General features: G+C 66.6%; 57 protein-coding genes (1 of these 57 cut by a window edge). 39 read left to right on the top strand and 18 right to left on the bottom strand.

What is annotated here, in order from left to right; genetic code table 11:
- The 21 genes from ftsH to JWN03_RS00105 all read left to right on the top strand — a co-directional run.
- Positions 1 to 1,883: ATP-dependent zinc metalloprotease FtsH (gene ftsH / locus JWN03_RS00005; protein WP_297607676.1), on the top strand; the 1,883-nt coding region annotated here is incomplete at its 5' end.
- 145 nt (positions 1,884 to 2,028) lie between these two features.
- Positions 2,029 to 2,649 carry a GTP cyclohydrolase I FolE gene (gene folE / locus JWN03_RS00010; protein WP_297607680.1) on the top strand — a complete coding sequence of 207 codons (621 nt, stop codon included), beginning with the start codon at positions 2,029 to 2,031 and terminating at the stop codon, positions 2,647 to 2,649.
- Positions 2,650 to 2,660: 11 nt separating this feature from the next.
- Positions 2,661 to 3,623, top strand: a complete 963-nt coding sequence (gene folP, locus JWN03_RS00015) for a dihydropteroate synthase (RefSeq protein WP_441342917.1) — start codon at positions 2,661 to 2,663, stop codon at positions 3,621 to 3,623.
- On the top strand, positions 3,620 to 3,994 hold the full coding sequence (gene folB, locus JWN03_RS00020) for a dihydroneopterin aldolase (protein WP_297607685.1): 375 nt from the start codon (positions 3,620 to 3,622) through the stop codon (positions 3,992 to 3,994). The genes folP and folB overlap by 4 nt, the downstream gene beginning before the upstream one ends.
- Positions 3,995 to 3,996: 2 nt before the next feature.
- Complete coding sequence (gene folK, locus JWN03_RS00025) at positions 3,997 to 4,533, top strand: 2-amino-4-hydroxy-6-hydroxymethyldihydropteridine diphosphokinase (RefSeq protein ID WP_297607688.1); 537 nt, start codon at positions 3,997 to 3,999, stop codon at positions 4,531 to 4,533.
- A complete protein-coding gene (locus tag JWN03_RS00030) occupies positions 4,530 to 5,000 on the top strand; it encodes a DUF3180 domain-containing protein (RefSeq protein ID WP_297607692.1) in 471 nt (156 codons plus the stop codon). Before folK ends, JWN03_RS00030 begins: the two co-directional genes overlap by 4 nt.
- Positions 5,001 to 5,198: 198 nt before the next feature.
- The gene (locus JWN03_RS00035) at positions 5,199 to 6,323 is read left to right on the top strand and encodes a DUF6779 domain-containing protein (RefSeq protein ID WP_297607695.1); all 1,125 of its coding nucleotides are present in this window, start codon (positions 5,199 to 5,201) and stop codon (positions 6,321 to 6,323) included.
- A 114-nt stretch (positions 6,324 to 6,437) separates the two neighbouring features.
- The gene (locus JWN03_RS00040; protein WP_297607698.1) at positions 6,438 to 7,367 is read left to right on the top strand and encodes a Rossmann-like and DUF2520 domain-containing protein; all 930 of its coding nucleotides are present in this window, start codon (positions 6,438 to 6,440) and stop codon (positions 7,365 to 7,367) included.
- The gene (gene panC / locus JWN03_RS00045; protein WP_297607701.1) at positions 7,367 to 8,293 is read left to right on the top strand and encodes a pantoate--beta-alanine ligase; all 927 of its coding nucleotides are present in this window, start codon (positions 7,367 to 7,369) and stop codon (positions 8,291 to 8,293) included. Before JWN03_RS00040 ends, panC begins: the two co-directional genes overlap by 1 nt.
- Before the next feature lie 12 nt (positions 8,294 to 8,305).
- A complete protein-coding gene (panD, locus tag JWN03_RS00050) occupies positions 8,306 to 8,728 on the top strand; it encodes an aspartate 1-decarboxylase (RefSeq protein ID WP_297607704.1) in 423 nt (140 codons plus the stop codon).
- Between the two features lie 95 nt (positions 8,729 to 8,823).
- Positions 8,824 to 9,618: a type III pantothenate kinase gene (locus tag JWN03_RS00055; protein WP_297607707.1), complete on the top strand. Its 795-nt coding sequence runs from the start codon at positions 8,824 to 8,826 to the stop codon at positions 9,616 to 9,618.
- 213 nt (positions 9,619 to 9,831) lie between these two features.
- Complete coding sequence (locus JWN03_RS00060) at positions 9,832 to 10,449, top strand: cysteine dioxygenase (protein ID WP_297607711.1); 618 nt, start codon at positions 9,832 to 9,834, stop codon at positions 10,447 to 10,449.
- Positions 10,446 to 10,877: a rhodanese-like domain-containing protein gene (locus JWN03_RS00065; protein ID WP_441342915.1), complete on the top strand. Its 432-nt coding sequence runs from the start codon at positions 10,446 to 10,448 to the stop codon at positions 10,875 to 10,877. The genes JWN03_RS00060 and JWN03_RS00065 overlap by 4 nt, the downstream gene beginning before the upstream one ends.
- A 181-nt stretch (positions 10,878 to 11,058) precedes the next feature.
- Positions 11,059 to 12,525, top strand: coding sequence for a lysine--tRNA ligase (gene lysS, locus JWN03_RS00070; protein ID WP_297607892.1), 1,467 nt, complete (start codon positions 11,059 to 11,061; stop codon positions 12,523 to 12,525).
- 118 nt (positions 12,526 to 12,643) lie between these two features.
- The gene (locus tag JWN03_RS00075; RefSeq protein WP_297607714.1) at positions 12,644 to 13,009 is read left to right on the top strand and encodes a histone-like nucleoid-structuring protein Lsr2; all 366 of its coding nucleotides are present in this window, start codon (positions 12,644 to 12,646) and stop codon (positions 13,007 to 13,009) included.
- A gap of 198 nt (positions 13,010 to 13,207) precedes the next feature.
- Positions 13,208 to 13,831, top strand: a complete 624-nt coding sequence (locus tag JWN03_RS00080) for an FHA domain-containing protein (RefSeq protein WP_297607717.1) — start codon at positions 13,208 to 13,210, stop codon at positions 13,829 to 13,831.
- Between the two features lie 185 nt (positions 13,832 to 14,016).
- A complete protein-coding gene (locus JWN03_RS00085; RefSeq protein WP_297607720.1) occupies positions 14,017 to 14,715 on the top strand; it encodes an anthrone oxygenase family protein in 699 nt (232 codons plus the stop codon).
- A 157-nt stretch (positions 14,716 to 14,872) separates the two neighbouring features.
- Complete coding sequence (locus JWN03_RS00090; protein WP_297607722.1) at positions 14,873 to 15,832, top strand: esterase/lipase family protein; 960 nt, start codon at positions 14,873 to 14,875, stop codon at positions 15,830 to 15,832.
- Between the two features lie 246 nt (positions 15,833 to 16,078).
- Positions 16,079 to 18,631 (top strand): ATP-dependent Clp protease ATP-binding subunit, encoded by a 2,553-nt coding sequence (locus tag JWN03_RS00095; RefSeq protein ID WP_297607725.1) that lies wholly within the window; start codon positions 16,079 to 16,081, stop codon positions 18,629 to 18,631.
- A 170-nt stretch (positions 18,632 to 18,801) separates the two neighbouring features.
- Positions 18,802 to 19,596 carry a phytanoyl-CoA dioxygenase family protein gene (locus JWN03_RS00100; protein WP_297607728.1) on the top strand — a complete coding sequence of 265 codons (795 nt, stop codon included), beginning with the start codon at positions 18,802 to 18,804 and terminating at the stop codon, positions 19,594 to 19,596.
- Between the two features lie 133 nt (positions 19,597 to 19,729).
- The gene (locus tag JWN03_RS00105) at positions 19,730 to 20,335 is read left to right on the top strand and encodes a VWA domain-containing protein (protein ID WP_297607731.1); all 606 of its coding nucleotides are present in this window, start codon (positions 19,730 to 19,732) and stop codon (positions 20,333 to 20,335) included.
- Positions 20,336 to 20,374: 39 nt separating this feature from the next.
- Here JWN03_RS00105 and JWN03_RS00110 read toward each other — a convergent pair whose 3' ends face one another.
- A complete protein-coding gene (locus JWN03_RS00110; RefSeq protein ID WP_297607733.1) occupies positions 20,375 to 21,034 on the bottom strand; it encodes a response regulator transcription factor in 660 nt (219 codons plus the stop codon).
- A 120-nt stretch (positions 21,035 to 21,154) separates the two neighbouring features.
- The gene (locus tag JWN03_RS00115; RefSeq protein WP_297607735.1) at positions 21,155 to 22,372 is read right to left on the bottom strand and encodes a sensor histidine kinase; all 1,218 of its coding nucleotides are present in this window, start codon (positions 22,370 to 22,372) and stop codon (positions 21,155 to 21,157) included.
- 125 nt (positions 22,373 to 22,497) lie between these two features.
- Between JWN03_RS00115 and JWN03_RS00120 the strand changes: the two genes are divergently transcribed.
- The 4 genes from JWN03_RS00120 (at position 22,498) to JWN03_RS00135 (ending at position 25,332) form a co-directional block, all read left to right on the top strand.
- A complete protein-coding gene (locus JWN03_RS00120) occupies positions 22,498 to 23,394 on the top strand; it encodes an ABC transporter ATP-binding protein (RefSeq protein ID WP_297607738.1) in 897 nt (298 codons plus the stop codon).
- Positions 23,391 to 24,239, top strand: a complete 849-nt coding sequence (locus JWN03_RS00125; protein ID WP_297607741.1) for an ABC transporter permease subunit — start codon at positions 23,391 to 23,393, stop codon at positions 24,237 to 24,239. Before JWN03_RS00120 ends, JWN03_RS00125 begins: the two co-directional genes overlap by 4 nt.
- A 105-nt stretch (positions 24,240 to 24,344) precedes the next feature.
- Positions 24,345 to 24,791, top strand: coding sequence for an SRPBCC family protein (locus JWN03_RS00130; protein ID WP_297607744.1), 447 nt, complete (start codon positions 24,345 to 24,347; stop codon positions 24,789 to 24,791).
- A gap of 97 nt (positions 24,792 to 24,888) precedes the next feature.
- Complete coding sequence (locus tag JWN03_RS00135; protein WP_297607746.1) at positions 24,889 to 25,332, top strand: OsmC family peroxiredoxin; 444 nt, start codon at positions 24,889 to 24,891, stop codon at positions 25,330 to 25,332.
- A 92-nt stretch (positions 25,333 to 25,424) separates the two neighbouring features.
- Here the strand turns inward: JWN03_RS00135 and JWN03_RS00140 are convergent, their stop codons facing one another.
- On the bottom strand, positions 25,425 to 25,739 hold the full coding sequence (locus tag JWN03_RS00140; RefSeq protein WP_297607748.1) for an antibiotic biosynthesis monooxygenase family protein: 315 nt from the start codon (positions 25,737 to 25,739) through the stop codon (positions 25,425 to 25,427).
- Between the two features lie 42 nt (positions 25,740 to 25,781).
- Here JWN03_RS00140 and JWN03_RS00145 point away from each other — a divergent pair, with 42 nt between their 5' ends.
- The 3 genes from JWN03_RS00145 to JWN03_RS00155 all read left to right on the top strand — a co-directional run bounded on the left by JWN03_RS00145 (position 25,782) and on the right by JWN03_RS00155 (position 28,863).
- Positions 25,782 to 26,525 (top strand): alpha/beta fold hydrolase, encoded by a 744-nt coding sequence (locus JWN03_RS00145; RefSeq protein WP_297607751.1) that lies wholly within the window; start codon positions 25,782 to 25,784, stop codon positions 26,523 to 26,525.
- A gap of 78 nt (positions 26,526 to 26,603) precedes the next feature.
- Positions 26,604 to 27,773 carry an acyl-CoA dehydrogenase family protein gene (locus JWN03_RS00150; RefSeq protein ID WP_297607754.1) on the top strand — a complete coding sequence of 390 codons (1,170 nt, stop codon included), beginning with the start codon at positions 26,604 to 26,606 and terminating at the stop codon, positions 27,771 to 27,773.
- A 277-nt stretch (positions 27,774 to 28,050) separates the two neighbouring features.
- Positions 28,051 to 28,863: an enoyl-CoA hydratase/isomerase family protein gene (locus tag JWN03_RS00155; RefSeq protein ID WP_297607756.1), complete on the top strand. Its 813-nt coding sequence runs from the start codon at positions 28,051 to 28,053 to the stop codon at positions 28,861 to 28,863.
- A 3-nt stretch (positions 28,864 to 28,866) separates the two neighbouring features.
- Here JWN03_RS00155 and JWN03_RS00160 read toward each other — a convergent pair whose 3' ends face one another.
- The 6 genes from JWN03_RS00160 to JWN03_RS00185 all read right to left on the bottom strand — a co-directional run bounded on the left by JWN03_RS00160 (position 28,867) and on the right by JWN03_RS00185 (position 33,715).
- A complete protein-coding gene (locus JWN03_RS00160) occupies positions 28,867 to 29,145 on the bottom strand; it encodes a DUF4190 domain-containing protein (RefSeq protein ID WP_297607759.1) in 279 nt (92 codons plus the stop codon).
- 156 nt (positions 29,146 to 29,301) lie between these two features.
- Positions 29,302 to 30,285, bottom strand: coding sequence for a 23S rRNA (guanosine(2251)-2'-O)-methyltransferase RlmB (gene rlmB / locus JWN03_RS00165; RefSeq protein WP_297607762.1), 984 nt, complete (start codon positions 30,283 to 30,285; stop codon positions 29,302 to 29,304).
- 228 nt (positions 30,286 to 30,513) lie between these two features.
- Positions 30,514 to 31,914: a cysteine--tRNA ligase gene (gene cysS / locus JWN03_RS00170; protein WP_297607764.1), complete on the bottom strand. Its 1,401-nt coding sequence runs from the start codon at positions 31,912 to 31,914 to the stop codon at positions 30,514 to 30,516.
- An 84-nt stretch (positions 31,915 to 31,998) separates the two neighbouring features.
- Positions 31,999 to 32,466 (bottom strand): 2-C-methyl-D-erythritol 2,4-cyclodiphosphate synthase, encoded by a 468-nt coding sequence (gene ispF / locus JWN03_RS00175; protein ID WP_297607896.1) that lies wholly within the window; start codon positions 32,464 to 32,466, stop codon positions 31,999 to 32,001.
- 14 nt (positions 32,467 to 32,480) lie between these two features.
- The gene (gene ispD / locus JWN03_RS00180) at positions 32,481 to 33,215 is read right to left on the bottom strand and encodes a 2-C-methyl-D-erythritol 4-phosphate cytidylyltransferase (RefSeq protein WP_297607899.1); all 735 of its coding nucleotides are present in this window, start codon (positions 33,213 to 33,215) and stop codon (positions 32,481 to 32,483) included.
- 11 nt (positions 33,216 to 33,226) lie between these two features.
- Positions 33,227 to 33,715 carry a CarD family transcriptional regulator gene (locus tag JWN03_RS00185; protein WP_297607767.1) on the bottom strand — a complete coding sequence of 163 codons (489 nt, stop codon included), beginning with the start codon at positions 33,713 to 33,715 and terminating at the stop codon, positions 33,227 to 33,229.
- 304 nt (positions 33,716 to 34,019) lie between these two features.
- On the opposite strand from JWN03_RS00185, the gene JWN03_RS00190 reads away from it, so the two are divergent.
- Complete coding sequence (locus JWN03_RS00190; RefSeq protein WP_297607769.1) at positions 34,020 to 34,643, top strand: hypothetical protein; 624 nt, start codon at positions 34,020 to 34,022, stop codon at positions 34,641 to 34,643.
- A gap of 394 nt (positions 34,644 to 35,037) precedes the next feature.
- Positions 35,038 to 36,438, top strand: coding sequence for a DNA repair protein RadA (radA, locus tag JWN03_RS00195; protein ID WP_297607772.1), 1,401 nt, complete (start codon positions 35,038 to 35,040; stop codon positions 36,436 to 36,438).
- 148 nt (positions 36,439 to 36,586) lie between these two features.
- Here radA and JWN03_RS00200 read toward each other — a convergent pair whose 3' ends face one another.
- Positions 36,587 to 37,267 carry a hypothetical protein gene (locus JWN03_RS00200; protein ID WP_297607775.1) on the bottom strand — a complete coding sequence of 227 codons (681 nt, stop codon included), beginning with the start codon at positions 37,265 to 37,267 and terminating at the stop codon, positions 36,587 to 36,589.
- 186 nt (positions 37,268 to 37,453) lie between these two features.
- Positions 37,454 to 38,077 (bottom strand): carbonic anhydrase, encoded by a 624-nt coding sequence (locus tag JWN03_RS00205; protein WP_297607778.1) that lies wholly within the window; start codon positions 38,075 to 38,077, stop codon positions 37,454 to 37,456.
- A 119-nt stretch (positions 38,078 to 38,196) separates the two neighbouring features.
- Between JWN03_RS00205 and JWN03_RS00210 the strand changes: the two genes are divergently transcribed.
- Positions 38,197 to 39,060, top strand: a complete 864-nt coding sequence (locus JWN03_RS00210; protein ID WP_297607781.1) for an A/G-specific adenine glycosylase — start codon at positions 38,197 to 38,199, stop codon at positions 39,058 to 39,060.
- 175 nt (positions 39,061 to 39,235) lie between these two features.
- On the opposite strand, the gene JWN03_RS00215 is transcribed toward JWN03_RS00210, so the two are convergent.
- From JWN03_RS00215 to kstR, 5 genes are all read right to left on the bottom strand, one after another.
- On the bottom strand, positions 39,236 to 40,114 hold the full coding sequence (locus JWN03_RS00215; protein ID WP_297607784.1) for a metal ABC transporter permease: 879 nt from the start codon (positions 40,112 to 40,114) through the stop codon (positions 39,236 to 39,238).
- Positions 40,111 to 40,959 carry a metal ABC transporter ATP-binding protein gene (locus tag JWN03_RS00220; RefSeq protein ID WP_297607901.1) on the bottom strand — a complete coding sequence of 283 codons (849 nt, stop codon included), beginning with the start codon at positions 40,957 to 40,959 and terminating at the stop codon, positions 40,111 to 40,113. Before JWN03_RS00220 ends, JWN03_RS00215 begins: the two co-directional genes overlap by 4 nt.
- Before the next feature lie 527 nt (positions 40,960 to 41,486).
- The gene (locus JWN03_RS00225; protein ID WP_441342916.1) at positions 41,487 to 42,470 is read right to left on the bottom strand and encodes a metal ABC transporter solute-binding protein, Zn/Mn family; all 984 of its coding nucleotides are present in this window, start codon (positions 42,468 to 42,470) and stop codon (positions 41,487 to 41,489) included.
- A gap of 282 nt (positions 42,471 to 42,752) precedes the next feature.
- A complete protein-coding gene (otsB, locus tag JWN03_RS00230) occupies positions 42,753 to 45,344 on the bottom strand; it encodes a trehalose-phosphatase (RefSeq protein WP_297607789.1) in 2,592 nt (863 codons plus the stop codon).
- Positions 45,345 to 45,612: 268 nt separating this feature from the next.
- Complete coding sequence (gene kstR, locus JWN03_RS00235) at positions 45,613 to 46,266, bottom strand: cholesterol catabolism transcriptional regulator KstR (protein WP_297607791.1); 654 nt, start codon at positions 46,264 to 46,266, stop codon at positions 45,613 to 45,615.
- Between the two features lie 160 nt (positions 46,267 to 46,426).
- On the opposite strand from kstR, the gene JWN03_RS00240 reads away from it, so the two are divergent.
- From JWN03_RS00240 to JWN03_RS00265, 6 genes are all read left to right on the top strand, one after another.
- Positions 46,427 to 48,592, top strand: a complete 2,166-nt coding sequence (locus JWN03_RS00240; RefSeq protein WP_297607793.1) for an acyl-CoA dehydrogenase — start codon at positions 46,427 to 46,429, stop codon at positions 48,590 to 48,592.
- 26 nt (positions 48,593 to 48,618) lie between these two features.
- Positions 48,619 to 49,686, top strand: a complete 1,068-nt coding sequence (locus tag JWN03_RS00245) for an acyl-CoA dehydrogenase family protein (protein WP_297607796.1) — start codon at positions 48,619 to 48,621, stop codon at positions 49,684 to 49,686.
- Positions 49,671 to 50,840, top strand: coding sequence for an acyl-CoA dehydrogenase family protein (locus JWN03_RS00250; protein WP_297607798.1), 1,170 nt, complete (start codon positions 49,671 to 49,673; stop codon positions 50,838 to 50,840). The genes JWN03_RS00245 and JWN03_RS00250 overlap by 16 nt, the downstream gene beginning before the upstream one ends.
- A 208-nt stretch (positions 50,841 to 51,048) precedes the next feature.
- Complete coding sequence (locus tag JWN03_RS00255; protein ID WP_297607800.1) at positions 51,049 to 51,999, top strand: bifunctional MaoC family dehydratase N-terminal/OB-fold nucleic acid binding domain-containing protein; 951 nt, start codon at positions 51,049 to 51,051, stop codon at positions 51,997 to 51,999.
- Positions 51,996 to 52,406: a MaoC family dehydratase gene (locus tag JWN03_RS00260; protein ID WP_297607803.1), complete on the top strand. Its 411-nt coding sequence runs from the start codon at positions 51,996 to 51,998 to the stop codon at positions 52,404 to 52,406. Before JWN03_RS00255 ends, JWN03_RS00260 begins: the two co-directional genes overlap by 4 nt.
- The gene (locus tag JWN03_RS00265) at positions 52,403 to 53,575 is read left to right on the top strand and encodes a lipid-transfer protein (protein ID WP_297607805.1); all 1,173 of its coding nucleotides are present in this window, start codon (positions 52,403 to 52,405) and stop codon (positions 53,573 to 53,575) included. The genes JWN03_RS00260 and JWN03_RS00265 overlap by 4 nt, the downstream gene beginning before the upstream one ends.
- Positions 53,576 to 53,650: 75 nt before the next feature.
- Here the strand turns inward: JWN03_RS00265 and JWN03_RS00270 are convergent, their stop codons facing one another.
- Positions 53,651 to 53,857, bottom strand: a complete 207-nt coding sequence (locus JWN03_RS00270) for a hypothetical protein (RefSeq protein ID WP_297607807.1) — start codon at positions 53,855 to 53,857, stop codon at positions 53,651 to 53,653.
- Positions 53,858 to 53,928: 71 nt separating this feature from the next.
- Between JWN03_RS00270 and JWN03_RS00275 the strand changes: the two genes are divergently transcribed.
- Together JWN03_RS00275 and JWN03_RS00280 are read left to right on the top strand one after the other, a co-directional pair.
- Positions 53,929 to 54,492 carry a TetR/AcrR family transcriptional regulator gene (locus JWN03_RS00275; protein ID WP_297607809.1) on the top strand — a complete coding sequence of 188 codons (564 nt, stop codon included), beginning with the start codon at positions 53,929 to 53,931 and terminating at the stop codon, positions 54,490 to 54,492.
- An 82-nt stretch (positions 54,493 to 54,574) separates the two neighbouring features.
- Positions 54,575 to 55,606, top strand: coding sequence for a medium chain dehydrogenase/reductase family protein (locus tag JWN03_RS00280; protein WP_297607811.1), 1,032 nt, complete (start codon positions 54,575 to 54,577; stop codon positions 55,604 to 55,606).
- A 48-nt stretch (positions 55,607 to 55,654) separates the two neighbouring features.
- Here JWN03_RS00280 and JWN03_RS00285 read toward each other — a convergent pair whose 3' ends face one another.
- Positions 55,655 to 55,714, bottom strand: partial view of a PIN domain-containing protein gene (locus JWN03_RS00285; protein ID WP_297607813.1) — the 3' portion only. Its footprint extends 402 nt past the window's final position; only the last 60 of its 462 coding nucleotides appear in the window; the start codon falls outside the window, past its right edge; it ends in the stop codon at positions 55,655 to 55,657.

The raw sequence follows: 55,714 nt of genomic DNA on the forward strand, positions 1-55,714 counted from the left end.
CCGACGTCGCCGGCTGCGACGAAGCGAAGGAAGAAGTCAACGAGATCGTCGACTTCCTGAAAGACCCCACCAAGTTCCAGAAGCTGGGCGGACGCATTCCGCGCGGCGTGCTGATGGTCGGCCCTCCCGGTACCGGTAAGACCTTGCTGGCCCGTGCCATCGCCGGCGAAGCCAAGGTGCCGTTCTTCTCGATCTCCGGTTCCGACTTCGTCGAAATGTTCGTCGGCGTGGGCGCGTCCCGCGTGCGCGACATGTTCGAAAACGCCAAGAAGCATTCGCCCTGCATCATCTTCATCGACGAGATCGACGCGGTCGGCCGCCATCGCGGCGCCGGCATGGGCGGCGGTAACGACGAGCGCGAACAGACGCTGAACCAGCTGCTGGTCGAGATGGACGGCTTCGGTGAGCGCACCGGCGTCATCATCATTGCCGCGACCAACCGTCCCGACATCCTGGATCCGGCACTGCTGCGTCCGGGCCGCTTCGATCGTCAGATCCCGGTCAGCAATCCGGATCTGGCCGGTCGCCGCGCGATTCTGCGGGTGCACTCGGCCGGTAAGCCGGTCGCACCCGATGCCGATCTGGAAGGTCTGGCAAAGCGCACGGTCGGTATGTCCGGTGCGGATCTGGCCAATGTGCTCAACGAGGCCGCGCTGTTGACGGCCCGCGAGCACGGCACGGTCATCACCGGTGCTTCGCTCGAGGAGTCGGTGGATCGCGTGATCGGCGGCCCGCGCCGCAAATCCCGCATCATCAGCGAGCACGAGAAGAAGATCACCGCGTACCACGAGGCCGGGCACACCCTGGCCGCGTGGGCGATGCCCGATATCGAGCCCGTCTACAAGGTCACCATCCTGGCCCGCGGCCGCACCGGCGGCCATGCCATGACGGTGCCCGAGGATGACAAGGGCCTGATGACGCGCTCGGAGATGATCGCGCGCCTGGTCATGGCCATGGGTGGTCGCGCGGCCGAGGAACTGGTGTTCCACGAGCCGACCACCGGTGCGTCCTCGGATATCGACCAGGCCACCAAGATCGCCAAGGCCATGGTCACCGAGTACGGCATGAGTGCCCGCCTGGGTGCGGTGCGCTACGGCGAGGACCAGGGCGACCCGTTCCTGGGCCGGTCCATGGGCACCAACTCGAATTACTCGCACGAGGTCGCCCGTGAGATCGACGAGGAGGTACGCAACCTCATCGAGGCCGCGCACACCGAGGCATGGGCGGTGCTCAACGATTACCGCGATGAGCTCGATGCCCTCGCTACCGCTCTGCTGGAGCGGGAGACCCTGCACCGCAAGGATCTCGAGGTTGTGCTCGCCACCATCGAAAAGCGGCCGCGCATTACGGCTTTCAACGATTTCGGTGGTCGCACTCCGTCGGATCGGCCGCCGGTGAAGACTCCGCGCGAGCTGGCCACCGAGCGTGGCGAGCCGTGGCCGGAGGAGCCGGTGCGTCCGGTCGTTCCGGTCGGGCAGCCCGCCAACGGTTATCCGGCGGATCCGAGTTACCCGGCCGCGCAACCGCAGTACGGCGGTTACCCGGCGGCGCCCGCACCGGTCGGTTACCCGCTGCCGCAGCAACCGCGGCATGGTGGCACGCACGGTTCGCGTCCGGACTACGGCGCTCCGGCCGGTTGGTCGGCGCCGGGCTGGCCTCCGCAGGAGGACGACCCCCAGGCGCAGCAGGGTGGTGGCGCACAGCAGCCACGTCAGGCGTACGGCGGGTGGGCACCGGCAGGCGGGCAGCGGTATCAGCCGCAGCAGCCCGGTCAGCCGGGGTACCCGCAACCCGGATACGGCCAGCCCGAGAACCCGTCCGGGCAGCAGCCTGCTGCCGAGGACGAGAACACCGAGTGGGACGGACCGAACGGGCGTCGCTGATCGCGGCCCCGATACGATCGACAGGTTCGTGGCCCGGTTCGGGTAGACCCGTTTGCGGGCGGAATGTATTCCGCCCGCAAACGGGTTGTACAGCCGCGAACACGCCGCGCTTGCAGGTGCGGCAAATCAATACAGGAGGTGTCGATTGTCGGCCAACAGCCGTGTCGTCTCCGGTCCGATCGCGATCGATACCGGCCGGCCGTTCGATCAGGCGCGGGCAGAGGCTGCCGTTCGCGAATTGCTGATCGCGGTAGGCGAGAATCCGGATCGCCCCGGACTCGCGGAAACCCCCGCGCGTGTCGCGCGGGCCTACAGCGAGATGTTCGCCGGTCTCTACACCGAACCGGACTCGGTGCTCAACACCACGTTCGACGAGGGGCATCAGGAACTGGTGCTGGTGCGCGACATCCCCATGTTCTCCACCTGTGAACACCATCTGGTGGCCTTCCACGGTGTGGCGCACGTCGGCTACATCCCGGGCGCCCACGGCCGGGTGACCGGCCTGTCCAAGCTGGCTCGCCTGGTGGATCTCTACGCCAAGCGCCCACAGGTGCAGGAGCGGCTCACCAGCCAGGTCGCCGACGCCATTATGCGCAAGCTGGATCCGCGCGGCGCGATCGTCGTGATCGAGGCCGAGCATCTGTGCATGGCGATGCGCGGTATCCGCAAGCCCGGCGCCAGCACCACCACCTCGGCGGTGCGCGGCCTGCTGCAGACCAATGCGTCCTCGCGCTCCGAGGCCCTGGACCTCATTCTGCGGAAGTGAGCGCTCCTACCATGACCGAAAGCGGTTCGCGGGGGGCACATCTGGTAGTTCCTCGCGCCGGCCGCTCGTGCGTCGTGATGGGTGTTGTGAACGTCACCGCGGATTCGTTCTCCGATGGCGGCCGGTATCTGGATGTGGGCGCGGCGGTCGCGCACGGGTGGCGGCTCTACGAGATGGGCGCCGACATCATCGATGTCGGTGGTGAATCCACTCGGCCCGGCGCCACCCGCGTGGACCCGGACACCGAGGCGGAGCGCGTGACACCGGTGATTCGCGAACTGGTTTCGCTCGGGGTGCCGACCAGTGTGGACACCATGCGTGCCCGGGTGGCCGAGGCCGCCGTCGAGGCCGGGGCGTCCGTGGTGAATGACGTCTCCGGCGGTCGTGCCGATGCCGATATGGCCAAAGTTGTTGCCGCCGCCGGTGTTCCGTGGATTCTCATGCACTGGCGGGCGGCGGCGGACTATCGCCATACCGGTGCTGCCGACCGCTACGAGAATGTGGTCACCGAGGTGCTGTCGGAATTGCGCGCTCAGGTCGATCTGGCCGTCGCGGCGGGGGTCGATCCGGGCAAGCTGGTGCTGGATCCGGGCCTGGGTTTCGCCAAGAACGCCGGCCACAATTGGGAATTGCTCGGTGCGCTACCGCAATTCGTGGCGACCGGCCTGCCGATCCTGATCGGCGCCTCACGGAAACGCTTCCTGGGATCGCTGCTGGCCGATGCCGATACGCCGCGTCCGCCCGACGGCCGGGAGGTCGCCACCGCCACCATTTCCGCCTTGACCGCCGAGCACGGCGGCTGGGGTGTGCGGGTGCACGATGTACGCGCCTCGCTGGATGCGATCGCCGTCAACGATGCCTGGCGTAATGCGGCCCGGCGGGTGTCGGCGCGCAATCCGGTGGACAGATGGACATGGACGAATCCCCGGTCCGCGCCCGGCGCACCGGGAAGTGCACAGGGAGAACAGCTTTGAGCACCGACCGCATCGAACTGCGCGGACTGCGCATTTTCGGCCACCACGGCGTCTTCGACTTCGAGAAGCGAGACGGCCAGGAGTTCGTGGTGGACGTGACGCTCTGGACGGACTTCTCGGCGGCCGCGAAATCCGACGATCTCGCCGACACCGTGCACTACGGCGAGCTGGCGGATCAGGTGGTGCGGATCGTCGCGGGCGAACCGCGGGATCTGATCGAGACGGTGGTGTCCGAGATTGCCGACGAGGTGATGAACGACCCGCGAATTCAGGCCGTGGAAGTGGTGCTGCACAAGCCCTCCGCGCCGATTCCGCATACCTTCGAAGATGTCCGGGTGGTCACGTCCCGTCGTCGAGAGTCGGAGAAGTAGCGGTGAGCCGCGTAGTCCTGTCGATCGGATCGAATCTCGGTGATCGGCTCGCGCATCTGCGCAGCGTGATCGAGGCGCTGCGGCCACGGCTGCTGGCGGTGTCGTCGGTGTATTCGACGCCGCCGTGGGGCGGGGTGCCGCAGCAGGACTACCTGAATGCCGTGCTGATCGCGGACGATCCGAACCTCGAGCCCAGCGACTGGCTGCGGGTCGGGCAGGAGCTGGAGCAGGCCGCCGAACGGGTCCGTGAAGTCCGCTGGGGCGCGCGCACTCTCGATGTGGACATCGTCTGGGCCGCGCAGCGCCGCCGCGACGGGGAGGTGCCCTGCCGCAGTGCCGACCCGACCCTCACGCTGCCGCACCCGCAGGCGCAGCATCGCGCCTTCGTGCTGGTGCCGTGGCTGGAAGTGGAGCCGGAGGCCGCGCTGGAGGTGACCGCCGGTATCCCGCAGTTGCTGCCAGAGTTGCTCGCCGCGCTGGATGCCGCCGAGGTAGACGGTGTGCGCCGCACCGAGCACATGCTGGGCTGGCCCGCGTGAAGCCGACTCGCGTACTGGATCTGTGTGCGAATGTGGCGCTGGCGGCCGTGGTCGCCTGGATCGCGACCAATGTGGCGTATTCGAGTTTTCCGCCCATCTCGGTGTTCTCGGGGGCGTCGCTGCTGCCGGTGGCCGCGCTGGAGGTGGTGCTGGCGTTCGTGATTCGGTCCCGGGTGGAGAACCGGGGGATCGGGCCGGGGCCGGGACAGTTGCATCCGATCACGGCGGCGCGGGCGGTGGCGCTGGCGAAGGCCTCGGTGCAGGTGGGTTCGCTGGTGGGCGGTATCTGGCTGGGGTTCCTGATCTGGCTGCTGCCGCAGCGACCGGAACTACGGGCGGCGGCCTCGGACACTCCGGGCGCGGTCGTCGGTCTGATCGCGGGTCTGGTGCTGGTCGCGGCGGCGCTGTGGCTGGAATATTGCTGTCGGGCGCCGATTGATCCGCCCGATGAGGCAGCTACCTCATAGTTAACATATTGCCGAGGATGATCGGCAAGGTTGAAGCCGTACCGACCAGTTCAAGCTATGTTGGTGGACATGGTTTCACCCTCCCGGAGCAGTGCTTCCCGTCGACGACGGGAGGACGCGGGAAAATTTTTCACCGGCGTTCTGCTTCTTCTCGGTCTGGTTGCCAGTGTTTTCCTGGTCTTCAGCGACAACGTCCACATGATCCGTGTGGGCCTCGTTGCGGCGCTCTGGGCGGCCGCCATCGGCGCCCTCGCCGCGACCCGTTATCGCAGGGAGTCGGCCACGGACAAGGCGAAAGTGGGTGACCTCCAGAAGGTCTACCAACTCCAGCTGGAACGTGAGGTTGCTGCGCGCCGCGAGTACGAGCTCGGCGTCGAAACCCGGGTCCGCCGCGAGATGGGCGCGGACGCCGAGGAGATGGCCGCGCTGCGCGTCGAATTGACCGTGCTGCGCGAGAGCCTGCAGCGACTATTCGACGGTGACCTGCCCTACGAGCGCCCCGCCCTGCGTGCGGATGCCGTCAGGGTCCAGGAATTGCCCAGTGCGGACAGCAAGATTCCCGGTCCGTCGGCGAACGGTAACTGGGAGAACACCCGCGACTGGGATCCGTGGTCGACGCCCGCCGATCCGGTGGAACAGGATCCGCGCAGCCGCATCACCCCGGTCTTCGACGCCGATCATCCCGAGCCGCCGGCCTTCGCCAGCCCCTTCGACGATCCGGTGACGGCGGAGACCTCCATCGTCACGCCCGAGGCGCTGGACCGCATGCGTATCCCACATCACCCGGCCGACCGCACTCGCGAATACGAGCCCCCGCACGACTTCGAGCACCTGCGGCCCTTCGAGGACGATCTCGCCACCGCTGGCGCCGCGTCGAAACCCGAAGCCGAGCAGGACGATTCGCGGGAGGACACCGACGCCGCCCGCACGGCGGCCGACGCCTTGCGCGCCGGTTCCGGTTCCACCGCGCAGCGTCCGGACAACGGCAGCGCCGAAGCGGACAAGCACACCGAACCGCTCACCGGCCTGGATCGGGAACGGCTGACGCAGGTTCCATGGTTCGAGACCGATCTCGCCGCCGCGGGCAATGCCCCGGTGCCGCCGACCGGACCCCCGGCGAATGCCGCCGCGCCACCGCCCGCGGCCCCTGAACCACAGCCGGCACCCGCCCGGTTGGCGCAGCCCGCACCGCCGGCGGCACCCATCGGCACCGCGAGTGCGCGCCGTCGACGCCGTTCCGACGAGGACGCCGGCACCGACGCCACGCGCCGTCTGTCGGTCGCGGAGATCATGGCCAACCTGCGTTCCGAGGGGGATCGATAGGGGTGCTGTAAGACATCCCACAGACGGTGGCCCCGGCGTATCGGGGCCGATATTCTCGGGCCGTAACGTCCGGTACCCGCACTGCGGGACTGGAACGACTTCGAGAGGACAAGGGTGACCTCGGACAAGGATGTCTGCGGAACCGATCTTGCGCCTGCACGGTTGACGGTGGGAATCGTCTCGGCGGGACGCGTCGGCTCCGTCCTGGGCGCGGCGCTCGAGCGCGCCGGTCATGTGGTTTTCGGTGTTTCCGCTATTTCGGACGCGTCGATTCGCCGTGCCGAGACGCGGCTACCGGACTCCCGGATCCTGCCCGCCGAGGAGGTGGCGGCCCGCAGCGAACTGCTGCTGCTGGCCGTGCCGGATAGTGAATTGGCCGGTCTGGTCGCGGGTTTGGCGGCCGCGAAGGTGGTGCGGCCGGGGACCATCGTGGTGCACACCTCGGGTGCGAACGGCGTCGGAATTCTCGCGCCGCTCACCGAATTGGGAACGCTTCCGCTGGCGATCCATCCGGCCATGACCTTCACCGGGCATGACGAGGATGTCGCTCGCCTGGCGAATGCCTGCTTCGGTGTCACCGCCGCGGACGACATCGGTTACGCCATCGCGCAGGCGCTGGTGATCGAAATGGGCGGTGAGCCGGTACGGGTCGCGGAGGAGAACCGCACGCTCTATCACGCGGCTCTGGCGCATGGCAGCAATCATCTGGTGACCCTCGTGGTGGATGCCGTAGAGGCCTTGCGCGCCGCCCTGGCCGGCCCCGGTCTGCTCGGTCAGCAGGTGATCGACGATCAGCCGAACGGGCTTGCCGAGCGAATGCTGGCACCGCTCGCATCGGCCGCGCTGGACAATGCGCTGCGGCGCGGTCCGGCCGCGCTGACCGGTCCGGTGGCACGCGGCGACGTGTCCGCGGTGGCGGCGCATCTTTCGGCGCTGGAATCCCTGGATCCCCGTCTGGCAGCGGGATATCGCGCCTTGTCATTGCGTTCGGCGGAGCGTGTGCGTGCCGATACCGCCCTGATCGATCTGCTGGAAGGTAACTGATGGACCCGAAACTGCGTGGCACGTACAAGCGCGGCGAACTGACCGTGCTGCACGATCCGGCGGTGGTCACCTCGGTTGCCAAGGCCTTGCGGTCGGTGGGTCGTACGGTCGCGCTGGTGCCGACCATGGGTGCGCTGCACGAGGGGCACCTGGAGTTGGTGCGGCGGGCCAAGCGCACCAATCAGGTTGTCATCGTGTCGATCTTCGTGAATCCCCTGCAATTCGATGCGGCCGCGGATCTGGACAAGTACCCGCGCACGCTCGACGCCGATGTGGAACTGCTGCGCGCCGAGGGTGTGGAGCTGGTCTTCGCGCCCAGCGCCGCTGAGATGTACCCGGACGGCCCGCGCACCACGGTGCACCCCGGCCGGATCGGTGACGAGCTCGAAGGTGCGGTCCGCCCCGGTCATTTCGCGGGCATGCTGACCGTGGTGGCCAAGCTGCTGCAGATTTGCCGGCCCGCCGAGGCGTTCTTCGGTGAGAAGGACTACCAGCAGCTGGCGCTCATCCGGCAGCTGGTGCGGGACCTGAACTTCGATCTGAAGATCGTCGCGGTGCCGACCGTGCGTGAGCGGGACGGCCTGGCGCTGTCCTCGCGCAATCGTTTCCTGGATCCGGTGCAGCGCGAGCTGGCCACCACCCTGTCCGCGGCGCTGGCCGCCGGTCGTCATGCCGCCGGCCTCGGCCCGGAAGCCGTTCTGACAGCGGCGAATTCGGTGCTGGCGGCCGCACCGGACATCGACCTCGACTACCTGGAGCTGCGTGGCTCCGATCTGGGTGCGGTGCAGGCCAGCGGCAATGCGCGCCTGCTGGTCGCGGCCCGGATCGGCAGCACCCGCCTCATCGACAATCTGCCCGTCACCCTCGGCACCCCGATCGACGGCAATCCGACCACCCCCGAACAGCCCGCTGCGGCAACCCGTTAGGAGGCAACGCCGATGTTGCGCACCATGATGAAGTCCAAGATCCACCGCGCCACGGTGACCCACGCCGACCTGCACTATGTCGGATCGGTGACCGTCGACCAGGATCTGCTGGACGCCGCCGATCTGCTGGAAGGCGAGCAGGTCTGCATTGTCGACATCACCAACGGCGCCCGCCTGGAGACCTACATCATCGCGGGGGAGCGCGGCAGCGGTGTCATCGGAATCAACGGCGCCGCAGCACATCTCGTCAATCCGGGTGATCTGGTGATTCTCATCGCCTACGCCATGATGGACGAGGCCGAGCTGCAGGCGTACGCCCCGCGCGTGGTGTTCGTCGACGACCGCAACCGGCAGGTGGAACTGGGCAGCGATCCGGCGCACGCGCCGGAGGGCTCGGATCTGATCTCGCCGCGTTCCCTGACCTTCGCGAACTGAACGGCGGGGCGGGCGCAGCCCGAGCGGTCAAGCCCGAAGGCGGCAGCGGAGCGTAACCACGTAGGGCTCCGCTCAGGCGAAGGAAGGATACAGCCATGCTGCTGACCATCGATGTCCGCAATACCAGTATCGAGCTGGGCCTGTTCTCCGGCAGCGGGGAGCACGCGAAGCTGGTGCGGCACTGGCGGACCCACACCAACCCCCTGCTGACGGCGGACGAATTCGCGCTGCAGGTGCGGGGGCTGATCGGCGCGGACGCCGATCAGGTGGTGGGCGTTTCGGCGCTGTCCACGGTGCCGCCGGTCCTGCGCGAGCTACGCGAGATGCTGGGCCGCTATTGGGAGCACGTGCCGCACATTGTGGTGGAACCCGGTGTGCGCACCGGTATTCCGCTGCTGGTGGACAATCCCAAGGAGGTGGGCGCGGACCGCATTGTGAATTGTCTTGCCGCCTATCACCGTTTCCAGAGCCCGGCGATCGTGGTGGATTTCGGTACCGCCATCTGTGTTGATCTGGTGTCGGCCAAGGGTGAGTTCCTCGGCGGCATCATTGCCCCCGGTGTGGAGATTTCCACCGAGGCCCTGGTGGAGCGCAGTGCCCTGCGTCGCGCCGAGCTGGCCCGCCCGCGTTCGGTGGTGGGCAAGAACAGCATGGAGTGCATGCAGTCCGGTGCGGTTTTCGGATTCGCCGGCATGGTGGACGGTCTCATCGATCGCATTCGCGATGAATTCGATATTTTCTCCGGAAGTGATCACGCGGTAGTGGCGACGGGTGCGACGGCGCCGCTGATCGTCCCGGAGTCGGAGACCATCGACCACCACGAACCGCATCTGACGCTCGACGGTCTGCGCCTGGTCTACGAGCGCAACCAGCAGCGACGGCTGCGCTGACATCGTGTGGGCGGAAAGAATGCAGACCTTATGGTTTGTGACGCAGTCCTCTGCCGTGGGTGCTATTGCTCCGCGGCGACGGCCTGCTAAGCTCGCCCACGTGTATTCCCGTGTGAGCATCCAGGAGTGTTGTCGAGGCTGATTCGCCTCGGCTTTGTCGAGGTTGCGTTTTCAAGCCCTCGACCGTAAAACACACTTCTTGGAGTTTCGCCCATGCGATCTTCTCTGCTCCCTGTCGCCGATTCGGCTGCTGTTCCCGCACGCACTTCGCGGCTGCTGCCCGAGGTGACCGAACGGGCCACCGCTTCCGCGCTCCCCACCCGGCTCCGTCCCGCCGACCTGTTGCGTCTCACCGACGAAGGCGCCGAGGACACCCTGGCCGGCCGCTACGATCACCTGCTGCCCGCAGACGGCCTCTGGCCTGTCGAAAAGCGCTGGGCAGTACGGCTTCTCACCGATGACGAAGTGGATCTGTGGCTGATCAGCTGGGTGCCGGATCAGCGCACCGAATTGCACGATCACGCCGGTTCGCTGGGTGCGCTGACCGTGCTCTCCGGCGCGCTGTCGGAATTCCGCTGGAACGGTACGGAACTGCGTCGCCGCACCCTGACGGCCGGTGACCAGGCGTCCTTCCCGCTGGGCTGGGTGCACGACGTGGTGCGTGCCCCCGAAGCGGAGGCCGGTATCTCCGGTCCGCTGGATCCGACATTGAGCGTGCATGCCTATTCCCCGCCGCTGACGGCCATGTCCTATTACGAGGTCACCGGTCACGGCACCCTGCGGCGCACTCGTTCCGTCCTCACCGACCAGCCCGAAGGCGAACTCGAATGACCCACTTGACGATCGACGGCATGCTCGCCGAGGCGCGCGAGCGGCTGCGACGGCTGTATCCGGTGGAAATACCCCAGGCCATTGCGCGCGGCGCGCTGCTGGTGGATATTCGCCCGCAGGCGCAGCGATTGCGCGAGGGCACGCTGCCGGGCGCACTGGTGATCGAGCGAAATGTTCTCGAATGGCGGCTCGATCCGACCAGTTCGGCGCGTTTGGCGCTCGCCGACGACCACGATCGGGAGTGGATAATCGTCTGCTCCGAGGGTTATACGTCCAGTTTGGCGGCGTCCTCGCTGCAGCAGTTGGGTCTGCGCCGCGCCACTGATCTGGTGGGCGGATATCAGGCATTGAAAGCGGCCGGACTGCTCATGGTCGCGGCCACCGCACCGCACTTCGAGCGTGAGGTCGCGACACTCGCTTGGCTCTAGTGCATCCCGTGAGAGCGAGCCGGGCACAGTTTGCCCGGGCGGCGGATTAAAGGATTTCCGCCGCAAAGTAGGCTAGAGCCCCGTGAGCACCCCCACCCCCTCTTCTCCCGCTGGCAACACGTCCCCTGCAGGTCAAAACCGTACTACGGTCGCGGCCGTGGAACAGGATGTCCCGGAGCAGATGCGGATTCGCCGCGAGAAGCGGGAGCGGTTGCTGGCCGAGGGGCGTGAGCCCTATCCGGTAGTTGTCGGGCGCACGCACAGCCTCGTCGAAATTCGTGCCGCATACCCGGATCTGGCAGCCGATACGCAAACCGGTCAGCAGGTCGGAGTTGCGGGTCGCATTATTTTTCAGCGCAATAGCGGCAAGCTGTGTTTCGCCACTCTGCAGGAGGGTGACGGCACCAAGCTGCAGGCGATGATCAGCCTCAATGGCGTCGGCGCCGAGTCGCTGGCGGCCTGGAAGGCCGATGTGGATCTCGGCGATTTCGTATTCGTGCACGGCGAGGTGATCGCTTCGCGCACAGGCGAATTGAGCGTCATGGCCGACGGCTGGGAGATGGCGGCCAAGGCGCTGCGCCCGCTGCCGGTGGCGCACAAGGAGATGAACGAGGAATCGCGCGTCCGGCAGCGCTATGTCGATCTGATCATCCGCCCGGAGGCCCGGGAGATGGCCCGTACGCGGGTCAACGCGGTGCGTGCGCTGCGGAATACGTTGGAGCGCAGGGGTTTCCTGGAGGTGGAGACCCCGATGCTGCAGACCATCCACGGTGGCGCCGCCGCGCGCCCGTTCGTCACGCACTCCAATGCGCTCGATCTGGAGTTGTTCCTGCGTATCGCACCGGAGTTGTTCCTGAAGCGCTGTGTGGTGGGTGGCATCGAGAAGGTCTTCGAGATCAACCGGAACTTCCGGAACGAGGGCGCGGACTCCACCCATTCGCCCGAGTTCGCAATGCTGGAAACCTACGAGGCGTACGGCACCTACGACGATTCCGCGAAGATGATGCGGGAATTGATCCAGGAAGTCGCGCAGGAGGTCTACGGCACGCTGCTGGTGACGCTGGCGGACGGTACCGAATACGATCTGTCGGGCGAGTGGACCACCGTCGAGATGTACCCGTCGCTGTCGGAGTCGATCGGTGTGGAGGTCACGCCGGAAACTTCCGTACAGGAATTGCTGGCACTTGCCGATCGCGTCGGTCTGGAAATTCCGCAGGACAAGGGCTACGGTCACGGCAAACTGGTCGAGGAACTCTGGGAGCACGTCTACGGCGACAAGCTGTACGCGCCGACTTTCGTGCGCGACTTCCCCGTGGAGACCTCTCCCTTGACACGTCAGCATCGGAGCAAGCCCGGAGTTACCGAGAAGTGGGACCTGTACGTGCGCGGCTTCGAACTCGCTACCGGATATTCGGAACTGGTCGATCCGGTCATCCAGCGGGAACGTTTCGAGGATCAAGCGCGTTTGGCCGCTGCGGGTGACGACGAGGCCATGCGGCTGGACGAGGACTTCCTTGCCGCGATGGAGTACGGGATGCCTCCGACGACCGGAACGGGTATGGGAATCGACCGGTTGCTCATGGCCCTGACTGGCTTGGGAATCCGGGAAACGATACTCTTTCCAATTGTGCGTCCGGCAGCTCGTTAGAGTTCGCTGGATTGCATTGTCGGTACCCGTTCTGGGACTATCGAATTTAGCGGTATTCTAGTTTTGGGTAATCGGCCTAACTATGCGGGTCGCACGATTTCGAGAGGACGTTCATCTCATGGCAAAGAAGGTCACCGTTAGCCTGATCGACGATGTCGACGGTGAGTCCATCGCGGACGAGACCATCGAGTTCGCAATCGATGGCGTCTCGTACGAGATCGACCTGTCGACGACTAATGCGTCCAAGCTGCGGGACGGTCTGGAGGTTTGGGTCTCGAACGCGCGTCGCGTGAGCGGCCGGCGCCGCACCAAGGCCGCCGTTGCCGGCGCCACCACGAGCCCGAAGAGCCGGGTTTCGATCGACCGTGAACAAAGTGCGGCGATTCGCGAATGGGCGCGCCGGAATGGGCACAAGGTGTCGGCGCGTGGTCGTATCTCCGCGGACATCACGGAGGCTTACAACAAGGCCGCGTCGAAGAACTAGTTTTTTTGCGACTGCCGCTCGGGTGTTTCGTGCGAGCCCGGGCGGCAGTGGTGTATTTATACGCTTTGCGTATAACTGGTATGGGGTGATGGTTTCCCATATCCGTGGCACGATCTTGCTCGCGCCGACCCGGCACGGCACCATTGAACCTGTGCGAACGATGTCACTGGCTGGGCGTAGAGACGAGGTATCGGCGCAGTGACCGCATTTCACGGTTCCTTCCTGCGGGTCAAGGATCATGAGGGCAGTCAGCACGAGCTGATGCTGACCCCTGATCAGCCGCGCATCACCATCGGCCGCTCACCGCAGGCCGATCTCTCCCTCGCCTGGGACGTCGAGGTGTCGCGACTGCACGCGACCGCCGAATATCTGGGCGCACACTGGACCATCGTCGATGACGGCCTCTCCCGCAACGGCACCTTCATCAATGGTGATCGCCTGGTCGGGCGGCATCGGCTGCAGCCCGGCGACGTCATCCGGATGGGCACCTCGCGGGTCACCTTCCACGATTTCAGCGGCGCCGCAGGCGATGTCACGCAGACCTCCACCGGTGGCCTGCCCACACTGCGCTCGCTCACCGAAACCCAGCGGACCGTGCTCATCGCGCTGTGCCGCCCGCTGCGCGGCAATGACGGCTTCGCCTCACCGGCCTCCAATCAGCAGATCGCCGCCGAGCTGTTCCTCAGCGTGGATGCCATCAAGACCCATCTGCGCACGCTCTTCGCCAAATTCGGCGTCGAGGATCTCCCGCAGAACCAGAAACGGGTCCGCCTCGCGAATCTCGCCATGCAGAGCGGCGTCATCTCCGAACGAGACCTGTAACCGTCTCCGGCGCATGACCGCCCCGTCATCCCGGCAGGCTTTTGGCCGGGATCCACACCTCTGAGACGAATGCTGATGTCCGCGAGCTTCTGAACGATGTCGGCTCGCACCGCGGAACGCTTGACTGGAAGTCGTTGCTCCCCCGGGGAATCCGGGGTGACGAAGACCCGGTCGAGGAGATTTCGATGTTTGCATTTCGCACGATTGCCCTGGTAGCGGCCACGCTGGCGACCGGCCTGGTCGCGGGAGTGTTCTACGCCTACGCGATTTCGGTCATGCCGGCGCTGCACCGCACCGACGACCGCTCCATGATCGACGTGATGCAGAAGATCAATGTGGTCATCGTCAATCCGTGGTTCATGTTCAGCTTCATGGGGGCCGTCGCGTTCACGGTGCTGGCGGCGGCGCTGCATCTGGGCAAGGATTCCCGCACCACGCTGATCTGGATCGCAGTCGCCTTGGTACTCAATGTGATTGCGTTCTTGATCACCTCCGGCCTGAACGTGCCGCTCAACAATCAGCTGGCCGCGGCGGGCGATCCGGCGCAGATCGGCGACTTGGCCGCGGTCCGGTCGCAGTTCGAATCCTCCTGGGTGGCTTGGAATATCGCCCGCGCCGTCCTGCACACCCTGGCCTTCCTGGTGCTGATCGGCGGGTTGTTCGTAGCGGGCATGCAGCACGGCAGCGCGAATGCGGCCGCGCTCCCGGCCGGTGGCGCGGTGGCGAGTGGGTTCGGCGGCCAGCCGGTGCGCGGCGGCTTCGCGGCCCCCATCGCTCAGGTTCCGGCGCAGGGTTTCGCTCCGGCACAGCCGCAGTTCGCTGCCGCACAGCCGCAGTTCGCTTCGGCTCGACCGCAATTCGCTCCGGTTCCGGGGCAGCGATAGCCGAGCTTGCTTCCGGCGGGGACCGATTCCGGTCCCCGCCGGTTTTGCTGTGCGACAGCGCTGTGTAACAGGTTTCAGAACTTACCCGCCAGTAAGCCTCTCGACAGAAGTGAATTCCGATTAGCTTGTTGGAACACGTTCTAATTTGGGAGGGCTCATGCGTCGTGCGCTGCTGCGCCGGTCGCCGGGATCGCTGTTGATCATGGCAATGCTGGCGGTGTTGTCGATAGGGGTGAGCGGCACAGCCCGTGCCGACTATCCGGTCACCTTCAACTTCTTCGCGGGGATCCCGTACGAGCTCACCAATCCAGGCGGCTCCATGCCCGGTTCGAACGATTGGTCCTGTAAGCCCACCGCCGTGCATCCGGACCCCGTGGTGCTCGTGCACGGCACCGCCGGTGGCGCACAGACCAACTGGGGCGCCTACATCCCGCTGCTGGCGAACGAGGGCTACTGCGTCTACTCCCTGACCTACGGCAGCCTCGAGGTGCCGTGGCCGCTGTCGGCACTGGGCGGCATGAAGTCGATCGAGTCCGAAGCCGCCGAACTGGGCGGCTTCGTGGACCGCGTGCGCGCCGCCACCGGCGCTCCCAAGGTTGATCTCATCGCCCATTCGCAGGGCAATATCGTCGGCAATTACTTCATCAAGCGGGCCGGCGGCTCCGGTGAGGTGGACAAGTTCGTGGCCATCTCGGCGCCCTGGCTGGGCACCTACGGCGACGGCATGGGTGTCGCCCGGACCTTCGCGCGGGCGCTCGGCGTGAACGATCTCGATGCGGCGCTGGGCGGGACAGGCGTCTGCCCGGCCTGCTCGGAGATGACCGGTGGCAGCGCCTTCATGGCCGCCCTGGACGCCGACGGCGTCTACGACCCGACCGTTTCGTACACGAATATCGACACCGCCTACGACGAACTGGTCGTGCCGTTCACCAGCGGTCTGGTGCCCGGGCCGAACGCGGTGAACATCCAGGTGCAGAACGGCTGCCCGACCGACTTCTCCGATCACCTGGCCATCGCGGGCAGTCAGCGGGCGGCCACCTTCGCGCTCAATGCCCTCGACCCGGCGCATCAGCGTCCGGTGCCGTGCGGCTTCATCCCGCCCTTCACCGGGGCATAGTTCGTGTGTTCGCTGTGGGCGTAGCCGGGATGGAAACGATCCCGGCTACAGGCCCGTTATGAGGGAATGAGTCGTACTGTCGCCGGTTCGCAATAGGGTGGACGGACGACGTGCGTGACCCTCGCCAACTAGAGTGGAGGCGGGGGATGCAACCCCAGGGCTTCATGGCAGGCTGGCGACCAGAAGGGCAGCACAGGGTCTGAAGCGCCGGATGCCGTAGCAAGCGGAGCAGGAAGTGAGGGAGCGATGTTCGAGAGGTTCACCGACCGCGCGCGGCGGGTCGTTGTCCTGGCCCAAGAAGAGGCCCGGATGCTCAACCACAACTACATCGGCACCGAGCACATCCTGCTGGGCCTGATCCACGAGGGTGAGGGCGTCGCGGCGAAGTCGCTGGAATCCCTTGGTATCTCGCTGGAGGGTGTGCGGTCGCAGGTCGAGGAGATCATCGGGCAGGGCCAGCAGGCGCCGTCCGGTCACATCCCCTTCACCCCGCGTGCCAAGAAGGTTCTCGAGCTGTCACTGCGCGAAGCGCTGCAGCTCGGCCACAACTACATCGGCACCGAGCACATTCTGCTCGGCCTGATTCGCGAAGGCGAAGGCGTCGCGGCTCAGGTGCTGGTCAAGCTCGGTGCCGATCTGAATCGTGTGCGTCAGCAGGTTATTCAGCTGCTCTCGGGATACCAGGGCAAGGAGCCGGTCGAAGGTTCAGGTTCGCGTGGCGAGACGGGTACTCCGTCCACCTCGCTGGTGCTCGACCAGTTCGGCCGCAACCTCACCCAGGCCGCACTCGAAGGCAAGTTGGACCCGGTCATCGGCCGCTCGAAGGAAATCGAGCGCGTCATGCAGGTGCTGTCTCGCCGCACCAAGAACAACCCGGTGCTGATCGGCGAGCCCGGTGTCGGTAAGACCGCTGTGGTCGAGGGCCTGGCACAGGCCATCGTCAACGGCGAGGTGCCGGAAACGCTGAAGGACAAGCAGCTGTACACCCTCGACCTGGGTTCCCTGGTCGCGGGCAGCCGCTACCGCGGTGATTTCGAGGAGCGCCTGAAGAAGGTGCTCAAGGAGATCAATACCCGCGGCGACATCATCCTGTTCATCGACGAGCTGCACACCCTCGTGGGTGCGGGCGCGGCCGAGGGCGCTATCGACGCGGCCTCGATCCTCAAGCCCAAGCTGGCTCGCGGTGAGCTGCAGACCATCGGTGCCACCACTCTCGACGAGTACCGCAAGTACATCGAGAAGGATGCCGCGCTGGAGCGTCGTTTCCAGCCGGTGCAGGTGGGCGAGCCGACGGTCGAGCACACCATCAATATCCTCAAGGGCCTGCGCGACCGCTACGAGGCGCACCACCGGGTTTCCATCACCGATGGCGCTCTCGTTGCCGCGGCCACGCTGGCCGATCGGTACATCAACGATCGGTTCCTGCCGGACAAGGCGATCGACCTCATCGACGAGGCGGGCGCGCGCATGCGCATCCGCCGGATGACCGCACCGCCGGACCTGCGCGAATTCGACGACAAGATCGCCGATGCCCGTCGCGAGAAGGAAAGCGCTATCGACGCGCAGGACTTCGAGAAGGCAGCACGCCTGCGCGACAAGGAGAAGCAGCTCGTCGCCAAGCGTGCCGAGCGCGAAAAGCAGTGGCGCTCAGGTGATCTGGACGTCGTGGCCGAGGTCGACGACGAGCAGATCGCGGAGGTGCTGGCCAACTGGACCGGTATCCCCGTCTTCAAGCTCACCGAGGAGGAGACCACCCGTCTGCTCCGCATGGAAGATGAGCTGCACAAGCGGATCATCGGCCAGGAGGACGCGGTCAAGGCCGTCTCCAAGGCGATCCGCCGTACTCGTGCCGGTCTGAAGGATCCGAAGCGTCCGTCGGGCTCGTTCATCTTCGCCGGTCCCTCCGGTGTCGGTAAGACCGAGCTCGCCAAGTCGCTGGCGAACTTCCTGTTCGGCGATGACGATGCGCTCATCCAGATCGATATGGGCGAGTTCCACGACCGCTTCACCGCCTCGCGGCTCTTCGGTGCCCCTCCGGGCTACGTCGGCTACGAGGAGGGCGGCCAGCTCACCGAGAAGGTGCGGCGTAAGCCGTTCTCGGTGGTGCTGTTCGACGAGATCGAGAAGGCTCACCAGGAGATCTACAACACCCTGTTGCAGGTCCTGGAGGACGGCCGTCTGACCGACGGTCAGGGTCGTACCGTGGACTTCAAGAACACGGTGCTGATCTTCACCTCGAACCTCGGCACGTCGGACATCTCCAAGGCTGTCGGCCTGGGCTTCGCCCAGTCCAATGCCCAGGGATCGAACTACGAGCGGATGAAGCTCAAGGTCAACGACGAGCTGAAGAAACATTTCCGCCCGGAGTTCCTGAACCGCATCGACGACGTGATCGTGTTCCACCAGCTCACTGCACCGCAGATCGTGCAGATGGTGGATCTGATGATCGGCCGCGTCGCCACCCAGCTGCGCAACAAGGATATGGCGATCGAGATGACCGATCAGGCCAAGAGCCTGCTCGCGAAGCGTGGTTTCGACCCCGTGCTCGGCGCCCGTCCGCTGCGTCGCACCATCCAGCGCGAGATCGAAGATCAGCTGTCGGAGAAGATCCTCTTCGGCGAGCTGAGCGCCGGTCAGAGCGTCCTGGTGGATGTCGAGAACTGGGACGGCGAAGGCCAGGGCGAGAACGCCAAGTTCACCTTCCACGCGAAGGCGAAGCTCACCAAGAAGAGCGACGCTGTGGAAGATGAGCCGGTTGTTGTCGCCGCCGGTGAGGCAGCTGCCGCCTCCGGCGAGTAAGCATTAGCCCGAAAGCCCCTCTCACACTCTGTGAGAGGGGCTTTCGGGTGTCCGGGGCCCGTATCGCCGCGCGGGGCACCCAAATTGGGTGGGGGTTCGATCCTCGAATATTGGGTGGCGATTCGATGCCCGAATAGTCGATCCTCGGGGGAGTCGAACGAAGGGATCGCATGCTTACCGACGATCAAGTGGAAGCTTTCATCTCCGATGGCTTCGTGAAAGTCGAGGGGGCTTTTCCGCGCGAAACAGCCGGGCGCGGCCGCGAAATCCTCTGGCGCGCCACCGGATGCGATCCGGACGACCCCGCCACCTGGACCCGATCGGTGATCCGCCTGGCCGACCACGCGGAGGAACCCTTCGCGCAGGCAGTCAACGCCCCGGCCCTCCTCGAAGCCTTCGGCCAATTGGTCGGCTCCGGCCGCTGGCTCCCGCGAAACAGCCTCGGCGGCTTCCCCATCCGTTTCCCGAGTTCCGAATCGCCGGGTGACGACGGCTGGCATATCGATGCGAGCTTCCCCGGCGACGGCCCCGCCGGCGACTACATCCAGTGGCGAATCAATGTGCAGTCGAAGGGCCGAGCCCTGCTGATGCTCTTCCTCTTCTCCGATATCGACGCAGAAGATGCCCCCACCCGGATTCGCGTCGGTTCCCACCTACGCCTTCCGAACGTCCTGGCTCCGTACGGCGAACCGGGCGTCAGTATGTCCGCGCCCGACCTCATCGAGACCTACAACGCCACAGCCGATCTGCCCCAGGCCCTGGCCACCGGCCGGGCCGGCGACGTCTTCCTCTGCCATCCGTTCCTTGTTCACGCCGCCCAACCCCACCACGGCCGCAATCCCCGATTTCTCGCCCAGCCCCCACTCCTGCTCCGCGAACCATGCGTCCTCGACCGACCGGATGATGTGTATTCGCCTGTGGAGCAGGCCATTCGGCGCGGACTGGACATTGGGGCCGTCCGCTAGCGCCGCGAAAATCGGAGGCGGGGGTAGGGGTTCGGGCGTACGGTGGGTGAGGTTCGCGAGAGTCGTTCCGGGGGTTCGTATGACAAATTCTGATCTGACGCTTATTGCTGTGCTGCTTGATCGTTCGGGGTCGATGCAGTCGATCAAAACCGATACCGAGGGCGGGTTCGGCGCCTATATCGAGCAGCAGCGGGAGGTGCCGAAGCGGATCGAGGTGACCCTGGCTCAGTTCGATACCGAATATGAGCTGGTGTACGCGAATCGGCCGCTGGCGCAGGTGCCACCGCTGCAGTTGCAGCCCCGGGGGATGACGGCGCTGTACGACGCGGTGGGGCGCTTGATCACCGATGTGGGGAGCGAGCTGGCAGCGCGGGGCGAGGCGGATCGGCCGGGAACGGTCATTCTGGTGGTGCTCACCGACGGGCACGAGAACTCCAGCAAAGAGTGGTCGCATGCCGCGGTGAAGGCGCTGATCACCCAGCAGCAGGACACCTACCACTGGAACTTCCTGTTCCTCGGGGCCAATATCGACGCCGTGGCCATCGGTACCGATATGGGCTTCTCGGCCCGTCAGTCGATCACGTATGCCGCTGCTCCGCAGGGTGTTTCCGGTGTGTTCCGCGCGGCCTCGGCCTACTCGGCGCGGCTGCAGGCGCCGCCGCCCGCTCCTGGTTCACCGGCCCCGCAGGATGCTGGTTTCACCGATGACGAGCGTTCCCAGTCGAATCCGGGTCGCTGACAAGGCTCGATACTGTTTACCGCCCTTGGCAGGTTGCCGCTATTGCCAGCCGGGGCGGACGAGGCCGGATTCATAGGCCAGGACCACCAGTTGGGTCCGGTCGCGCGCACCGAGTTTGAGCAGGATGCGGCTCACATGGGTGCGGGCGGTGGCAGGGCTCATGAAGAGACGTTCGGCGATTTCGGCATTGGTCAGGCCTTCTGCGACCAGTGCCATGACCTCGCGTTCGCGGTCGGTGAGTTCGGTGAGGGTGGCGGGGGCAGGCTTGGCGTGTGAGGCGAATTCGGCGACGAGCCGGCGGGTGACGCTGGGGGAGAGCAGGGCATCGCCGCCGGCCACTACGCGAATGGCCCGCACCAGGTCGGCGGGTTCGGTGTGCTTCACCAGGAATCCGGTGGCCCCGGCGCGCATGGCCTCGAAGACGTATTCGTCGAGTTCGAAGGTGGTCAGCACCACCACCTTCACCTCGGAAAGTTCGGCGGCCGCGGCGATTTCGCGGGTGGCGGCCAGCCCGTCCAGTACCGGCATGCGAATATCCATGAGCACGACATCCGGGGTGAGTTCCCGTGCCAGCCGCACGGCCTGTTCGCCGTTGTCGGCCTCGCCGACAACCTCGATATCGTCCTGCGCGTCCAGTAGTGCGGCGAATCCGGCGCGCACCAGCGCCTGATCGTCGGCGATCACGACCCGAATACTCACGAAACCTCCTGTTGGGCTGCAGCTTCGCAGCTGCCGGGTCGATATGTCGAACCTACGCAGCCGGTTTCGGATGTGCCATCGCGGTGTGTCGTCCGAATGCGCTCGATCAGCACGGCGCGCCTAGGCAGCGGGTTCGGGGCGGGCCAGGTGAATGGGCAGGCGGGCTTCGACCCGGAAGCCGCCACCGACCTTCGGTTCGGCCAGCAGTCGCCCGCCCAGCGCGTTCGCCCGTTCGGTCATTCCGATAATGCCGTGCCCGCCGCTGGATACCCCTGTCGCCGCGCGCTCCGGCCGGGTGTTCTCGACGCACAGTTGCAGTCTGTCGACCGAATACCGCACTGTGACAAGCACACTCGCCCCTGGTGCGTGGCGCACCACATTGGTGAGCGATTCCTGCACGATGCGGGCGGCCGCGACATCCACCACCGAGGGCAGGCGTTTCACCGGCCCGGTCACAATGGTGCGCACCTGCAGCCCGGCGGCACGGGCGGGCTGGGTGAGCCCGTCGAGATCGCTGATGCCGATGGTCGGTGTGGTGGGTGCGGCCACACTGCTGGTCCCGGACCGGATGGAGCGCAGTAGTGCGTGCACCTCGCCGAGAGCATCCTTACTGGCGGCCTTGATGGCGGCCAGCGCGGTCGCCGCCTGTTCGGGGCGCCGGTCGATGAGTTCCAGCGCCACCGAGGACTGCACATTGATGAGCGAGAGGCTGTGTGCGAGCACATCGTGCAGTTCGCGGGCGATGGTGAGCCGCTCCTCGCTGGCGCGCTGTTCGCGCTCGGCCTGTTCCCGGGCGCGTTCGGCTGCTTCGCGTTCGTGCTGCGCCTGTTCGCTGCGCTCGACTTCCGCTTCGCGCTGGTTGCGCGCCAGCACGGCCGCGCGCCGCTGCCGGATGCCCTCGGCGATCGCGGCGAGCACGATCAGCCAGGCCAGCAGTCCGAATTCCTGCCAGGTATCGGTGGGGTAGCCGCGCCATCCGGGCATCGGCCACACCATCAGCAGATATCCGAGCGGGACGAAAGAGTAGGTGTACCAGCGTGATCCGATGACGCCCGCGGTGAGGAAGGCGATCACCAGTGAAAAGAAGATCGGTCCGTACCCGTACCCGATGAGTACGTAGGCGGCGGTGATCGCCAGCGTCGCGTAGAACACCGGGTACGGATACCGCCGTCGTACCGCCAGTAGTAGCGCTCCGACGGCCAGTAGCGCGTATCCGAGCAGGTCGAGCTGTCGCATCTGCGGTTGGTGCTCGTTGGCCAGGGTGCCCGCACCGAGTTGGATCGCGGCCACCACCAGTGCGAGCAGCACATCCCACCACCGTGCCGCACGAGTCTCCATAGCTGAACGGTAGCGCCGTACGCGCCTCCGCGGCACTGTCTCGGCGGTAAATACGTCGAGATACGTATGCCGGATCGCGCTGTGCGGCGGATGTTTCCCCGCAGGTGGCAGCGGACTCTTGAAGCATGAACGAAGCGATCGTCGAGACCGACCGGCTGACCAAACGCTACGGTTCGCACACCGCCGTGGATGCCGTGAGCATGACTGTCCGCCCTGGTGAGATCTACGGCTTCCTCGGCCCGAACGGCGCGGGCAAGACCACCACGCTGCGCATGCTGGTGGGCCTCATCCGGCCCTCCGGCGGCACCGCGACGGTGCTCGGACAGCGCCCCGGTAATCCCGAAACCCTGCGGCGCATAGGCGTTCTCATCGAGGGCCCGGGTTTCTACCCCTACCTGTCCGGCCGCGACAACCTGCGCGTGCTGGCCAAGTACCGCGGTGTCGGCCGCGAAGAAGTGGAGCAGGTGCTGGCCCGGGTCGCCCTGGCCGGCCGCGGCAATGACAAATTCCGCACCTACTCACTCGGTATGAAGCAACGCCTCGGTGTCGGCGCCGCCCTGCTTGGCCATCCCGACCTGCTGATTCTCGACGAACCCACCAACGGCCTGGATCCGGCCGGTATGGCGGAGATGCGCGAACTCATCATCGGCCTCGCTGCCGACGGGCACACCGTCGTGCTGTCCAGTCACCTGCTCAGTGAAGTGCAGGAGATCTGCGATCGTGTCGGCGTGATATCCGGCGGCCGTCTGCTTGCCGAGTCCACCGTGCGCGAATTACGTGGCGCGGCATCGCTTTTCCTGCGTGCCGAGCCGCTCGAACTGGCCTTCCCCGCGGTACGCGGGGTGGTCGGAGATCGGTCCGCACTGCTGACCGCCACCGGCATCAGAGTTGATGCCGGTGTGGCAATGGCGCCCGCGGTGGCCCGTGCGGTGATCGGTGCGGGTGCGGATCTGCTGGAACTGCGCAGCGATGAAAAGTCTTTGGAAGAAGTGTTTTTCGAGATGACGGAGACGGCGAAATGACCGACCTGCTGGCAAGCACCCGGGCCGAACTGCTGCGACTGCGCAAGTGGCCCGCCTTCTGGATCGTGCTCGGAACCTGGATCCTGCTGAACCTGACCTTCGCCTACCTGTTCAACTACCTGGCCTACACCTCCGGCACCAGTACCCGAATGTCGAACGGTCAGCCCCGTGACGTACTGCTGCAGCAGATGCTTCCGAGCGCGGTGCCGGAGGTCTTCACCCAGGGCATGGCCATGTTCGGCGGCGCGCTCATGCTGGTGCTCGGCGCACTTGCCATCGGCAGCGGCTACGGCTGGGGCACCTGGAAAACCGTTCTCACCCAGGGCCCTTCGCGGTCGGCGGCGGTCGGCGGCGTGGTGCTGAGCCTGGCGGCGACGGTGGTCGCGCTGGTGCTGGTCGCCTTCGTCGTGGATACCGGAGTGGCGGCGCTCATCGCCTCGACGCAGGGCCAGTCCCTGGCACTGCCTTCGGCGGGCCGCATGCTGCTCGGAATCGTCTCTGGCACAGCCATTCTGGGTATGTGGACACTGGCGGGCGCACTGATCGGTGCGATTGCCCGGGGACCGGCGCTGGCTGTCGGACTCGGCCTGGTGTGGGTGCTGGTGGTGGAGAACCTGCTGCGCGGTGTGGCCGGAATCTTTTCTCCGATAAGGGCTCTCACCGATCACCTGCCGGGTACCGCCGCCGGATCGCTCGCGGGTTCACTGCGGACGACCACCGGCCCGGCCACCCCGGGCGTGCTGGACATCCTCACCCGAGCTGAGTCCCTGCTGATTCTCGCCGCCTATGTCGCCCTCTTCGTGGCGGGCACGGTCTGGCTGATCCGCCGCCGGGACATGGTCTGAGCGTCACACGGTGGATGCCGCCGCTGTCATGGCAGCGGCGGCATCGTGCTGGTGCGGGTGACCAATCCCGAATGAACCGCGGGGCGGCCGGTATCGTGCTCCGCCATGGACGTTGCGCCGATCCGGCCTCCCGATCTCTCCACGCGGCCGTTCTTCCTGGTCGCCGAGCGCATTATGGCGGCCTCGCCCGACGAGCTGTACCGCATGTGCACCCGCCAGCTGAGCCTCTGGTTCGCCGATCCGGGTTCGGTGCTGTCCCGCCCCGCGGTGAACGAGCCGTTCTTCTTCACCGCGGGTGGCGGCCATCCGCACTACGGCCGCTTTCTGCGACTGGAGCCCGAGCGCCTGGTGGAACTGACCTGGGTGACCGGCGCCGGCGGCACCGAAGGCGCGGAAACCGTGGTCACCGTGGAACTTTCACCCCACGGCGCGGGCACCGGCCTCTTGCTCACCCACGCTGGATTCCCCAATGCCGAGTCTCGCGACCGCCACGAACAGTCCTGGCCGGCAGTGCTCGCGCAACTTGACCAGCGCGCCGCCGCGGCCGTCTGAACGGAGTAGGTTCGAGGCCGTCCGGCTGTCGGGGTTCGGGGGCGAAGCCCCGGAGAGTCCCGGGAGTTGGCCCACCCCATTCATTGAAAGGACAGTGATGCCTACACGTACCGCGCGCACCGCTTGGACCGGCGGGCTGCAGGACGGCTCCGGTCAGGTCGAGCTGGTGAGCTCCGGCGTCGGCAAGTACGACGTCTCCTTCCCGAAGCGCGCCGCCGATAATGCCGACGGCACCACCAGCCCGGAAGAGCTGATCGCCGCCGCACACTCCTCCTGCTACGCCATGGCGCTGTCGGGGCAGGTCGGCGCGGCCGGCGGCACCGTGGAGAGCCTGGACGTCACCGCCGACGTCACCCTGGGCCCGGACCCGGCCGGTGGTTTTCGCATCTCCAAGATCAAGCTGACCGTGGTCGGCCGCGCCTCCGGCATCGATGAGGCGGGCTTCCTCGCGGCCGCCGCCGGTGCGAAGGCGGGCTGCCCGATCTCCAAGGCGCTCGCGGGCGTCGACGATATCGAACTGGACGCGACCTTCGAGTCCTGATCCCGGGCACAGGTTTTCGCTGCAACGCAACAGGCAGTGCCGGTATGTCACCGGCACTGCCTGCGTCGTCGGGTCCCGCGGTGGTGCGTCGATCAGCCGTTCTTGCTCTGCACGTCGAGGACGACCTCGAACTCCAGCAGCGAGGCGCCGGTCGAGACCGGCTGCCGGTTCTCGCCGCCGGCGTGCGCGGTCCGGGCCGGGCCGTCACGCCAGGCCTCGAAGGAGTCGTTGGAATCCCAGTGGGTGACAACGAAGTACCGGTTGTCGCCGGAGACCGGGCGGAGCAGCTGGAAGCCGAGGAAGCCGGGGGAGTTCTCGACCGCGTGCGCGCGCTGGGCGAAACGCTTCTCCAACTCGGGGCCGGAGCCCTCGGGAACCTCGATTGCGTTGATCTTGACGACTGCCATGCGCCCGAATGTACTACGCGAATCGGACGTATCGTCGAAGCGATGTTTAACGACGAAGGTGGCACAGGCGTACCGATCCTGCTGTTGCATGGGCTGATGGGCAGCGCTCGTACCTGGCGAGGTCAGCTGGAGTGGCTGCGCGAGTTCGGGCATGTCTACACGTTCGACGCGGCCGGGCACGGCCGCCCCGCACCGGACGTACCGACCACCGAGGCGTTTGTCGCGGACCTGGCGGCCGCCACCGCGCAGATCACCGAACCCATGGTGGTGATCGGGCATTCGATGGGCGGACTGCACGCGTGGATGTTCGCCGCCGCGCATCCGGATCGGGTGCGCGCCCTCGTGATCGAGGATATGGCCCCGGACTTCCAAGGCCGCACCGCCGAACACTGGGCCGCGGTGATCGGGGCCTGGCCGCAGCCGTTCCCGAATGATGCCGCGGTACTGGAGTTCTTCGGCCCGGTGGCGGGCCGGTACTTCCTCGACTCGTTCACGCACGGCCCGGACGGCTATCGCCTGCACGGCGAGGTGGCCACCTTCCGTGATATCTCGGAGGAGTGGGGCACTCGGGATTTCTGGAGTCAGTGGCAGTCGATCACCGCCCCGGCCTTGCTCATCGAGGGCGAATACACCATCACTCCGCCCGGTCAGATGCGGCGGATGGCCGAGCTGCATCCGAATGCCCGCCATGTCGTGATCGCGGCGGCGGGCCACCTCGTGCACGACGATCAACCCGCCGCCTACCGGGCCGAAGTCGAAGATTTCCTGCGCCGGGCACTTGTTTGATGGCGGGTGCCTTCAGTCTCCGAACCGGCGCATCGTATGCTCGGCTCGCACGCAACCCGGAATGAATGGTGACCAACGATGATCGACTTCACGATTCCCGCCGAACTCGCCGCCGAACGCGATCGGGTACGCCAATTCGTCATCGACAAGATCGTCCCCTACGAGCGTGATCCGCGGCTGACCGCGCACGGCCCCACCGACGAACTCCGCCAGGAGCTGGTCGAATTGGCGCGCGCTGAAAAGCTGCTGACCGTGCAGGCTCCCGTCGCCCTGGGCGGCCGCGGACTCACCCATATCGAGCAGGCCGTGCTCTACGAGGCGGCCGGCTGGTCCACCCTCGGCCCGGTCGCCATGAACTGCGCCGCACCCGACGAGGGCAATATGTTCCTGCTCTCCAAGGTCGCGAACCAGGAGCAGACCGAGCGCTTTCTGCAGCCGGTCATCGACGGCCACCAGCGTTCGGTCTTCGCCATGACCGAACCCGACGGCGCGGGCAGCGACCCCAACCAGCTCACCACCGCCGCCACCTTCGACGGCGAGAACTTCACGATCAACGGCCGCAAATGGCTGATCACCGGCGCCGACGGCGCGAAAACGTGGATCATCATGGCGCGCTTGGCCGATAACCCGCACCTGCCCGCGGGCCCGACCCTGTTTCTCTGCGACGGCGACGCGCCCGGCATCGTCATCGAACGCATCATGAACACCATGGACCGCAATTACGTCGGCGGCCATGCGGTGGTGCGCTTCGAAAACCTGGTGCTGCCCAGGGAATCCGTGCTCGGCGAGACCGGTCAGGCCCTGCGGTACGCCCAATTGCGGCTCGCCCCGGCCCGTCTCACGCACTGCATGCGCTGGCTGGGCGCGGCCGAGCGCGCACAGTCCATCGCCATCGACTACGCCAAGACCCGCACCGCCTTCGGCAAGCCGATCGGCGAGCACCAGGGCGTGTCGTTCATGCTGGCGGACAATGAGATCGCGCTGCACCAGTGCCGCCTCACCATTTGGCACGCCTGCTGGCTGATGGATCAGGGCGAGAAGGCCCGGCACGAGAGTTCCATCGCCAAATCGTTCGTCTCGGAGGAACTGTTCAAGGTCACCGACCGCTGCGTACAGGTGCTCGGCGGCATCGGCATCAGCGATGAGACCGTGGTGGAGATGATCTTCCGCGATATGCGCGCCTTCCGTCTCTACGACGGCCCGACCGAGGTGCACAAGTACGCCATCGGACGCCAGATACTCCGTTGATTTGCTGTATTTTCTGCCTCCGCTTCGCTGCGGCGGGTTCGCGGCCCCCGTTGTCTCGTTCTTCCCTCCTTCCGCTCCTCCGCTCCACTCAGTCCAGAACGAGACGGGCCGCGAACTTGGGGTGGATCAGATCGAGACGGGCCGCGAACTTGGGGTGGATCAGATCGAGACGGGGCCGCGAACATGGGGTGGATCAGATCGAGACGGGGCCGCGAACATGAGGGAACCGCTGTGTAATCGGGTCGGGCGAGGCGCCCTCTGCGTTTAGGATTCGGTCATGAGTTCGGAACTGCATGTGGACGTGTCCGACGGGGTCGCTGTGCTCACGCTCAACCGGCCTGCTCAGCAGAACGCGCTCACGCCGAAGATGGCGGCGGCGCTGGGTGCGGCGCTACGGCGCTGCGATACCGAGGATGCGATCGGCGCGGTCGTCATCACCGGCACGCCGCCCGCATTCTGCGCGGGCGCGGATCTGTCGCTGAAGTCCGGCGAGGTGAACGGCCTCATCGATCCGCCGCCCTTCCGCATTCGCAAACCGGTCATTGCCGCGGTGAACGGGCATGCGGTGGGCATCGGCCTGGAAATCGCGCTGCAGTGCGATCTGCGGTACGTGGCGCGTGATGCGGTGTACGGCCTGAACCAGGTCCGCCGCGGTGCGATCGCGGGCGGCTACGCGCACTGGACGCTGCCCCGGCTGGTCGGCAATGCCAATGCCGCCGACCTGCTGCTCACCGGCCGTACCTTCGACGGTGAAGAGGCACAGGTCCTCGGTGTGGCCAATTCCTGCCTGCCCGCCAGCGAGGTGTTGCCGACCGCGCTCGCGGTGGCGCACGACATCGCGCACGGCTCCGCGCCGCTGCCGGTGGCGCTGTCCAAGCGACTGCTCTGGGAAGCGCCCGCCATGACCCCGGAAACGGTGGGCCGCCTGGAAACCGAACTCAACGACTATGTCGCCAAGAGTGCTGACGGCGGCGAGGGTGTGGCTGCGCTCAAGGACCGCAGGCCGCCGAAGTGGACCGGCAGCGTCAGCTCCGAATGGCCCGCCTGGGACGCCGTCACCGGCAGTGCGCCCCGCCCCGGACTGGATTGAGCCTCAAGCCCTTCCGCTGACCACCATCATCAGGAACAGGATTCCGAACAGGACCATGAATATGGTCCCGACGATCCCCAGCACGTAGCCGACCACCACCTGCACCCGCCCGCCGTACGCGCCCCCGGACGCCTCGATCTCGTTCAGCGCGCGCCGCCCCATGACCCAGGCCACCGGCCCCAGTGCGCCACAGCAGAACACGCTGAGCGCCCCCATGATCAACACCGCCGTCGCATACTCGTGCTCGGTGGGTGCGCCGATGGGCTGCTGAGGGATGACCACCGCCTGATTTTACGTTCGGAGCGGCAGAATTGCCTTCGGACTCGCGGTGTTCGGTTGTGCGACACCGCTTCCGCGTGTCGTGATAAGCGAATCCGCGCAGGCCCGCCCCGAATCGCCTATCGGTTTGTGCCGGAGGCGATTCGGGGGCGGCCGGGCTCAGGCGCGGCGCTGGCGGGCGATGTCGGCGAGGACCACGCCGGCCGCCACCGAGGCATTGAGCGATTCGACCGGTCCGGCCATCGGAATGGAGATGATGGCGTCGCAGGTTTCGCGGACCAGACGGGACAGGCCTTTACCTTCGGAGCCGACCACGATGACAGTCGGTGTGCTGCCGTCGAATTCGTCCAGATGGGTGTCGCCGCCGGCGTCGAGGCCGACGATCTGGTAGCCCTCGTTCGCCCAATCCTTCAGGGTGCGAGTGAGATTCGTGGCGCGAGCGACCGGCAGCCGAGCCGCGGCACCGGCGCTGGTGCGCCATGCGACCGCGGTGACGCTGGCACTGCGCCGCTGCGGGATGACCACGCCGTGACCGCCGAACGCCGACACCGAACGAATGACCGCACCCAGATTGCGCGGGTCGGAAATATTGTCGAGCGCCACCAGCAGGGCCGGCGTGCCGGAGGCCCGCACGCGCGCCACCATGTCGTCCGGATGCGCGTAGCGGTACGGCGGCACCTGCAGGGCGACGCCCTGGTGCATACCGTTGCGGCTCATCTTGTCCAGGTCGCTGCGCGGCACCTCGAGAATGGTGATGCCGGCGTCCGCGGCAATCTTCACCGATTCGGTGAGCCGGTCGTCGTTCTCGGTGCCGACCGCGACGTACAGCGCGGTGGCCGGAACCTCCGCGCGCAGGCACTCCACCACCGGGTTGCGGCCGAGTACCAGCTCCGGACCCTCGTTGTCCTTGCGACCGGCGATCGGACGGCTCGCATTGCGGGTGCGTGCGTCCGCGGCCGAGGTCTTCGCCTTCGCCGCCGCCTTGGCCCGCTTGGCCGCGGGATGCTTGGTGCGCTCGACCGCGGGCGGTGTCGCGCCCCGGCCCGCCAGACCGCGGGTGCGCTTGCCGCCGGAGCCGACGACGGCCCCCTTCTTGGTGCCGTCCTTGCGGGTCGCACCGCGTCGCTGCGAATTGCCTGCCATTACTTCGCCTTCCGTATTACGCGGGAAACCCGCAGTCGGCCGGTCACGGGAGAACCCGCGCTCCGTCGATCATGCGGGAAACCTGCATCCGGTCGGCGCAGCGAACGGCTGCGCCCAAATATCTGTGCCACCCGAAGGCAGCGTGGCTGTCGGACCCGGCGGTCGGCCGCGTCGCGTCTCGCCTCGAGTATCTCGAGACCCTGTTCCGCCGGGAGTACCCGGCCGAACTCAGCGTTCTTCCTTGGTCAACGACCATTCCGGGCCACGGGGAGTATCGGTGACCTCGACTCCCGCCGCCTTCAGGCGATCGCGGACCGCGTCGGCCGCTGCCCAGTCCTTATCGGCCCGAGCCTGCTGCCGGCGCTCCAGTTCCGCGCCGATCAGCACATCCAGGGCCGCGACCGCGGTGGACGAATCGGCGGGTGCGGCCCAGTGCGGATCCAGCGGGTCCACGCCGAGAATGCCCAGCATGGTCCGGATCTGCCCGGCCAGCACGCGCGCGGTGTCCAGATCGCCCGCCTCCACGACCTTGTTGCCCTCGTGTACCAGCCGGTGAATTTCGGCCAGCGCCTTGGGAACTCCGAGATCGTCGTTCAGTGCGTCGGCGAAGGCCGGGGTCCAGGTCCCCGGGAGAATATCCCCGGTCCGCTCGGCCACCCGCTGCACGAAGGCCTCGATCCGCTGGTAGGCGGCCGCGGCCTCGGTGAGCGCCTGATCGGAGTACTCGAGCATGGAGCGGTAGCTCACGCTGCCCAGGTAGTAGCGCAGCTCGACGGGCCGTATGCCCACCCGCTGCAGCACATTCGGAATGGACAGCACATTGCCCAGCGATTTGGACATCTTCTCGCCGCCCATGGTCACCCAGCCGTTGTGCAGCCAGTAGCGGGCGAACCCGTCCCCGGCCGCACGCGACTGCGCGATCTCGTTCTCATGGTGCGGGAAGATCAAATCCATTCCGCCGCAATGGATATCGAATTCGGGGCCGAGGTAGAACTCGGCCATGGCGGAGCATTCCAGATGCCAGCCCGGACGCCCCGGACCCCACGGCGACGGCCAGCTCGGCTCACCGGGCTTGGCGGCCTTCCACAGCGTGAAATCGCGCAGATCCTTCTTGCCCTGCCCGAGGCTCTCGCCCTGGTGCACATCGTCGAGCCGGTGCCCGGACAGCCTGCCGTAATCCGGGAAGCTCACCACGTCGAAATAGACATTGCCCTCGGACGGGTACGCGTGCCCGCGCTCGATAAGGCGCTCCATCATGCACACCATCTGCGTGATGTGGCCGGTTGCGCGCGGTTCCGCGGACGGCGGCAGCACACCGAGTGTGTCGTAGGCGCGATCGAAGGCGCGCTCGTGCGTGGCAGCCCATTCCCACCACGGGCGGCCGTGCTCGGCGGCCTTATTCAGAATCTTGTCGTCGATATCGGTGACGTTCCGGATGAAGGCCACGTCGGAACCATTGGCGCTCAACCAGCGTCGCAGCACGTCGAAGGCGACGCCGCTGCGCACATGTCCGATGTGGGGTTCGCCCTGCACGGTGGCGCCGCACAGGTACACCGAAGCGTGGCCGGGGACCAGCGGAATGAAATCACGCAGGGTCCGCGTCTCGGTGTCGAACAGGCGCAGAGTCACGACCAGGCATCCTAGCTGTTGAGATATGGCGGAAGACGGGCGGATACGGCATGGGGCAGCCGCGAAGGGAATTGCGGTGGCGGTTCAGGACCGACAACACAGCAGGGCGGTGGCAACCGACGCCACGCCTTCACCACGGCCGGTGAGTCCCAGACCGTCGGTGGTGGTGCCGGAGACCGACACCGGTGCACCCAGAATCTCGCCCAGTACCTGTTGCGCCTCGGCGCGCCGCGGACCGATCTTGGGCCGATTACCAATTACTTGTACAGCCGCATTGACAATTGTGAAGCCGGACTCATCCAGCAGCCGCCGTACTTCCTTCAGCATGGCCGCTCCGGACACGCCCTCCCATTCGGGACGACCGGTGCCGAACACCGCGCCGACATCGCCGAGACCGGCGGCCGACAATAGGGCATCACACAGGGCGTGAGCAGCGACATCGCCGTCGGAATGGCCTTCGCAACCACTATCGCCGTCGAACAGCAGACCCGCCATCCAGCAGGCGCGGCCGGGCGCGACGGGGTGCACATCGCTGCCGATGCCGACGCGCATGGCGGTGGGGTCGATCATGTGTTCGCCACCGCCTCCCGGTCCTGGTCACGCTGCTGCACGGGGACGGAAATCCCACCCTGTGCCACCAGTGTATTAGCGAGTACCAGGTCCAGGGGCGTGGTGATCTTGAAAGCCAGCGCATCGCCCGGCACCGTGCGCACAATGGCGCCCAGCAGCTCCACCAGGCCCGCATCATCGGTTGCCTGGGTACTGGTCGCATAGGCCGCGCGCAAAAGCTGCGCATCGAAGCCCTGCGGAGTTTGTATGGCGCGCAAAGTGGATCGATCGGGAGTTCCAGTGACCGCGCCTGTGGCATCGACGGATTTGATGGTGTCGGTGACAGGCAGAGCGGGCACCACAGCCAGCGCGCCCGCGCGCAGTTCGTCCACCACCCGCGTGATAAGCGCCGGCGGCGTGAGCGCACGGGCCGCGTCGTGAACGAGTACGAGAGTGGCGTCCGGGGCGGCGTCGAGACCTGCCCGGACCGAATCGGTGCGCTCGGCTCCGCCGGGCACCACATGTACCGGAATTTCGGTGACCGGCAGGAGAGCGCGGGTCTCGTCGACCAACTCGGCGGGCACCATCACCACAACCTCGTCGACGGACCCGGAGGCGATCAGCCCCTGCACTGCCAGTGCGAGCATGGGACTGCCGCCGACCGGAACGAATGCCTTCGGTTTGGATTCACCGAGGCGCACGCCCATGCCAGCGGCAGGAACCAGCGCAACGACATGACTGTCGCCGTGCAATGCGTTCACGTTCAGGAGGCCGCGGCGAGAACCTCGTCGAGCAGTGTGTCTGCCCTCTCGGCGTCAGTACCTTCGGCGAGCGCGAGCTCACCGACGAGAATCTGACGGGCCTTGGCCAGCATGCGCTTCTCACCAGCGGAGAGGCCGCGATCCTGTTCACGACGCCAGAGGTCACGAACGACCTCGGCCACCTTGTTCACATCGCCGGAGGCGAGCTTCTCGAGGTTGGCCTTGTAGCGGCGAGACCAGTTGGTGGGCTCTTCGGTGTGCGGTGCACGCAGCACCTGAAAGACCTTGTCCAGGCCTTCCTGGCCGACGACGTCGCGGACGCCGACATACTCTGCGTTCTCTGCGGGAACCCGAACGGTCAGGTCGCCTTGAGCGACCTTCAGGACCAGATACTCCTTTTGTACACCCTTGATGGTGCGAGTTTCGATAGCTTCGATCAACGCCGCTCCGTGGTGGGGGTAAACGACGGTGTCTCCGACCTTAAAAATCATCTGTCCCGTGCCCCTTTCGATGTTCACAGTTTAACATGCGACTCGGTAACGGCGCGATCAACGGTGCAGGTCAGGGCCACAACGAGCCAGCGGTGGGGGTTGACAACCGCCGAATCGTGTGCATCCTGTTGTGGCATAACGGGATACCGCTCAGCGGTATCGGAACGCATATGCCATGCGGCTCTCCACATACGCGACTTTCCGTATACGCCGCCCCCTCGAGAGGCGTGGGAAAGCACGCATTACTCTTCATGACTACTACTCTGCATAGTGGAGTGAGCCCGGTCGACATGGAGGACAACCCGTGACTGCCCAGAAAGCCACCACAGCGTCGAAGGCGCGCCGGAGTGCCTTGACAGTTGCCGCACTCGCCGCGGGCGCGGTGCTCGCGCTGACGGGTTGCAGTGCCGGTCAGCTCGCGCAGACCTCGCGCGAGGTCGCGGCGGTCAATGGCAACAGCGCCGATGTCGGCAAGATCGCCCTGCGTGACGTGCGATTCCTGCTGCCGCAGTCGGAGGAGTACAACAACGCCAAGGGCGGCAAGGCCGTACTCGCCTTCAGCGCTGCCAACCTCGCCCAGGCCACGCCGGACGAGCTGGTCAGCGTCACCACCGATTTCGGTCAGGCGAAGATCAACGGCAAGGCCGATATCAAGGCCCAGACCACACTGGTCGCGAACTTCAGCAAGACGTCCACCACCACGACGCCCGCCGCGGCGCCGGCCGGTGACAAGCCCGCCGATCCGGATGCGCACCCGCTGCTCATCGAGGTCGACGGCCTGACCAAGGACATCACCCCGGGCCTCACCTACCCGGTCACCTTCATCTTCAAAGAGGGCGGCACCGTCGTACTGAACGTCCCGGTCGACGCCGGGCCGGACAACCCGCGCTCCGAGCCGGTTTCCGCCGACACCAAGTCCGGGCACTGAATTTTCTGCCTCCGCTGAATTTTCTGCCTCCGCTGCGCTCCGGCGGGTTCGCGGCCCCCTTTGTCTCGGTCTTCCCTCCTCCGCTCCTCCGCTTCGCTCCCCCGCTCCAAGGCGCAGGTCTATGGAGCCGCAGTCCAGACCGAGACGGGCCGCGAACTTGGGGTGGTTGCACCGAGGCAGAGAACTAGGCTGAATCGAATTCGTTTGTCTCGCACCTCGCTTCGGATTTTCGAGGCGGGGTGCGGTCGTTTCTGGGGCGACCGGCGCTGTCGTGTGCGTTCTGGATGAGCCGGTATGGAGGCCGGGCGTGTCGTCGGCGGATGGGCGGCGAATTGGCGGTTATCGCTCGGTGCGGTGGGAGTTGTCTGTCGGAGTCCGTCACTAGGCTGCCCGCGTGGCCAAGGTGAAATCGCTGTACCGCTGTGCTGATTGCGCGAACGAGGTCGCCAAATGGGTGGGGCGGTGCCCGGCGTGCGAGGCGTGGGGCACCCTCGAGGAGGCGACGGCGTCCGCTGCCGTCGCGGTGGGCGGGCGGCGGGCCATGTTGCCGAGTACGGCGGCCGCTCCCATTTCGAGTATCGATTCCAAGACCACGCAGGCGCGGTCCACCGGGGTTTCCGAATTGGACCGGGTGCTGGGCGGCGGCATCGTGCCCGGCTCGGTGGTGCTGATCTCGGGTGAGCCGGGGGTGGGCAAGTCGACGCTGCTGCTCGAGGTCTCGCACCGGTGGGCTCGGGCGCGGGATGAAATCGCGCTGTATGTGACGGCCGAGGAATCGGCGGGCCAGGTGCGCCTGCGCGCCGACCGGACCGGCGCGGTGCACGAAAAGGTGTATCTCGCGGCCGAATCCGATCTGGCGACGATTCTCGGGCACGTCGAGCAGGTGCGGCCGACGCTGCTGGTGGTCGACTCCGTGCAGACCATGGTGGCCGCCGATGTCGACGGCGTGATCGGCGGTGTCACCCAGGTGCGCTCGGTGACGTCTGCGCTCACCTCGCTGGCCAAGTCGACCGGTATCGCAGTGCTGCTGGTCGGGCACGTGACCAAGGACGGCTCGGTCGCCGGCCCGCGCACGCTGGAGCATCTGGTGGACGTGGTGCTGCAGTTCGAGGGCGACAAGCACTCCACGCTGCGCATGGTGCGCGGTATCAAGAATCGTTTCGGCAGCACCGATGAGGTGGGCTGCTTCGAGATGCGCGAGGCCGGAATCGCCTGTGTGGACGACCCTTCCGGGCTGTTCCTGCACCACCGCGGTGAGGCGGTGTCCGGTACGGCCGTCACCGTGGCCATGGACGGGAAGCGGCCCATGCTCGGTGAGGTGCAGGGCCTCACCGTGGAGACCCAGGTGCCCGCGCCCCGCCGCGCGGTGAGCGGGCTCGACTACAACCGCGTCTCCATGGTGCTGGCGGTGCTGCAGAGCCGCTGCGGCGTCTATGTCGGCAAGCAGGATGTGTACGCCGCCACCGTCGGCGGTATGCGCCTCACCGAACCCGCCGCGGATCTGGCTGTCGCCCTTGCCATTGCGAGTGCCAGTCAGGATCGTGCGCTGCGCACCGGCATGATCGTGCTCGGCGAAGTCGGTCTCGCCGGTGAGGTCCGCCAGGTGACGGGCCTGACGCGTCGGCTGGCCGAGGCCGAACGGCTGGGTTTCACCGAGGCGCTGGTCCCGGCCGGGGTCGATCGGGTGGGCCGCACCATGAAGTTGCACGAGGTCGCCGATCTCAGTGCGGCCCTTGCCGTCTGCGGGCTGCGCGGCCCGCGCCGCGCCAAGGCGAAGGCCGATATCGAGGATTAGACGCGATTTGCACGCGTGCCCTGTCTTGGAACCCCCGGCGCGCGTGTTCGGCCGTCACGCGGGCTTCCAGGGGCCTGATCGAGCTCGTTTCAACGGCGAAGGCCGGGCCCCTGTGGGGTCCCGGCCTTCATGCTGAAAAGTGCTGGAATCAGGCGATATTGAACGGCTCGGGTGCACTGCGCACCGAACCCAGCTGGGCGACAACCGTGTAGGGACCGGACGGCACCGGTACGCGGTCGCCCGCGCAGCCGGGCTGCGAGGTGGAGCCGGACCAGGTGACGGTGAATGCCGCCTGCTGGCCGGGGTTCAGCGTGCGCAGGTCGGGGGTGCCGTCGGGGTAGCAGTCGGTGCTGGACCACAGGCGGCGCTGGCCGTCCAGTGATTGCACCGATACCAGCTGCAGCCCGGAACCCATATCGCGTTCGCAGGCGGCGCTGGAGATATTGGTGATGACGATGCCGAAGACCGGCTGCTCGGTGGTCTTGTAAGTCGGCTGTCCGACATTCACCTTCACGGCGAGGGACTGGTCGGGGCACTGTCCGCCCGCGGCTACGGGCGCAGCGCTGCCGCTGACAGGTGCGCTACCGCTGGTGGAGGGCTTGGGCGCGCCCGAATCGGGCGCACTGGAGGAAGCTCCGGCGGCCTTGTTCGTCGACCCGGCGGCGGAGGTGGTGGCTTTGGCGTCGGATTTGTGGTCGTCGCCGCCGCCGCGTATCAGTGCGACGGCCACCCAGAGCACCAGCAGGAGGGCGACCGCTATCGCACCGATCGCTATCGCGCGACGGCGCCAGTAGATTTCCGGCGGCAGTGGTCCATTCGGTTCCAGCACGCTGACAACGGTAAGGGCACCGTCGGGTGCATCCCCCTCAGGGTCTCGGCGTGTCGGAGGTGAAACGACCTACGTGCCAGGTACATTTCGCCGCTTCCGGACACCGGTCGGCTCAATCCCCATCTGCCGGTTATTGTCTCGGCATCAGGGACCGAATCCTGCTATCTCTGGGAGATTCCCGAGAAATCAGACAACTTCGCCGATATTGCCGATCACCCGGTGCAGTTTGATCTGTCCCTCTTCGAGGTTGTAGGTGACGCAGGCGATGGCGCATTCGCCGGTGGCCACCCGCTGGGAAATGATCATGGAGCGCTGCATGAGCAGGCGCGCGGTCTCTTCGACGTGCCGGGCTTCGAGTTCGTCGACCGATTGCAGGCCCTCGCGGCGGCCGATGAGAATCGACGGCATGACCCGCTCGACGACGCTGCGAATGAAGCCGCCGGGCACATTGCCGTGGTCGAGGGCATCGATGGAAGCCCGCACGGCGCCGCAGGAATCGTGGCCGAGGACCACGATGAGCGGCACGTTCAGTACCTGCACGCCGTATTCGATGGAACCGAGCACCGAGGAGTCGATGACGTGTCCGGCGGTGCGGACCACGAACATATCGCCGAGGCCCTGGTCGAAGATGATCTCGGCGGCCACGCGGGAGTCGCCGCAGCCGAATAGAACTGCCCCGGGCTGTTGCCCGCTGAGGAGCTTCGCCCGATCGATGGCGCCCTGGCTAGGATGCTGCAACGTGCCGTTGACGAAGCGATCATTGCCTTCGCGCAGGGCTTTCCAGGCACTGATCGGGTTGTTATGGGGCATGTGTCTCATTTTCCATGGGGGAGCAGTTACTGGCGAGTCCAAGACGTTACGGTCCGGCAACTACCCGCCGACCAGGAGACCGCCGAATTGGTGAGCCCGCGGCGAAGAATCGAAGGACGATGGATAGCGACATTCTGATCGATTGGTATCGGGAAACCGCGCGTGACCTGCCGTGGCGGCGCCCCGGTGTGACCGCCTGGCAGATTCTCATGAGCGAGATCATGCTGCAGCAGACCCCGGTGGTCCGGGTCGAGCCCATCTGGCGCGAATGGGTGGCGCGCTGGCCGGTGCCCTCCGCCATGGCCGCCGCACCGCAGGGCGACGTACTGCGCGCCTGGGGCAAGCTCGGATATCCGCGCCGCGCGCTGCGGCTGCACGAATGCGCCCGCGTGCTCGCGCAGCAGCACGGTGACGAGGTGCCTGCCGATGTCGAGGTACTGCTGAGCCTGCCCGGCATCGGCGATTACACCGCCCGCGCGGTGGCCTGCTTCGCCTACGGCCAGCGAGTTCCGGTGGTGGACACCAATGTTCGCCGCGTGGTGGCCCGCGCGGTGCACGGCCGCGCCGAGGCGGGCAATCCCGCCACGCGTGACCTGGGGGAAACCGAGGCCTTGCTCCCGGCGCAGGTGCCCCGCGCAGCCGTCTTCTCCGCCGCGCTCATGGAACTCGGCGCGACCGTCTGCACCGCCCGCACCCCCGACTGCACCCGTTGCCCGCTCCCCACCTGCGCCTGGGTCGCCGCGGGTCGTCCGGCCTCCGAGGTGGTGCGCCGCACCCAGAAATACGAGGGCACCGACCGTCAGGCCCGCGGCCGCCTCCTCGACGTCCTGCGCGCCGCCACCGGCCCGGTCGAGCAAATCCGCCTCGACCTGGCCTGGACCCGCGATCCGGGTCAACGTGCTCGCGCCCTGGACTCGCTTCTGGTCGACGGGCTTATCGAGCAGACCGCAGACGGCCTCTTCGCCCTCGCCGGCGAAGGCTGATTTCTGCGTATCCCTCCCCGGGCCGGACAAGAGGTTCCCCGGGAGGGATACGGCAGCGCGATCTGCCGCCCCTCACGCGGCACATCGCATCCCCGTCATCCCGGCAGCTTTTTTTGGCCGGGATCCACAGGCGGATTCCGGCCAAAAACGTTGGGGAATGACGAGAAACGCCCCGTCAGGCGGGGACGAGTTCGCGGCGGCGGTTGCGGGTGCGCGCGCCGACGAACCGGCACACCAGGTAGATCGTGAATGAGATGGCCGTGACGAAGGTCGAGATCGGGACGCCGGGCGCCAGGGACAGCAGGATGCCGCCCACGGCCGAGGTTTCGGCGAACACGATCGCGAGCACGGTGGCGCGGACCGGGCTGGCAGTGAGCTGCGCGGCCGCGGCGGCCGGGGTGATGAGCAGCGACAGCACCAGCAGCGCGCCGACGATCTGGACACCGAAGGCGGCGGTGATGCCCAGCAGCACCGCGAACACGATCGACAGCGCTCGCACCGGAACCCCGCGCGCCACAGCCACTTCCGGATCGGAGCTGGCGAACAGTAGCGGGCGGTAGACGGCGGCCAGTACGAGCAGTACGCCGACGGTGCAGATGGACAGCAGTGTGAGGCCGTTGTCGCCGACGCTCACCACCTGCCCGGTGAGCAGCGAGAATTTGGACCCCGCGCGTTCGGGGCCGAGCCACAGGAACAGCACGGACAGACCGAGGCCGAAGGACAGCACCACGGCGATGACCGAATCCCGTTCGCGGGCACGGGAACCCAGGATGCCGAACAGGACGGCCGCGACCACCGATCCGGCGATGGCCCCGACGCCGACGCCCACGCCGGCGAGCAGTGCGGCCGCCGCACCGGTGAGCGACAGTTCGCTGGTGCCGTGCACGGCGAAGGACATCTGGCGGCTGATGATGAGCGGCCCGATGGCTCCGGCGAGCAGGCCGAGCAGCGCCGCCGCCAGTACCGCCTGCTGTACGAAGTCGTAGGACATCAGGTGTGCGGTGGTGGAGAAGTCGAACATTCCGGAGAAGACGCCGGAGAGTTTGTCGATCATGCGCGCACCTCGTCGTTCTCGGCGTGGCAGTGCTGTGCTCCGGCCTCGCCGAGCGCGTCCATGGTGTCGCCGGTGCCGACGACCACCAGTCGCCCGCGCACCCGCAGCACGTCGACCTCGGTGCGGTACAGCTCGGACAGCACCTCGGAGGTCATCACCTCGTCCGGCGTCCCGATCCGGAATTTGCCGTCGACCAGGTACAGAACCCGATCCACCAGCGGCAGAATCGGATTGATCTCATGTGTCACGAACAGCACCGCGGTGTCGTGCGTGCGCCGCCGCTTGTCGATGAGCTGCGATACCAGCCGCTGATTGGCCAGATCCAGGGACAGCAGCGGTTCATCGCACAGCAGCACCCGCGGATCCCCGGCCAGCGCCTGCGCGACCCGCAGCCGCTGCTGCTCACCGCCCGAGAGCGCGTCCAGCGGCGCGTAGGCGTACTTCCCCGCCCCTACATCCGAAATAGCCTGCGCTACTTTACGTTTCCGCTCCGCACGCCCACGCCACCCGAATCCCCACCGATGCCCGTCCACTCCGAGCCCGACCAGATCGACGCCGCGCAACTGCATCCCGGCATCCATGGTCTTCTGCTGCGGCACATACCCGATATCCGGATTCCCCAGCCGCGCAGCCGTTCCCGCGATCTCCGCGCTCCCGTGCGATAGCGGGACCTGCCCCAGCAGCATCTTCAACAGCGAAGTCTTCCCCGACCCATTGGGCCCGAGCACGGCAATGAATTCCCCCGCGCCCACCTCGAGATCCAACCCCGACCACAGCGTCCGATCCCCATACGACAACCGCGCATCCGTAAGCCGCACAGCAGGGACCGCACTCCGCGCCCCGATCGCCGTACTCGCGTCCCGTGCTTGTGTCGTAGCACTTGCGCCCGAGAAAACCTTGCCCGCAACCAATTTCGCCGCACCAGTGTCTATCGCGCCCACAGCGTCGTCGACTGAATCGCTCGCGTCGCCCACTGCGGTGCTCGCGCCGTTCAGAGGGGCGCTCGCGATGTCTGGGGAGATGTCCGCGCCGCCTACGAGACTGCTCATACCGTCCGGGGGAGTGTCCGCCCTGTCGAGCGAGGTGCTCACGCTAGCGGTGGAGAGGCCGCTATGAATTGCGCCGGCGGCTGCACTGCTCGGCGGAGCGTCTAGGGCGGGGCGCTCCTGTTCTGTTGCAGGGATACAGGTTTCGGTGGAGTTGTTCATGGTGGGGCTCCCGGGGGTGGTCGTGGTCCGGGGGGAGGGGGCTGACGCGGCGGTGACGCCGGGCGCATTGTGTGCGCCCGGGGTGCGGAGGCCGGTCTGTTCGGCCGGCTCGGTCAGTGCGACTCCCGCAGATGTGGCGGTGGTGGGAGGCATGGTCGTCGGGCCTAGGCGAGTGCCGTGGCGAGGGATTGGGCGTTGCGGGTCATCCACTGGACGTAATCCAGGCCCTGGGGCAGGGTTTCGGTGACCTCGACGACCGGGAGGCCGACCTTCTGCGCGGTGGCGCGCATATCCTTGGTGGTCTTGTCCTCGGTCTGGATATTGTAGACGAGAGCGCGAACCTGCTTGGAGCTCAACATATCTCGCACGGTGGCGACATCGGCGGGGGAGGGGTCGGTGCCCTGTTCGATGGCCTCCTGGAAGGAGTGCGGGGTGCGGTCGTCGGCCTTGGCGTCGAGCAGCATGTAGTAGGCGAGGGGCTCGGTCTGCACCACCGGCTGGCCGGGGTGCTCGGCGGCGATCTTGGCGGTAATGGCCTCGATTCCGCTCAACTGGGCGGTGAAAGCGGCGGCGCGATCGGTGTAGTCCTGCTTGTGCGCGGGATCGAGGTCGCCCAGCGATGCGGCGATGTGCTCGGCAATGTGACCGGCGGCGTGCACATCGTAGAAGACGTGCTCGTTGGTCGCCGAGTGATCATGTGCGGCAGTGTCTTTGGCGGGCTCTGCCGAGGCGCCGCCGGGTGCGCCCTCGCCGGCGACGTCCACCGCGTTCACGGTGTGCTTGTTCTTACCGGCGATGGCCTTGTCGATGAAACTGTCGTAGCCGCCGCCGTTGTAGACGATCAGATCCGCATCGCTGAGCTGTGCGCCCTGGACGGCGGTGACCTCGTACGAATGCGGGTCGGCGGCCGGATCGTTGATGAGCGATTCGACCTTCACATCCGGTCCGGCGACGGTCTTCGCGATATCGCCCCACACATTGGTGGAGGCCACGACGGTGAGCCCGCCGGAATCGTTCTTCGATGATCCGCAGGCGGTCAGGGTGGCCACTGTGGCGAGCCCCGCGGCGATCACGGCGAATCCTTTTGCAAAGCTTCTGGTCACGCGGGAACTCCTGAAACGCTTATCCGAAACGAAAACGATTGCCATTAAAATGTAGCGCACCTGTCCAGCCCCATCCGCATTACGACCGGCAAATGTGGCGCTGAACACGCGGCTGCACGACGGAAATCCCCTGGAACAGCAAAGACCCCGCGAATGTATTCGCGGGGTCGATGGTGACGACAGATTTCGTGAGGGCCCGGTAACTCCTCGGGTACGTCCAGAACTCGAGGACGCACCCGACCGGCGCTACGCGAATGGGACTCTAGGGGCTCTCAGCCGTGCGCTGAAGTTCCGGAGGGGCGGGGGAGTATGGGACTTTCGGGGCTCTTAGCCGTGCGCTGAAGTTCCGGAGAGGCGGGGGAGCACCGGCTGCGAGAGGAGTTGGGCGCAGCGCAGCAGGCCGAGATGGCTGTAAGCCTGGGGGTGGTTGCCGAGGGAGCGTTCGGCGACCGGGTCGTACTCCTCGGACAGCAGGCCGGTCGGGCCTGCCACGTCGACGAGTTGGGCGAAGAGCGCCTCGGCGTCCTCGCGCTTACCGATGAGCAGGTACGCCTCGACGAGCCAGGCGGCACAGAGGTGGAAGCCGCCTTCCCCGCCGGGCAGACCGTCGTCGTGGTGATAGCGGTACACCGTGGAGCCGCTGCGCAGTTCCGCCTCGGTGGCCACGACGGTGGCGGCGAAGCGCGGGTCGGAGGGGTCGATCAGACCGCTCAGCCCGATGTGCAGGGTGGCCGCGTCGAGGTCGGTGCCCTCGTAGGCGGCGGTGTAGGACTGGACCTCTTCGTTCCAGCCCTCGGCCTTCACCTCATCGGCGATGGTGTCGCGCAGCTTCTCCCACTCGGGGTCGGTGGTCCGGCCGAACTGGCGGGCGAGGGTGATCGCCCGGTCGGCGGTGAGCCAGCCCATGACCTTCGAGTACACGTGGTGCCGCGGGTTGCCGCGGATCTCCCAGATGCCGTGGTCGGGTTCGCGCCAGCGCCGCTGCACGGCCGAGACCATGGCGTGCACCAGATCCCAATCCGCGTCCGGCAGCGCCTTTTTCGGGTCGTTGATGCCCTTGCGCTCGCGCGCGTGGGCGAGCTGCGAGATGAGGTCCACGATGGGCCCGAACACGTCGAGCTGAACCTGCATGTTCGCCGCATTGCCGACCCGCACCGGCCGTGACCCGGCGTACCCGGGCAGCTGGTCGATGACGGCCTCGGGCGGCAGCGTCTCGCCGTAGAGCGTGTACAGCGGGTGCAACCGCTCGGGTCCGGGCAGCGTTTCCAGCACCCGATGCACCCAGTCGAGCAGCTCTTCGGCCTCGCCGACCGAGCCCAGCGATACCAGTGCGGCAGCGGTGAGCGAGGCGTCGCGCAGCCAGCAGTACCGGTAGTCCCAGTTGCGCACGCCGCCAATGTCTTCCGGCAGCGAGGTGGTGGCCGCCGCCAGGATGGATCCGGACGGCTGATGCACCAGCCCGCGCAGGGTGAGCGCGGACCGCTTCATGAGATCCGGCTTGAGCGGCGGAAGCTCCAGTGTGGCAGCCCAATCCGACCAGTACCGTTCGGCTTCTCGGCGCCGGTCCGTCTCGGAGGTCATACAGGGTGCGAGATCGGAGGTGCCGCAACGCATTTCCAGCACAACCGGCCCCTGGCGCGGGTCCACGGTGGCACGGGCGGTGTGGTGATTGCCCTCGTCGATGATCTCCCAGTCCACGCCCGGGGAGCGCAGCACGAGTGGATCATTGGTGCCCTGCACCCGCAGTCCGGCGGGGTCGCGCACGATGCGTACCGGCACCTGCCCGAATTCCGGTCGCGGGGCGAAGGTGATGACGGCCTTGGTATCGCCGGTGATGACGCGGGTGAGATCGGTGCGCTCGGGCACCACGTCATGCGGCAGATAATCGACGACCTGCAAACTGGCCCACCGGGTTTCGACGGTCATGGTGCCGTCTTTGTAGCGCTGTGACAGTGGCAGTCCGGCGCGTTCCGGATGGATGGCGAAGTGTCCCGCGCCCGGCCCGCCGAGCAGGTGTGCGAACACCGCCGCCGAATCCGGTTCCGGGTGGCACAGCCAGGTGATGGTGCCGTCGGGGGTGACGAGGGCCTTGGAGCGCGGGCTGGCCAGCATGGTCAGCCGCTCGATGCGGGGGGCGGAGGCGCCCGCCAGCCAGGTGCGGCGTTCTTCCAGGATGAAGGCGAGCGCCTTGGACACGTCCTCGGTGCTGTCCACCCGGAATTTGGCGAGGCTCTCGCCTGGGCCGACCTTGATGCCCACATCGGGCCCGGAGAGGCGGGTGAACGCCTTCTCGTCGGTGACATCGTCGCCGATGAAGACGGCGGCGGAGGCGCCCTGCTGATGCCGGACGATGTCCAGCGCAGCGCCCTTGTCGGTTTCGACCACCGCGAGCTCGATGACTGCCTTGCCCTCGGTGGTCTGTACGCCGACCCAGCTGGCGGGACCCTGACGCACCTGAACCACTGCGCGACGGCCGATTTCGGGGCTGGCATTGCGGACGTGCAGGGCGACGCTGGCCGGTTTGATCTCGACGGTCGCGCCGGGGTTGTCCTGCGCGATCTGGGTCAGCGTCGACTGCACTTCCTGCAGTAGCTGTTTGGCGTCGTTGTCGATGGCGTGCACGAAGCCGACATCGAATTCGGAGCCGTGGCTGCCGATCAGCTGCACCTCGACGGGCAGGCGGGACAGTGCCGCGAGGTCACGCAGCGCGCGCCCGGAGATCACTGCGGCGGTGGTACCGGTGAGTCCGGCGAGTGCGCGCAGCGCATTCACCGACTCCCTATGGGGATAGGCCTTCGCGGGGTCGTCGACGATGGGCGCGATGGTCCCGTCGTAGTCCGAAGCGACCAGCAGCCGTGGCACTCGGGCGACAGCCGCCAACGCACGGCGAAGTTCCAGTGGCAAATCCTGTGCGCTCACGCATCCAACCTAGTGATCGGAGGAGATTTTTCAGGGCGTGCGTGACTCTACTGGGTGTTCATTGCCTGCTCGTTCTGACGGTGATACATAGCGTTTACAAGACACTTGCCTGCGGTTCACACAATGTCTGATTTCCGCTTGCGCAGCGGCCGTTTCGGGGGCTTGACCAGTGACGTTCCAGAATCACGAAACAGGGCCGCCCAGTCCTTTCGGACGGGCGGCCCCGGTGTCATTCGTGCGAATGCCTAGATTGCGTTCGCCTCGGCGCTCAGGACTTCTCGCCGCCGATGAGCAGATCGACGGTGAGCTCCAGGCGCTCGGTCACATCGGTCGCGGAGGCGCGGCGGGTCAGCCAGGCCACCAGATTCGACAGCCACACATCGCTGATGACGCGGGCGATGGCGAGCTGGCGCTCGTCGGGCACCTCGTCGGAGAGGGCGCGGGCGAAGAAGCGGTCCATCACCTTGCCGACCCGATCGACCTCGGCGGCCGCGGAGGCGTCGGCGAACATGAATGCTCGCGTCATGGCCTCGGTGAGCAGCGGGTCGCGCTGCATGGCCCGGGTGATCTGGGTCAGCATCAGGTGCATGCGCTCGCGGGGGTCATTGCCGGGCAAGGGCTTGCGGCGGCCTTCGAGCTGCTCGAATTCGCGGGCCAGGGCCGAGACCAGCAGGTGCACCTTGGACGGGAAGTACCGGTACAGGGTGCCGACGGCGACGTCGGCGCGCTCGGCGACCGCACGCATCTGCACCGCGTCGTACCCGCCCTTGGAAGCGAGCGCGAGGGTGGCGTCGAGGATGCGTTTGCGCCGGTCGCGCTGCGCTGCCGAACTCAGGTCCTCCTCGCTGAGGGTGGTGACGGGCGCGGTGGTGCGCGCGCCGGCAACCCCATCGTCGGACTGCGATCGGGAGGGACTGGCCATCGGTTGAAAGTCCTTTCCTGCACGAATCGTTCGGTTCATCTCACCGGCGTCGACCGGCTACGAGTTCGTACCGCGTTCGGGCGGCGCTTGACTTACGCCCGGCTCGAACATTAGAACATGTTCTAGGAGTGGAAGTCACCCCAGAAAGGCGGTATGGAGTGTGACCATAGCCACCACTGACGAGCATAAAGCCGTCCAGGAGTCGATGCGCGGATGGGCAGCGGCAGTGCGCCCAATTGCAACAATGCGTACCGGAGGGCCGGATTTTTGGCGCGAATACTGGTCGCGCCTCGCTGATCTCGGAATATTCCGGGTCGCGGTCCCGGAAGAGGCCGGCGGAGCGGGTTGTTCCGTCGGAGACCTGGCCGTTCTGGTGGAGCAGGCGGCGCATGATCTCGTAGGCGGACCCGTGCTTTCCACGGCTCTTGCCGGCCTCGTTGCCGGTGAGATGCTCGACGAGAATACGCCGTGCGGCATTGCGCTCGAGGGTGAAATCGCAATATCGATCGGCGAATCCGGGGCAAGTCTGACCGGTGAGTGGGACTCGGTGCTCGGCGCTGCGCCCGGCACCGCTGTTCTGGTACCGGTTCGCGCCGGAGAGCGCCGGCTGTGGTGCCTGGTCGAGGCCGATGCGGCGGGCCTGCGGGTGGAGCCGCTGGACGCCATCGACAAGACGCTGCCACTGGCCCGAGTGTCGTGCTCGGAAGTTGCTGTCGCGCCGGATCACCTCTTCGAACCGGCGCTGTCGGTACTCGATATCGCGGCAACGCTGATTGCTGCCGAGGCTGCCGGCATTGCCGGCTGGTGTTTGGAGACGGCGACCGAATACGCCAAGGTGCGTGAACAATTCGGGCGCAAGATCGGCGAATTCCAAGCGGTGAAACATATTTGCGCGTGGATGCTGTGCCGGGCCGAGCAAATTCGCGCCGTGGCCGCCGATGCGGCCGCCGCCGTGGATGCCGAGACCGCCGAACTTCCGCTGTCCGCCGCAGTCGCGCTGGCGATCTCGCTGGATGCCGCGGTGGAGAACGCCAAGGATTGCATTCAGGTCCTCGGTGGAATCGGTTTCACCTGGGAACACGATGCGCATCTGTATTTGCGGCGGGCCACCGCGCTGCGCCAGTTGCTGGGCGGTTCCGCCCGCTGGCGGGCTCGGGTCACCGAGCTGACGCACGCGGGTGTGCGCCGCACGGTGGGCCTGGATCTGGCTGCCGCTTCGGGTGGTGAGGGCGGCGAACCCAATTGGGACGCTGTCGGTTTGGACGCCGCCGAGGCTGCCGTGCTGGCCGCGGATCTCACCACGATCGCGGCTCTTCCGGAGGCGGAGCAGCGTAATGCGCTGGCCGAGTCCGGATTACTGGCCTCGCACTGGCCCGCGCCGTACGGGCGTGGCGCCGGTCCGATCCAGCGCACCTTCATCGATGACCAGGTCCGCAAGGCGGGCATTACGCTGCCCGAGCTCGCGATTGCCAACTGGGCGATTCCGACTCTGCTGCAATGGGGTTCGCCCGAGCAGATCGAGCGCTACGCGCTGCCGACGCTGACCGGTGAGGTCATCTGGTGCCAGCTCTTCTCGGAGCCGGAGGCCGGTTCCGATCTGGCGTCGCTGCGCACGGTGGCCGAGCGGGTCGAGGGCGGCTGGAAGCTGCGCGGTCAGAAGGTCTGGACCTCGTTGGCGGACAAGGCCACCTGGGGCATCTGCCTGGCGCGGACCGATCCGGCCGCACCGAAGCACAAGGGCATCAGCTACTTCCTGGTCGATATGAAGAGCGCCGGTCTGGATATCCGGCCGCTGGTGGAGATCACCGGTGAGGCGCGCTTCAACGAGGTCTTCCTGGACGATGTCTTCGTCCCGGACGACTGCCTGGTGGGTGCGCTGGAGAACGGGTGGAAGATCGCTCGCTCCACGCTCTCCGCCGAGCGGGTCGCCATGGGCGGCAAGGGCATCGGGGACGAACTGGAGGCGTTGATCGCCGCCGCGCCGTCCTCGGGTCCGGGCGCCGAATTGGTGGCGGATCGACTCGGAGGACTGGTCTCCGAATCTATCGCTGGAACGTTGCTGGATGCCCGCGCTGCGCAGAAATTGCTATCCGGTGGAGACCCCGGTCCGCAAAGTAGCGTTCGCAAACTGGTCGGTGTCAGACACCGGCAAGCGGTCGCCGAATTTGCCGTGGAAGTGGCAGGCGCGGCGGGCGCGGTAGAAACCGATGTGGTGAAAGAATTCCTGCTCACACGCTGTTTGTCCATTGCAGGCGGTACCGAGCAGATTCTGTTGACCGTCGCCGGTGAACGAATTCTCGGGCTACCGCGCGAGTCGCACGGCTAGCCCACACCTCTACCGGGAGTATTGAATTGGACTTCACACGGGACGAGAGCCAAGATGCTGTCGCCGAGGTTGTTGTAAGTTTGCTAGAGCGCGAAAGCGCCCGTGATATCGCACTGTGGCCGATCTTCGCCGGCAGTGGACTGCTTGCTGTTCCGCTACCGGAACGCTTCGGCGGTGACGAGATGGGTCTGCTCGAGGTTTCGGCCATGCTGACCGAGCTCGCCACCGATGCGGTGCAGCTGCCGGCGCTGAGCACGCTGGCCTTCGGCGTACTGCCGCTGCTGGCGATCGGCGTTCCGGAAGCCGTGGCGGAGAAGGTATTTCCCGCCGTGGCCAATGGCGCCGTGCTCACCGCGGCACTGCACGAGACGGGTTCGCCCTTCGTGGTGAAGCCGGAGACCGTGGCCGTGGCCGACGGAACGACGGTGCGGATCACCGGCCAGAAGGTGGCGGTGCCGTATGCCGACACCGCTCGCTGGATTCTGGTGCCCACCAATGCCGGTATCGCGCTGGTCGACAGTGATGCCCCGGGCATCACCCGGACCGCGAGCCCGACTTCCGATGGCGTGCCGGAGTTTTCGCTGCGCCTCGACGAGGTGCAGATCCCGGCCGAGCAGCTGCTGCCCGGCGGTATCGCCGAACTGCACCGCTTTGCGCTGGCCGGTATCGGCTCGGTCGCCGATGGCCTGCTGAAGGGTGTCATCACCCTGACCGCGGAGCATCTGCGCACCCGCCACCAGTTCGGCCGCCCACTGGCCGAATTCCAGGCTGTCGCACAGCAGATCGCCGATGTCTACGTGGTCTCGCGCACCCTGCACGCGGCCGCCGCGTCCGCCAATTGGGCGCTGGCGCAGGAGACCGACAGCGCTGAGCACCGCGAGCGTACGGACGACGATCTGGATGTGCTGGCCTACACGGTGGCCTCGGAACTACCCGCGGCCATGCAGAAGTGTCATCACCTGCACGGTGGTCTTGGTGTCGATATCACCCATCCGCTGCACCGCTACTACTCACAGGCCAAGGACATCGCGCGCTGGCTGGGCGGCGAATCGTTCCGGCTGGACCGTTTGGGAGCCAGATGTTCATCGAACTGACCGCCGAGCAGCGGCAGCTGCGGGACGAATTGCGTTCGTACTTCTCCACTCTCGTCACTCCCGCGGAGGAGGCCGAGATGCTGGTGAACCGGCACGGCGACGCCTACCGCACGGTGGTGAAGCGGATGGGCGCCGACGGCAAGCTGGGCGTCGGCTGGCCGAAGGAGTACGGCGGGCAGGGTTTCGGGCCGCTGGAACAGCAGATCTTCTACAACGAGGCGGTGCGCGCCGATGTGCCCGTCCCACTGGTGACGCTGCTGACCGTCGGCCCGGCGCTGCAGTCGTACGGTTCCGAGGAGCAGAAGCAGAAGTTCCTGCCCGGAATCCTCACCGGCGACGTGCATTTCGCCATCGGCTACTCCGAGGCGGATGCGGGCACCGATCTGGCGGCCCTGCGCACCAGCGCGGTGAAGGATGCCAATGGCGACTGGATCGTCAACGGGCAGAAGATCTTCACCACCGGAGCGCACGAAGCGGACTTCATCTGGCTGGCCGTCCGCACCGGGACGGTGGAGTCGCGGCACCGCGGCATCACGATTCTGATCGTGGACACCACGGATCCGGGCTACTCCTGGACGCCGATCATCACCGCCGACGGCGCGCACCACACCAATGCCACCTACTTCGACAATGTGCGCGTCCCCGCGAACATGATCGTCGGCGTGGAAAACGGTGGCTGGAAGCTCATTACGACCCAGCTCAATCACGAGCGGGTGGGTCTGGGCCCGTCCGGCAAGATCGAACAGCTCTACGAGCGGACGCGCGAATGGGCGCAGAAGCAGGGCGCGCTGGGCGAATCCGAGGTGCGGCGTTCGCTGGGCCGCCTGCACGCCATGGTGCGGCTCAATGAGCTGCTGAACTGGCAGGTGGCCTCCAATATGGAGCGCCCGGACGCCGATCCGGCCGATGTGATCGCCGATGCCTCGGCCACCAAGGTGTACTCCACCGAGGCGCTGCAGGAGGCCGGCCGCCTGGCCGAGGAGATCGTGGGCCGCTACGGCGATCCCGCCGATCCGGCCACCGCCGAACTGCTGGTCTGGCTGGACCGGCGCACCAAGCAGAACCTGGTGGTCACCTTCGGCGGCGGCGTCAACGAGATCATGCGCGAACTGATCGCCCAAATGGGTCTGCGGTTGCCCCGCGTCCCCCGGTAGGAGGTCACCGTGACGAAAACATTGCGACGGCAACGAGATCATGCGGCTGAGTCCGTGGCTCAAATGGGTCTGCGGCTACCCCGCGTCCCTCGGTAGGAGGTCACCGTGACGAAAACATCGCGACGGCAACGAGATCATGCGGCTGAGTCCGTGGCTCAAATGGGTCTGCGGTTGCCCCGCGTCCCGCGCTAGACAAAGGAATTCGACAGTGACGCAAAGCTTCACGGCCGACGAGATCCGCGCGGCCGCCGAGAAGATCAAGGAAGCGGGGGAGTCGTCCCCGCGCCTGGCCCGCGATCCGGTCAACCAGGCCATGATCAACAACTGGGTCGAGGGGATCGGGGACACCAACCCGATCTACGTCGACGAGGCCGCGGCGCTGGCCGCCGGACATCCCGGCATTGTCGCACCGCCCGCCATGGCGCAGGTGTGGACCATGCTGGGGCTCACCGGGGCTCGCCCCGACGACGATCCCATGACAATCACCAACGAGCTGCTGGATGCCGCCGGGTACACCTCGGTTGTGGCCACCAATTGCGATCAGATCTACCACCGGTACCTGGAGGTCGGCGAGCACGTCAATGTGCGCAGTGCGCTGGAATCGATTGCCGGGCCGAAGCGTACGGGCTTGGGCGACGGCTGGTTCATCACCTACCGCACGAATTGGTATGTCGGCGACGAGCTCGTCACCGAAATGCTGTTCCGCCTACTGAAGTTCGTGCCGGGCACCGGTGCGGCCCCAAAGCCGGACATGGATGCGCAGCTCGCCAAGCGGGTGCGGCCGATGATCTCGCACGATACCGAATTCTTCTGGGACGGAACGAAGCTCGGCGAGTTGCGCATCCAGCAGCGGCCCGACGGCACGCTGCAGCATCCGCCGGTTCCGGCCCTGTGGCAGGACAAGGCGAAGCAGACCGACTATGTCGTGGCCTCCGGGCGCGGCACGGTCTTCAGTTTTGTGGTGCACCATGCCCCCAAGGTGCCGGGCCGGACGCTGCCTTTCGTGGTGGCGCTGGTCGAGCTGGAGGAGGGTGTGCGCATGCTCGGTGAGCTGCGCGGCATCGAACCGGCCGACGTTGTCATCGGCACGCCGGTCGAGGTCGGCTTCGAGGCCGTCGACGACGACAACACCGTGCCCTACTGGAAGGCAGTGCGATGACCGACACCGTGGACGTGCAGGTCGGAACTGTCCTGCCGGAGTTGGTGATTCACGCCGATACCACCTTCGTGGTGAGTTCGGCGCTGGCCACCCGCGACTTCCAGGACGTGCACCACGATCCGGCCAAGGCGGTGGAGCGCGGGTCGAAGACCATCTTCGTCAATATCCTCACCGACACCGGTCTGGTGCAGCGCTTCGTCACCGATTGGGCGGGACCGGGAGCACGGGTGAAGTCGATTTCGCTGCGTCTCGGGGTGCCGCTGTACGCCGGTGACACCCTCACCCTCTCCGGCACGGTGTCCGCCATCGCGGGTCCCGACATCTCCATCGATGTGGTCGGCGCCGACAGTCTCGGCAACCACATCACGGCGAAAGCCGTTCTCTCGCTACAGGAGCCGCGCGCATGAGTGGATTGAGCCGCCACGCAGCTATTGTGGGCATCGGCGCCACCGACTTCTCCAAGGACTCCGGCCGCAGTGAGCTGCGCCTGGCCGCCGAGGCGGTCACCGCCGCGCTCGCCGACGCCGGACTCACGCCTGCCGATGTGGACGGGCTGACAACCTTCACCATGGACACCAACACCCAGGCCGCCGTGGCCCGGGCCGCCGGTATTCCGAGCCTGAAGTTCTTCAGCAATATCCCGTTCGGCGGCGGCGCCGCGGCGGCCACCGTGCAGCAGGCCGCTATGGCGGTCGCCACCGGTGTCGCGGATGTTGTTGTCGCGTACCGCGCTTTCAACGAGCGGTCCGGTCATCGCTTCGGTCAGTTCTCCACGCAGCTGGCCGGCAATGCCACCTCCTCGGGTGTGGACAATGCGTTCTCCTACACCCACGGCCTCGGTACTCCCGCGGCCCAGGTGGCCATGGTGGCGCGCCGCTATATGCACGTATACGGCGCTACCAGTGCGGATTTCGGCACTATCGCGGTGACCGACCGTAAGCATGCCGCGGTGAATCCGAACGCCCATTTCTTCGGCAAGCCGATCACGCTGGAGGAGCACCAGGCCTCCCGCTGGATCGCCGAGCCGCTGCACCTGCTGGACTGCTGCCAGGAGACCGACGGCGGCGTGGCCATTGTGGTCACCAGTGCCGAGCGGGCCAGGGATCTGCCGCAGAAGGCGGCCGTAATCGCCGGTGCGGCACAGGGTTCCGGTGCGGACCAGTACGTCATGACCAGCTACTACCGCGACGGTATGACCGGTCTGCCGGAGATGGGCCTGGTCGGCGATCAGCTCTGGGCGCAGAGCGGTTTGCGACCGGAGGATATGCAGGCCGCGATTCTCTACGACCACTTCACCCCGTTTGTGCTCATGCAGCTCGAAGAGCTGGGCTTCTGTGGTCGCGGCGAGGCCAAGGACTTCATCAAGGACGGCGCGCTCGAGCTCGGTGGCCGGCTGCCGCTCAACACGCACGGCGGCCAGCTGGGTGAGGCGTACATCCACGGCATGAACGGCATTGCCGAGGGCGTGCGCCAGATTCGCGGCACGTCGGTCAATCAGGTCGACGGGTTGCGCAATATCGTCGTCACCGCCGGTACCGGCGTCCCCACTTCGGGACTGGTCCTCACCGGCAACTGAACCACCCTCGCTATAACGAAAATGCCTGAGCGAACTCGTTTCGCTCAGGCATTCGTCGAGGCGAGCACCGCGTGTCTATTCGCGATGGAACAGCCGGTAGAGATTGAAGTCGTAGCCCCAGCCGTAGGTCTTGGGAGTCAGGAACTTCGGCTCGTCCGGATTCCACCACCGCGCCTTGGCCTTCTCCACTGTCGGCCGTCGCCAATCGTAGGGAACGCCCAGGAACCGCCCCTGCGGTTCCGGCGGCGTCGCTTTGTCGTCTGTGTGCTCCGGTCCGGTCATAAGCCCAGGCTACGACGGTTCGGAGGGTTGGGGGTTGCGCCGCGCGAAAGAGTGAGTGTACGGTCACTCACATGGCAAAGCGCGGAGTTACCCTCTCCACCTCGGACGTACGGCGGGAAGCAGTTCTCGATGCGGCCATCGTGGAGTTCGCGCGGACCGGGTATCACGGAACGCCGATCAATACGGTGGCCACGGCCGCCGGGATTTCGACGGCCTACGTCTTCAAGCTGTTTCCGAGCAAGGTGGAGTTGTTCGTCGCCGCGCTGGATCGGTGCTTCGAATTGGTGGAGCAGTCGCTGGCCACCGGGGCCGCCCGGGCTGCCGGGGGAGACCCGGAGGTCATCCTGTACGAAATGGGCGGCGCCTACGCCGAACTCATTTCGGACAAGAGTCTGCTCATGCTGCAGGTGCATGCGCAGTCCGCCACCGATATCCCGGATATTGCCGAGGCGCTGCGGCGCGGGCTGGCCCGGGTGACGGACTACGCCAAGGTGCGGTCCGGCGCATCCGATGAGTCGGTGCAGCGGTTCATAGCCGTCGGGCAGCTGTGCCACCTGATCACCACGCTCGGGATCGATGGGCACGAGGGTGGATGGGCTGCGATCCTCGCCGCCGGCATTCGGCATCCGGCCTGATTTTCTGAGCCCTCTGACCGGGGCTTTTTATTTGACCAACGGGTGACTGACTAGTCACTCACCGATTTGGAAGAAGAAGACCATGTCGATCACCGCAGTAGAAATCGTTCTCCCAGGGACCGTCGAGCCGGACGAGCTGCTCACCACTCGGCGCGAGCTGCCGCCCCTGCGGGCCGGGCAGGCGCTGGTCCGGGTCGAGGCCAGCGGGGTCTCGTTCGCGGAGCAGCAGATGCGGCGCGGGAAGTACTACGACCAGCCCGCGTACCCGTTCGTGCCGGGCTACGACCTGGTGGGCACGGTCCTCGAGGTCGGGCCGGACGCTGATGCCGCACTTGTGGGCCGCCGGGTTGCCGCCCTGACCAAGGTCGGCGGCTGGGCCAGTCATGTGGTGCTGGAAGGTGCGGACCTGGTCGAGGTGCCTGCCGAGTTGGCCGCCGACGAGGCCGAGACCTTCGTGGTCAATGGCATCACCGCCTGGCAGATGCTGCACCGCTACGCGAAAGTTCGTGCGGGGCAGACCATTCTGGTGCACGGCGCGAACGGCGGGGTCGGATCGACACTGGTGCAGCTGGCGCTGGCGGCGGGGGTCCGGGTGATCGGTACGGCCTCGGCGCGCAATGCGGAGGCGGTGGCCGCGCTCGGTGCGGAACCCGTCGACTATCGCGGTGACGTTCCCGCACAGGTCCGGGCACTCGCCCCGGCCGGAGTAGATGCGGTTTTCGATCACGTCGGCGGCCCCGGCATTGTCGATTCCTTCCGCCTGCTGGCCCCCGGCGGCACCCTGGTCGCCTACGGCAGCGCCTCCACCAAGGACGAGGCCGGCAACTCCCGCCTCCCGGTGCTGCAACTCTTCGCCCGCCTGCTCCTCTGGAATGCCCTGCCCAACAACCGCCATGCCCACTTCTACAACATCTGGACCGGCCTCCGCCGCCGCAACACCTTCCGCACCCGCCTGGCCGAAGACCTGACCGCCGTCTTCGCCCTCGCCACCCAAGGCGTCCTGCACCCCCAGATCGCAGCCCGCTTCCCCCTATCCCAAGCCGCCCAGGCCCTGACCCTCGCCGAATCCCGCACCGTCACCGGCAAAGTCGTCCTCGTCCCCGACGAGAACTGATGATTCGCGGCCAATGTGTTGTACTGCGCTGTGCCCGGCCTTAGCAGGTCAACGCAGATCATCGGGAAGTACGCAAAATGCCTTGTGCTCGGTGAGCGGCGTGAGCGC

It is taken from the genome of Nocardia sp. (assembly GCF_025465275.1).
GTDB lineage: Bacteria > Actinomycetota > Actinomycetes > Mycobacteriales > Mycobacteriaceae > Nocardia.

What these genes read in the sequence shown, in the direction of transcription:
- folP (WP_441342917.1), top strand. Translation starts at nt 2,661, where the DNA reads ATGACCGAAAGCGGTTCGCGGGGGGCACATCTGGTAGTTCCTCGCGCC.
- JWN03_RS00035 (WP_297607695.1), top strand. Translation starts at nt 5,199, where the DNA reads ATGATCCGTGTGGGCCTCGTTGCGGCGCTCTGGGCGGCCGCCATCGGC.
- panC (WP_297607701.1), top strand. Translation starts at nt 7,367, where the DNA reads ATGGACCCGAAACTGCGTGGCACGTACAAGCGCGGCGAACTGACCGTG.
- panD (WP_297607704.1), top strand. Translation starts at nt 8,306, where the DNA reads ATGTTGCGCACCATGATGAAGTCCAAGATCCACCGCGCCACGGTGACC.
- JWN03_RS00055 (WP_297607707.1), top strand. Translation starts at nt 8,824, where the DNA reads ATGCTGCTGACCATCGATGTCCGCAATACCAGTATCGAGCTGGGCCTG.
- JWN03_RS00060 (WP_297607711.1), top strand. Translation starts at nt 9,832, where the DNA reads ATGCGATCTTCTCTGCTCCCTGTCGCCGATTCGGCTGCTGTTCCCGCA.
- JWN03_RS00065 (WP_441342915.1), top strand. Translation starts at nt 10,446, where the DNA reads ATGACCCACTTGACGATCGACGGCATGCTCGCCGAGGCGCGCGAGCGG.
- lysS (WP_297607892.1), top strand. Translation starts at nt 11,059, where the DNA reads ATGCGGATTCGCCGCGAGAAGCGGGAGCGGTTGCTGGCCGAGGGGCGT.
- JWN03_RS00075 (WP_297607714.1), top strand. Translation starts at nt 12,644, where the DNA reads ATGGCAAAGAAGGTCACCGTTAGCCTGATCGACGATGTCGACGGTGAG.
- JWN03_RS00085 (WP_297607720.1), top strand. Translation starts at nt 14,017, where the DNA reads ATGTTTGCATTTCGCACGATTGCCCTGGTAGCGGCCACGCTGGCGACC.
- JWN03_RS00090 (WP_297607722.1), top strand. Translation starts at nt 14,873, where the DNA reads ATGCGTCGTGCGCTGCTGCGCCGGTCGCCGGGATCGCTGTTGATCATG.
- JWN03_RS00095 (WP_297607725.1), top strand. Translation starts at nt 16,079, where the DNA reads ATGTTCGAGAGGTTCACCGACCGCGCGCGGCGGGTCGTTGTCCTGGCC.
- JWN03_RS00100 (WP_297607728.1), top strand. Translation starts at nt 18,802, where the DNA reads ATGCTTACCGACGATCAAGTGGAAGCTTTCATCTCCGATGGCTTCGTG.
- JWN03_RS00105 (WP_297607731.1), top strand. Translation starts at nt 19,730, where the DNA reads ATGCAGTCGATCAAAACCGATACCGAGGGCGGGTTCGGCGCCTATATC.
- JWN03_RS00115 (WP_297607735.1), bottom strand. Translation starts at nt 22,372, where the DNA reads ATGGAGACTCGTGCGGCACGGTGGTGGGATGTGCTGCTCGCACTGGTG.
- JWN03_RS00120 (WP_297607738.1), top strand. Translation starts at nt 22,498, where the DNA reads ATGAACGAAGCGATCGTCGAGACCGACCGGCTGACCAAACGCTACGGT.
- JWN03_RS00125 (WP_297607741.1), top strand. Translation starts at nt 23,391, where the DNA reads ATGACCGACCTGCTGGCAAGCACCCGGGCCGAACTGCTGCGACTGCGC.
- JWN03_RS00130 (WP_297607744.1), top strand. Translation starts at nt 24,345, where the DNA reads ATGGACGTTGCGCCGATCCGGCCTCCCGATCTCTCCACGCGGCCGTTC.
- JWN03_RS00135 (WP_297607746.1), top strand. Translation starts at nt 24,889, where the DNA reads ATGCCTACACGTACCGCGCGCACCGCTTGGACCGGCGGGCTGCAGGAC.
- JWN03_RS00140 (WP_297607748.1), bottom strand. Translation starts at nt 25,739, where the DNA reads ATGGCAGTCGTCAAGATCAACGCAATCGAGGTTCCCGAGGGCTCCGGC.
- JWN03_RS00145 (WP_297607751.1), top strand. Translation starts at nt 25,782, where the DNA reads ATGTTTAACGACGAAGGTGGCACAGGCGTACCGATCCTGCTGTTGCAT.
- JWN03_RS00150 (WP_297607754.1), top strand. Translation starts at nt 26,604, where the DNA reads ATGATCGACTTCACGATTCCCGCCGAACTCGCCGCCGAACGCGATCGG.
- JWN03_RS00155 (WP_297607756.1), top strand. Translation starts at nt 28,051, where the DNA reads ATGAGTTCGGAACTGCATGTGGACGTGTCCGACGGGGTCGCTGTGCTC.
- rlmB (WP_297607762.1), bottom strand. Translation starts at nt 30,285, where the DNA reads ATGGCAGGCAATTCGCAGCGACGCGGTGCGACCCGCAAGGACGGCACC.
- ispF (WP_297607896.1), bottom strand. Translation starts at nt 32,466, where the DNA reads ATGCGCGTCGGCATCGGCAGCGATGTGCACCCCGTCGCGCCCGGCCGC.
- JWN03_RS00185 (WP_297607767.1), bottom strand. Translation starts at nt 33,715, where the DNA reads ATGATTTTTAAGGTCGGAGACACCGTCGTTTACCCCCACCACGGAGCG.
- JWN03_RS00205 (WP_297607778.1), bottom strand. Translation starts at nt 38,077, where the DNA reads ATGCCCCATAACAACCCGATCAGTGCCTGGAAAGCCCTGCGCGAAGGC.
- JWN03_RS00210 (WP_297607781.1), top strand. Translation starts at nt 38,197, where the DNA reads ATGGATAGCGACATTCTGATCGATTGGTATCGGGAAACCGCGCGTGAC.
- JWN03_RS00215 (WP_297607784.1), bottom strand. Translation starts at nt 40,114, where the DNA reads ATGATCGACAAACTCTCCGGCGTCTTCTCCGGAATGTTCGACTTCTCC.
- JWN03_RS00225 (WP_441342916.1), bottom strand. Translation starts at nt 42,470, where the DNA reads ATGGCAATCGTTTTCGTTTCGGATAAGCGTTTCAGGAGTTCCCGCGTG.
- kstR (WP_297607791.1), bottom strand. Translation starts at nt 46,266, where the DNA reads ATGGCCAGTCCCTCCCGATCGCAGTCCGACGATGGGGTTGCCGGCGCG.
- JWN03_RS00250 (WP_297607798.1), top strand. Translation starts at nt 49,671, where the DNA reads ATGTTCATCGAACTGACCGCCGAGCAGCGGCAGCTGCGGGACGAATTG.
- JWN03_RS00260 (WP_297607803.1), top strand. Translation starts at nt 51,996, where the DNA reads ATGACCGACACCGTGGACGTGCAGGTCGGAACTGTCCTGCCGGAGTTG.
- JWN03_RS00265 (WP_297607805.1), top strand. Translation starts at nt 52,403, where the DNA reads ATGAGTGGATTGAGCCGCCACGCAGCTATTGTGGGCATCGGCGCCACC.
- JWN03_RS00270 (WP_297607807.1), bottom strand. Translation starts at nt 53,857, where the DNA reads ATGACCGGACCGGAGCACACAGACGACAAAGCGACGCCGCCGGAACCG.
- JWN03_RS00275 (WP_297607809.1), top strand. Translation starts at nt 53,929, where the DNA reads ATGGCAAAGCGCGGAGTTACCCTCTCCACCTCGGACGTACGGCGGGAA.
- JWN03_RS00280 (WP_297607811.1), top strand. Translation starts at nt 54,575, where the DNA reads ATGTCGATCACCGCAGTAGAAATCGTTCTCCCAGGGACCGTCGAGCCG.